41 protein-coding genes (2 of these 41 running past the window's edge) are annotated in these 57,671 nt (G+C 64.2%); 20 read left to right on the forward strand and 21 right to left on the reverse strand.

All coding sequences use genetic code 11. From position 1 onward, the window contains the following. From ACXJ16_RS19840 to ACXJ16_RS19855, 4 genes are all read left to right on the forward strand, one after another. Positions 1-2,281, forward strand: the 3' portion of a protein-coding gene (locus ACXJ16_RS19840) for a TonB-dependent receptor domain-containing protein (RefSeq protein WP_463923116.1). 446 nt of this gene lie to the left of the window's left edge; 2,281 of the gene's 2,727 nt are visible here — the last part of the coding sequence; its start codon lies beyond the left edge, outside the window; it ends in the stop codon at positions 2,279-2,281. Between the two features lie 116 nt (positions 2,282-2,397). Beyond that, positions 2,398-3,960, forward strand: coding sequence for a sodium:solute symporter (locus tag ACXJ16_RS19845; RefSeq protein ID WP_185999694.1), 1,563 nt, complete (start codon positions 2,398-2,400; stop codon positions 3,958-3,960). A gap of 46 nt (positions 3,961-4,006) precedes the next feature. Continuing rightward, complete coding sequence (locus tag ACXJ16_RS19850) at positions 4,007-4,897, forward strand: N-acetylmuramic acid 6-phosphate etherase (RefSeq protein WP_463923117.1); 891 nt, start codon at positions 4,007-4,009, stop codon at positions 4,895-4,897. A gap of 6 nt (positions 4,898-4,903) precedes the next feature. Further along, positions 4,904-5,632 carry a GntR family transcriptional regulator gene (locus ACXJ16_RS19855; protein WP_185999696.1) on the forward strand — a complete coding sequence of 243 codons (729 nt, stop codon included), beginning with the start codon at positions 4,904-4,906 and terminating at the stop codon, positions 5,630-5,632. Between the two features lie 112 nt (positions 5,633-5,744). Here the strand turns inward: ACXJ16_RS19855 and ACXJ16_RS19860 are convergent, their stop codons facing one another. The 4 genes from ACXJ16_RS19860 to yaaA all read right to left on the reverse strand — a co-directional run bounded on the left by ACXJ16_RS19860 (position 5,745) and on the right by yaaA (position 12,152). After that, the gene (locus ACXJ16_RS19860) at positions 5,745-8,012 is read right to left on the reverse strand and encodes an FdhF/YdeP family oxidoreductase (protein WP_463923118.1); all 2,268 of its coding nucleotides are present in this window, start codon (positions 8,010-8,012) and stop codon (positions 5,745-5,747) included. A 108-nt stretch (positions 8,013-8,120) separates the two neighbouring features. Continuing rightward, positions 8,121-10,508, reverse strand: a complete 2,388-nt coding sequence (locus ACXJ16_RS19865; RefSeq protein ID WP_132468916.1) for a membrane-bound PQQ-dependent dehydrogenase, glucose/quinate/shikimate family — start codon at positions 10,506-10,508, stop codon at positions 8,121-8,123. A 184-nt stretch (positions 10,509-10,692) separates the two neighbouring features. Next, positions 10,693-11,403 carry an SDR family NAD(P)-dependent oxidoreductase gene (locus tag ACXJ16_RS19870; RefSeq protein WP_054441989.1) on the reverse strand — a complete coding sequence of 237 codons (711 nt, stop codon included), beginning with the start codon at positions 11,401-11,403 and terminating at the stop codon, positions 10,693-10,695. Further along, positions 11,400-12,152: a peroxide stress protein YaaA gene (gene yaaA, locus ACXJ16_RS19875; protein ID WP_463923119.1), complete on the reverse strand. Its 753-nt coding sequence runs from the start codon at positions 12,150-12,152 to the stop codon at positions 11,400-11,402. The genes ACXJ16_RS19870 and yaaA overlap by 4 nt, the downstream gene beginning before the upstream one ends. 204 nt (positions 12,153-12,356) lie before the next feature. Between yaaA and ACXJ16_RS19880 the strand changes: the two genes are divergently transcribed. Next, entirely contained in the window at positions 12,357-12,998 is a 642-nt protein-coding gene (locus ACXJ16_RS19880; protein ID WP_165913202.1) for a DsbA family protein, read from the forward strand. A gap of 10 nt (positions 12,999-13,008) precedes the next feature. Here ACXJ16_RS19880 and ACXJ16_RS19885 read toward each other — a convergent pair whose 3' ends face one another. The 7 genes from ACXJ16_RS19885 to ACXJ16_RS19915 form a co-directional block, all read right to left on the reverse strand. Beyond that, complete coding sequence (locus tag ACXJ16_RS19885) at positions 13,009-13,980, reverse strand: copper resistance protein B (protein WP_185999698.1); 972 nt, start codon at positions 13,978-13,980, stop codon at positions 13,009-13,011. Beyond that, complete coding sequence (locus ACXJ16_RS19890) at positions 13,980-15,761, reverse strand: copper resistance system multicopper oxidase (RefSeq protein WP_292636116.1); 1,782 nt, start codon at positions 15,759-15,761, stop codon at positions 13,980-13,982. The genes ACXJ16_RS19885 and ACXJ16_RS19890 overlap by 1 nt, the downstream gene beginning before the upstream one ends. Before the next feature lie 15 nt (positions 15,762-15,776). After that, positions 15,777-16,334 (reverse strand): RNA polymerase sigma factor, encoded by a 558-nt coding sequence (locus ACXJ16_RS19895; RefSeq protein ID WP_054441939.1) that lies wholly within the window; start codon positions 16,332-16,334, stop codon positions 15,777-15,779. 6 nt (positions 16,335-16,340) lie between these two features. Continuing rightward, complete coding sequence (locus ACXJ16_RS19900; protein ID WP_132468835.1) at positions 16,341-16,781, reverse strand: periplasmic heavy metal sensor; 441 nt, start codon at positions 16,779-16,781, stop codon at positions 16,341-16,343. Between the two features lie 2 nt (positions 16,782-16,783). Further along, complete coding sequence (locus ACXJ16_RS19905) at positions 16,784-17,059, reverse strand: hypothetical protein (protein ID WP_054441940.1); 276 nt, start codon at positions 17,057-17,059, stop codon at positions 16,784-16,786. Positions 17,060-17,183: 124 nt separating this feature from the next. Further along, positions 17,184-18,590, reverse strand: a complete 1,407-nt coding sequence (locus ACXJ16_RS19910; RefSeq protein WP_231636259.1) for an ATP-binding protein — start codon at positions 18,588-18,590, stop codon at positions 17,184-17,186. Further along, the gene (locus ACXJ16_RS19915) at positions 18,587-19,315 is read right to left on the reverse strand and encodes a response regulator transcription factor (RefSeq protein ID WP_186000143.1); all 729 of its coding nucleotides are present in this window, start codon (positions 19,313-19,315) and stop codon (positions 18,587-18,589) included. The genes ACXJ16_RS19910 and ACXJ16_RS19915 overlap by 4 nt, the downstream gene beginning before the upstream one ends. 218 nt (positions 19,316-19,533) lie before the next feature. Here ACXJ16_RS19915 and ACXJ16_RS19920 point away from each other — a divergent pair, with 218 nt between their 5' ends. From ACXJ16_RS19920 to ACXJ16_RS19930, 3 genes are all read left to right on the forward strand, one after another. Further along, positions 19,534-20,613, forward strand: coding sequence for an efflux RND transporter periplasmic adaptor subunit (locus ACXJ16_RS19920; RefSeq protein WP_054441993.1), 1,080 nt, complete (start codon positions 19,534-19,536; stop codon positions 20,611-20,613). Between the two features lie 4 nt (positions 20,614-20,617). Continuing rightward, positions 20,618-23,887 carry an efflux RND transporter permease subunit gene (locus ACXJ16_RS19925; protein WP_185999700.1) on the forward strand — a complete coding sequence of 1,090 codons (3,270 nt, stop codon included), beginning with the start codon at positions 20,618-20,620 and terminating at the stop codon, positions 23,885-23,887. Between the two features lie 139 nt (positions 23,888-24,026). Beyond that, positions 24,027-25,433: an efflux transporter outer membrane subunit gene (locus tag ACXJ16_RS19930; protein WP_324699634.1), complete on the forward strand. Its 1,407-nt coding sequence runs from the start codon at positions 24,027-24,029 to the stop codon at positions 25,431-25,433. 14 nt (positions 25,434-25,447) lie between these two features. Here the strand turns inward: ACXJ16_RS19930 and ACXJ16_RS19935 are convergent, their stop codons facing one another. The 6 genes from ACXJ16_RS19935 to ACXJ16_RS19960 form a co-directional block, all read right to left on the reverse strand. Beyond that, complete coding sequence (locus ACXJ16_RS19935) at positions 25,448-25,867, reverse strand: acyl-CoA thioesterase (protein WP_132468833.1); 420 nt, start codon at positions 25,865-25,867, stop codon at positions 25,448-25,450. Positions 25,868-26,031: 164 nt separating this feature from the next. Then, positions 26,032-28,179, reverse strand: coding sequence for a methyl-accepting chemotaxis protein (locus ACXJ16_RS19940; protein WP_463923120.1), 2,148 nt, complete (start codon positions 28,177-28,179; stop codon positions 26,032-26,034). A gap of 22 nt (positions 28,180-28,201) precedes the next feature. Further along, complete coding sequence (locus tag ACXJ16_RS19945; protein ID WP_463923121.1) at positions 28,202-28,909, reverse strand: TorF family putative porin; 708 nt, start codon at positions 28,907-28,909, stop codon at positions 28,202-28,204. A 146-nt stretch (positions 28,910-29,055) separates the two neighbouring features. Further along, entirely contained in the window at positions 29,056-29,820 is a 765-nt protein-coding gene (locus ACXJ16_RS19950) for a nuclear transport factor 2-like protein (protein ID WP_463923122.1), read from the reverse strand. 85 nt (positions 29,821-29,905) lie between these two features. Next, positions 29,906-31,255 (reverse strand): carbohydrate porin, encoded by a 1,350-nt coding sequence (locus tag ACXJ16_RS19955; RefSeq protein ID WP_463923123.1) that lies wholly within the window; start codon positions 31,253-31,255, stop codon positions 29,906-29,908. A gap of 99 nt (positions 31,256-31,354) precedes the next feature. Further along, the gene (locus tag ACXJ16_RS19960) at positions 31,355-33,781 is read right to left on the reverse strand and encodes a glucose/quinate/shikimate family membrane-bound PQQ-dependent dehydrogenase (protein WP_463923124.1); all 2,427 of its coding nucleotides are present in this window, start codon (positions 33,779-33,781) and stop codon (positions 31,355-31,357) included. 491 nt (positions 33,782-34,272) lie between these two features. On the opposite strand from ACXJ16_RS19960, the gene ACXJ16_RS19965 reads away from it, so the two are divergent. The 4 genes from ACXJ16_RS19965 to ACXJ16_RS19980 all read left to right on the forward strand — a co-directional run bounded on the left by ACXJ16_RS19965 (position 34,273) and on the right by ACXJ16_RS19980 (position 40,344). After that, positions 34,273-36,543: a glycoside hydrolase family 3 N-terminal domain-containing protein gene (locus tag ACXJ16_RS19965; protein ID WP_463923125.1), complete on the forward strand. Its 2,271-nt coding sequence runs from the start codon at positions 34,273-34,275 to the stop codon at positions 36,541-36,543. Between the two features lie 234 nt (positions 36,544-36,777). Further along, positions 36,778-38,364, forward strand: coding sequence for a toll/interleukin-1 receptor domain-containing protein (locus tag ACXJ16_RS19970; RefSeq protein WP_463923126.1), 1,587 nt, complete (start codon positions 36,778-36,780; stop codon positions 38,362-38,364). Positions 38,365-38,373: 9 nt separating this feature from the next. After that, positions 38,374-38,850 carry a nucleotide synthetase gene (locus tag ACXJ16_RS19975; RefSeq protein ID WP_054441948.1) on the forward strand — a complete coding sequence of 159 codons (477 nt, stop codon included), beginning with the start codon at positions 38,374-38,376 and terminating at the stop codon, positions 38,848-38,850. Positions 38,851-38,868: 18 nt separating this feature from the next. Continuing rightward, the gene (locus tag ACXJ16_RS19980) at positions 38,869-40,344 is read left to right on the forward strand and encodes a TRAFs-binding domain-containing protein (protein ID WP_463923127.1); all 1,476 of its coding nucleotides are present in this window, start codon (positions 38,869-38,871) and stop codon (positions 40,342-40,344) included. A 14-nt stretch (positions 40,345-40,358) separates the two neighbouring features. Here the strand turns inward: ACXJ16_RS19980 and ACXJ16_RS19985 are convergent, their stop codons facing one another. Continuing rightward, positions 40,359-40,919: a Crp/Fnr family transcriptional regulator gene (locus ACXJ16_RS19985; protein ID WP_324699637.1), complete on the reverse strand. Its 561-nt coding sequence runs from the start codon at positions 40,917-40,919 to the stop codon at positions 40,359-40,361. A 709-nt stretch (positions 40,920-41,628) separates the two neighbouring features. Here ACXJ16_RS19985 and ACXJ16_RS19990 point away from each other — a divergent pair. Beyond that, entirely contained in the window at positions 41,629-43,761 is a 2,133-nt protein-coding gene (locus tag ACXJ16_RS19990; RefSeq protein ID WP_463923128.1) for a TonB-dependent receptor domain-containing protein, read from the forward strand. A 240-nt stretch (positions 43,762-44,001) separates the two neighbouring features. Beyond that, the gene (locus ACXJ16_RS19995; RefSeq protein WP_231636264.1) at positions 44,002-46,773 is read left to right on the forward strand and encodes a TonB-dependent receptor; all 2,772 of its coding nucleotides are present in this window, start codon (positions 44,002-44,004) and stop codon (positions 46,771-46,773) included. A gap of 42 nt (positions 46,774-46,815) precedes the next feature. Here ACXJ16_RS19995 and ACXJ16_RS20000 read toward each other — a convergent pair whose 3' ends face one another. From ACXJ16_RS20000 to pcaF, 3 genes are all read right to left on the reverse strand, one after another. Further along, positions 46,816-47,679, reverse strand: coding sequence for a class I SAM-dependent methyltransferase (locus tag ACXJ16_RS20000; RefSeq protein WP_463923129.1), 864 nt, complete (start codon positions 47,677-47,679; stop codon positions 46,816-46,818). A 97-nt stretch (positions 47,680-47,776) separates the two neighbouring features. Then, complete coding sequence (locus ACXJ16_RS20005; protein WP_463923130.1) at positions 47,777-49,177, reverse strand: aldehyde dehydrogenase; 1,401 nt, start codon at positions 49,175-49,177, stop codon at positions 47,777-47,779. Between the two features lie 70 nt (positions 49,178-49,247). Then, positions 49,248-50,459, reverse strand: a complete 1,212-nt coding sequence (pcaF, locus tag ACXJ16_RS20010; protein WP_463923131.1) for a 3-oxoadipyl-CoA thiolase — start codon at positions 50,457-50,459, stop codon at positions 49,248-49,250. Positions 50,460-50,682: 223 nt separating this feature from the next. On the opposite strand from pcaF, the gene ACXJ16_RS20015 reads away from it, so the two are divergent. The 6 genes from ACXJ16_RS20015 to fumC all read left to right on the forward strand — a co-directional run. Continuing rightward, complete coding sequence (locus ACXJ16_RS20015) at positions 50,683-52,674, forward strand: alkyl/aryl-sulfatase (RefSeq protein WP_463923132.1); 1,992 nt, start codon at positions 50,683-50,685, stop codon at positions 52,672-52,674. An 86-nt stretch (positions 52,675-52,760) separates the two neighbouring features. Further along, positions 52,761-53,531, forward strand: coding sequence for an enoyl-CoA hydratase/isomerase family protein (locus ACXJ16_RS20020; RefSeq protein ID WP_463923133.1), 771 nt, complete (start codon positions 52,761-52,763; stop codon positions 53,529-53,531). 49 nt (positions 53,532-53,580) lie between these two features. Then, positions 53,581-55,611: a 3-hydroxyacyl-CoA dehydrogenase NAD-binding domain-containing protein gene (locus ACXJ16_RS20025; RefSeq protein ID WP_463923134.1), complete on the forward strand. Its 2,031-nt coding sequence runs from the start codon at positions 53,581-53,583 to the stop codon at positions 55,609-55,611. After that, entirely contained in the window at positions 55,608-56,756 is a 1,149-nt protein-coding gene (locus tag ACXJ16_RS20030) for an iron-containing alcohol dehydrogenase (protein WP_463923135.1), read from the forward strand. The genes ACXJ16_RS20025 and ACXJ16_RS20030 overlap by 4 nt, the downstream gene beginning before the upstream one ends. Continuing rightward, on the forward strand, positions 56,753-57,184 hold the full coding sequence (locus ACXJ16_RS20035) for an acyl-CoA thioesterase (RefSeq protein ID WP_463923136.1): 432 nt from the start codon (positions 56,753-56,755) through the stop codon (positions 57,182-57,184). The genes ACXJ16_RS20030 and ACXJ16_RS20035 overlap by 4 nt, the downstream gene beginning before the upstream one ends. Positions 57,185-57,285: 101 nt before the next feature. Beyond that, on the forward strand, positions 57,286-57,671 hold the 5' end (the start) of the coding sequence (gene fumC, locus ACXJ16_RS20040; RefSeq protein ID WP_463923137.1) for a class II fumarate hydratase. The gene runs 994 nt beyond the window's last position; 386 of the gene's 1,380 nt are visible here — the first part of the coding sequence; the start codon lies at positions 57,286-57,288; its stop codon lies off the right edge, out of view.

The following is a 57,671-nucleotide window of genomic DNA, read 5'->3' on the forward strand; positions in this document are numbered from 1 at the left end:
GACCGGCGGCGCCGCCGCAGTTTACGGCGCAGATGCGGTCGCCGGTGTCGTGAACTTCATCCTGAACGATGATTTCGAGGGCATTCGCGGCACGGCCACCAGCCGCCTGTCCGAACATGGCGGCGCCACTTACGGCGGCTCGATCATGATGGGCACCGGCCTCGGCGATCGCGGCCACATCGTGATCGCGGCGGACTATACCCAGCGCGACCTGATCCGCTCGGGACAGCGGGACTGGGCGGAAACCCCCAACCAGACCATCCCCAGCATCGGCGGCGTCTTCACCGACGTGGCCAGCGGCCGCAAGTTCGGCTTCACCGACAGCGGCGACTTCACGACCAGCCCCTCGGCCACCTCGAACATCTCGGACCGCTACCCGCTGGTATCGCCGCTCAAGCGCATCAACGTCGCGGCGCTGTTCAAGTATGAGATCACGCCCCAGGTCGAAGTCTACGGCCGCGCGATGTATACCAATTCGCGCACCGAAGAGACCGGTACCCCCGGCGCCACGCCGGCCTCGGTGAACCGCACTGTCTCGATCAGCGAGAGCAATCCGTACCTCACCGACGACATCCGCAACCAGCTGACTTTCGTCAACGGAGCGGCGCAGGTGAACGTTTCGCGTTCGCTCGCCGAACTCGGCCTCATTAACTACGAAACCGAGCGGAACACGCTTCAGCTCCAGACGGGTCTGCGCGGCCCGCTGACCAGCGCGGTGAAGTGGAACGTCTACGCCCAGTACGGCCGTTCGACCGAGAACACGCTGATTACCGGCGATGGCCTCGTCACCAGCTCGACCGGCGCCAACAACTTCGCTTCGATCGTCAACAGCGTCAACATCTTCGGCCCGAACCAGACCGAACTCGCCGATGCCCTTGGCAGCTCGATCAACGGGTTCAACCGCAAGCGTGACCAGTTCGTCACGGCGGCAACCCTGAGCGGCACTCTGGAAGAGCTGTTTTCGCTGCCTGCCGGTCCGATCGGCTTCGCCGTCGGCGTCGAATATCGCCGCGAAACCGCCAGCATCGACCAGGATACGGCGCTTTTGACCGGCAATACCTACCGCCAGGGCGTTCAGGCGGCCTACAGCGGCTCGTTCGACGTCAAGGAGCTCTACGGCGAAGTCCTGGTGCCGCTCCTTCGGGACCTGCCGCTGATCCGCAAGCTCGACGTGGGCGGCGCCTACCGTCTGTCGGACTACAACATGTTCGGCACGCACGGCACCTGGAAGGTCGAGGGCAACTGGGAAGTCGATCGCAACCTGCGCCTGCGCGGCACATACCAGCGCGTCCTGCGCACGCCGAACTTCGGTGAGTTCGCAGCCAGCACCTCGTCGCTGCCGTTCAGCAACCTCGTGACGGTCGACCGCCTGAAGCCGCGCTACGGCGGCGATCCGTGCGTGCTGGGCACCGGCGACGCCGCCCAGTGCGCCCGCTTCGGTGCGCCGGCCGTCGGCTCTGCGGATTCCACGTCTGCCAGCTACCTGACCGGCAACTACTATTACGGCGGCAATCCGGACATCAAGCCGGAAACCGGCTACACCACGACGCTTGGCGCCGTGTTCACGCCGACCTTCCTTCCGGGCCTGAACCTGACCGTGGACTGGTACGAGCTTGACCTGCGCGGCGCCGTGGGCGTGATCCAGCCGATCGCGGCGATCACGAGCTGCTACGTCACCAATCCGACCGCCAGCAACCCGCTGTGCTCGCTGGTGACGCGCAACGCGGACGGCACCTTCAAGGACGCCTATGTCAACAACCAGAACCTGGGCCGTCTGCTGCAGCGCGGCTTCGACATCTCGGCGAGCTACACCCTGCATCCGGCATTCCTGCCGGGCGAAGGTGTGCGCCTGAGCTATCAGGGCAACATCGTCACCTCGTACCTGATCCAGGCAAACTCGACGGTTTCGGCGGTCCAGTGCAAGGGCACCTTCGGCGCCACCTGCTCCAGCGACGGCACCACGCTGGTGCAGCCGGACTATCGCCACACGGTCGGCCTCTCCTGGCTGTTCGACAAGGGCGTGGTCCAGTTCGACTGGCAGCGCATCGGCAAGGTCCGTTCCAGCACCGTCGGGTCTACCGAGACGATCTCGGCCCAGAACACCTTCGATCTGTCCGCCTCGTATGAGTTCACCGACGCGATCACCTTCAGCGCTGGCGTCTACAACCTCTTCGACAAGAATCCCCCTTATGTGTCGACGGGCGGTGTCTTCAACACCTTCCCCGACACATACGACATCCTCGGACGCACGATCGGCTTCTCGCTGACCGCGCATATCTGAGGAAAACCCACCCTGCGCGGCGCCCGGTCAACCTCCTCCTCCGGCCGGGCGCCCGCTTTTTTGCAAGGCTCTGATAACGGGAATCCCGTTCAGGGCCGGGTTCGGAGATGAATTCGATGACGCTCCCTTTCTCGATGGCAGACTGGCTGGTGATAGCCGCCTACCTGCTGCTGCTGGTTGCGGGGGGCTGGATCTTCACGCCGCGCAAGACCGAATCCGCGCATGAATACTTTCTCGCGGGCGGCAGCGTTCCGGCCTGGCTCGCGGCGATTTCGGTACTGTCGGCGACCCAGTCGGCAGCGACATTTCTCGGTGGCCCGGATTACGGCTATCACGGCGACCTGACCTATCTCAGCGGCAATATCGGCGGACTGATCGGCGCGATCTTCGTCGCCCATGTCATGATCCCGCGCTTCTACGCCATCAAGGCGACCACGGCCTACGAAATGCTGACATTGCGCTTCAGCGAGAAGGCGACCCGCTGGGCAGGGGGCATGTTCCTCGTCGGCCGTGTATTCGCGGGCGGTGCGCGCGTTTATCTAGCCGCGATCGCCCTGGCCATGGTCATCACCGGCGGCGTCGATGCGCAAGGCATCATGATCGCGGCAGCCGTTCTCGTCGTCGCGAGCGTGCTGTTCACGTTCGTGGGCGGCCTCAAGTCGGTCCTATGGAACGATCTTATCCAGTTCGTCGTCTACCTCGGTTCGGCCATAGCCGTCCTGGTGTTCCTGCGCATGTCGATCCCGGCCACCACCGGCGATATCATCCAGGGCCTCGCCAATACCCCCGAGGGTGTCAACAAGCTCAAGTTCTTCGATTTTTCGCTCGACCTTTCACGCCCGTTCTCGATGCTCGCGATCATCACCGGTCTGTCGCTGCTCTATATCGCCAATGCGGGCATGGATCAGGACACGACCCAGCGCCTGCTTTCGTGCAAGGACGCCAAGACCGGCGCGCGCAGCCTCTACCTTTCGGTTCTGGCCACCATTCCGGTGGTGGGCATGTTCATCGTCATCGGCCTCCTGCTTTATGTCTTCTATGACCGGCCAGACCTGATGGGCGGCGCCACGGCGGCGGCAGGAAACGAGTTCGGCGGCGAGAAGATCAGCATCTTCATGCACTACATCCTGACCCAGCTTCCCGGCGGCCTGCGCGGTCTCGTAACCGTGGGCATCTGCGCTGCCGCAGTGGCGACCACCAATTCGGCGCTCAACGCGATGTCATCGGTGCTGGTGCAGGACTTCTATCGTCCCTGGCGCGAAAAACGCGGCCCGGCGCCGGAACGCCATTTCGTTTCGGCCGGACGCGCCGGCATGGGCGTGATCGGCTTTGCCATGTTCGTGATGGCGGTGGTTTCGTTCTACTGGCAGCGTTACAGCGACATGGGACTGCTGGAGTTCGCGCTGCAAGTCATGGTATTTACATATGCCGGCCTGCTGGGTGTCTATTTTACCGCGCTGTTTACGGGGCGGGGCACCACGGGCTCGGTCATCGCGGCACTGCTTGTCGGCTTTGTCACCATTCTGCTGCTTCAGCCCGGTATCGCGCACGCCATCGGCCTTCCGCCGATCCTCAATGGGCTGTCGTTCCCGTTCCAGCTCTGCATCGGCACGGTCGTGGCCTTCCTCGTCTGCGCCGCTCCTGCAGGTTCGGGCAAGCACATGGCCCCGGCCGAATAATGATCCCCGGCCAGATAAACGTCACCGGACAGGGACAAAGGACAACATGAAAACTGAAGCGCTCGACCCCCGTTACGTCGATCTCGACCTCTGGCCGACCGAACTGGCGGTGGAAGCCATGCTCGAAGGCCAGATGGCGGCCATAGCGGCGATCCAGTCGCAGACCGTCGCCATCGCCCGCGCCGCGGAAGCAGCAGCCGGGCGCCTTGGCGAAACCGGCCGCCTCGTCTTCGTCGGCGCCGGCACCTCTGGCCGCCTTGCGGTGCAGGACGGTACGGAACTCTTCCCGACATATGGCTGGCCCATGAGCCGCATGGTGTTCCTCATGGCCGGGGGCACCAGCGCGCTTACGGAAGCCTATGAAGGAGCCGAGGACGATGTGGAGGCCGGACGCGCCGATATCGGCAATTGCGGGATCGGGCCTTCCGACATCGTGATCGGCGTCGCCGCCAGCGGCCGCACGCCCTATACCGTTGCCGCGATCGAGCAGGCACGGGCAGTGGGCGCGTTGACCATCGGGATTGCCAACAATCCCGGTTCGGTCCTGCTGGAGAAGGCCGAGCACGCCATTCTGGCGGTGACCGGGAGCGAGATCGTCGCCGGTTCGACGCGCATGAAGGCGGGAACGGCGCAGAAAGCGATACTCAACCTGCTCTCCACCGCGATCATGATCCGCCTGGGCCTCGTCTATCAGGGCCGCATGGTCGCCATGCGCATATCGAATGAGAAGCTCTTGCAACGGGGCAGGGGCATGGTTCAGGATATCGCCGGGGTCGATGCCGACGTTGCGGCACGCGCTCTCGAAGCGGCAGACAACGAAATCCGGCTCGGCGTCATTGTCGCGCTCGGTGTTTCGGCCGAAGAAGGGCAGGAACTGCTCGATGCACACAAGGGCAGTCTGCGCGAAGTCATGCAGGTGCTGGAAAAGCGAGATTGACCGAAGATGCGTGACATTGCCTGGACGCGAAGCGAGGAAGGGACGCCGCTCTATCTGCAACTCGCCCGCAGCCTGCGCGAGCATATCAGCAGCGGCGGGATCGATCCGGGCAGCGCACTGCCTTCTGAGCGCGATCTCAGCGAAATGGCCGGCCTTTCGCGCGTTACCGTGCGCAAGGGCATCGAACAGCTGATCGATGAAGGCGTACTGGTCCGCAAGCAGGGGTCCGGCACGTTCGTTGCCCGGCGGATCGAAACGGCGGGCTCGCGGTTGAGCAGTTTCAGCGACGACACCCGCTCACGTGGCGAGAACCCCGGTGTCGTCTGGATCTACAAGTCCTACGCGCAGCCCACCGAGGAAGAGGCTGCGGCTCTCGAAGTCCCCGCCACGGCGCGTGTCGCCCGTCTCGGCCGCGTGCGCCTTGCCGGCGGCGAACCACTGGCGATCGAACATGCCGTGATACCTGCGGAGTTCATGCCGGACCTCGATAGCCTGGGAGATTCCCTCTATCAGGCGTTGGAAGCGCACGGTTTTCGTCCCACATCCGGCACCCAGCGTGTGCGCGCTTCGCTAGCCACACAGACGGAGGCCGGCATCCTGTGTGTTCAGCAGAATTCCGAAGTGCTTCGGATTGAGCGAACCACGCGAATTCCGAATGGGCAGATCGTGGAATTCACGCGCTCGGTCTATCGCGGGGATCGCTACGAGTTCGTCACGGATCTCAAGGAAATCTAGGTCAGGGCCCGTGACACCGCGCACAGCGGTGCATGGTTTAACATAATGTACATTATCGATCTTGGTATGGGTTCTGCGTGAAGGGTCGTGATCGAGCCCTTTAGCCGCCGAATTAGGCTGAGCTCGCTGCCCGGATCGTCACAGGAATCGATTTGTAGGCAGGCGTTCCACTCGCCGGGTCATAATCGTCAAGCGGAACGAGGCAGTTGGCCTCCGGATAATAAGCTGCCAGCGATCCTCGTGCGATGGCGTGCTTCACCACGGTAAATCCCTCCAACGTTCTGCCGCCGGTCGCCGCCACGTCCACGGCATCACCGTGAGCCAACCCCAGCATAGCCAGATCGACCTCGTTGGCGAAGATGATGTCCCGACGCCCGGTTACGCCGCGATAGCGATCGTCAAGGCTGTAGATCGTCGTGTTGTACTGGTCGTGGCTGCGAATGGTCGTAAGCAGCAGCGGCTTGCTTGCCGCATCCTCGACATGAGGATGCGTGATGAACTGCGCCTTCCCGCTTGGGGTATGCCAGACACGCTCGCTCGGTCCGATCGTCAGCCGAAATCCGCCGGGCGTGCGAACACGCACGTTGAAGTCGCGGAAGTCCGGGTAGACGGCTTCGATCCCGTCGCGGATGAGATCGTAATCGGCGACCAGTTCGTCCCAGGGCACCCTGCTCTGCGGCATCGCGGCCCTGGCAAGACCCGCCACGATCGCGGGTTCGGACCGGACCATCGGCCCCGGTGCCTTGAGTTTACCGTGAGAGGCGTGAACCATCGACATGCTGTCCTCCACTGTGACCCACTGCGGTCCCGCGTCCTGCATGTCCAATTCGGTGCGTCCAAGACACGGCAGAACAAGGGTTTCCCTAGCCGTGAGCAGGCAGGTGCGATTGAACTTGGTGAGAATGTTCACCGAGAGGTCAAGATTGCGGACCGCGGCAAAGCAGGCCTCAGGGTCCGGCATCGCGACCGCGAGATTGCCGCCCAGCGCGATCAGCGCTTTGGAATGCCCATCGCGCATCGCCGCCAGGGCTTCCACCGCGTTGTGGCCATGTTTGCGCGGAGACTTGATGCCGAACGTGGCATCAAGCCGTTTCAGCATGTCCTCTGCGGGAATTTCGGTGATGCCGACGGTTCTGTCGCCCTGAACGTTGCTGTGTCCGCGCAGGGGACAGATCCCGGCACCAGCCTTGCCGAAATTGCCGCGGAGCAGCAGCAGATTGGCGATCGCCTGCACGTTCTGGGTGCCATGGCGATGCTGGGTGATCCCCATGCCGTAGCAGACGATGACACGCTCTGCTGCCGCATAGACTTGCGCCATGCTTTCTATGGCGTCCCGCGCCAAACGGGATTCCGCTTCGATCCACGTCCATGAGGTTGCCTCGATATCGGCCCGCAGCGCTTCGACGCCTTCGGTATGTTCCGAGATGAAGGCCTGATCGAGTATTCCCGGCGTGGCCTCTTCCATCGCGAACAGGGCCTTCATCATCCCTTTCAACATGGCCATGTCGCCGCCGATACGCACCTGATGATAGGCCGAGGCCAGCGGCGTGGCGTGCGTAGACAGCATTTCGGTCGGGTGCTGAGGAGACTTGAACCTTTCAAGTCCGCGTTCGCGCATGGGATTGGCGACGATGATCTGCGCGCCGCGCTTGGAGGCAGCCGCCAGCGTCGAGAGCATCCGGGGATGGTTCGTGCCGGGATTGTGACCGATGCAGAATATCGCATCGGCGTGGTCGAAATCCTCCAGCGTCACTGTGCCCTTGCCGATGCCGATGGACTTCGGAAGACCGGTGCTGGTGGCTTCGTGGCACATGTTCGAACAGTCGGGGAAGTTGTTGGTCCCGAACTCACGAGCGAAAAGCTGGTAGAGGAAGGCCGCCTCGTTCGAGGCCCGGCCAGAGCAATAGAACTCCGCCTGATCGGGATGGTCGAGCGCCTGCAAGGCAGCCCCTGCCCGTATGAAGGCCTCATCCCAACCGATCGGGACGAAGTGATCGGTTTCAGGATCATAGCGAAGCGGCTCCGTCAGGCGGCCTGCGTCCTCAAGCTGATGGTCGCTCCACTCCCAAAGCTCGCTGGCGGAATGGAGCGCGAAGAACTCCGGGTCTACGCGTTTGACGGTCGCTTCCCAGGTTACCGCCTTGGCGCCGTTTTCGCAGAACTCGAAGGAGGATGTATGCTTAGGATCGGGCCAGGCGCATCCCGGACAGTCGAACCCGTCAGGCTGGTTCATCTGGAGCAAAGCCCGCGTATCCGGGCTTGCCTTCATCTGTTCGCGAACCGTCCGGGCAACGGCCGCCAGAGCCCCCCAGCCCCCTGCCGGTCCCTTGTAGTCACTGATGCCCTTCAGGGAACCGCGTTCGTTCTGGGTGTCGGTCATCGGCAAGTTTCCCCGGAGCCATTTTTGGACATCGCCTCGGTAATGTCATCTTACTTACGAAACGCATTTTCCAGCGAATTCGACCGAGCGTGGTCATCAACAACCGCATCAGGGCAATGCATAAGCGATGACCTCGTCGCCGATCGGCGTCTCCATGAAGTGATGACCGCCCGGAGCGATCACCAGGTATTGCTTGCCGTTCATCATGTAAGTCATCGGCGTGGCCTGGCCGCCGGCAGGCAGCACGTCCTTCCATAGGACCTTGCCGGTCCTCAGGTCGATTGCGCGGATCAGGTTGTCCGTCGCGGCCGCAATGAAGATCACTCCGCCCGCCGTTACGACAGCGCCGCCGTTGTTCGGCGTCCCGATCGTCAATGGAAGCATCGAAGGGATGCCGAAAGGCCCGTTGGTGCGTGCTTCACCCAGAGGACGATCCCAGATCGTACGCCCGGTCGCCATGTCGATGGCGCGGATACCGCCATAGGGAGGCTGCTTGCAGAGCATGCCGGTGAGCGGCAGGCGCCAGCCGGCATTGACGTCAATCGCGTAAGGCGTGTGGGCTTGCGGATCGCCCGCGCCTTCGGCACCGCCGATCTCGCCTCGTGCCTGATCGCGCGGCGCCCAGCCCTTCCTGTTCGCCTCCGCGCGAGGAACGAGGCGCACGTAATTGGGCATGTCGTTGTAATTGGCGATGATCACACCCCGGCGCGGATCAACCGCAATGCCGCCCCAGTCGGTACCCCCGTTATAGCCGGGATACTCGATCGAGCGGCGATCGCTTTCCGGCGGGGTGAAGAAGCCCTTGTAGCTCGCTTTGCGGAACTGGATACGGCAGATCATCTGGTCGATCGGCGACATGCCCCACATGTCCCGCTCGGTCAGATCCGGCTTGCGCAAGGTATGCCACAGGGACACCCGCTGGACCGGTGCCCGCTGCGCCGGCTCGACCCCACCTCCCGGCGCCTTGATGGTGCCGACAGGTGTTAGCGGCTGGCCGGTGCGCCGGTCCAGCACGTAGATATCGCCCTGCTTCGATGGCAACACCAGCGCCGGCGTTCCCTTGAAGTCCACCAGCGTCGCCTGTGCGCCGAAGTCGTAGTCCCAGACGTCATCCCTTACCGCCTGGAATTTCCACCTGGGCTTGCCGGTTGCCACGTCGAGCGCGACCAGTGAAGTGGCAAAGTCCCTTTCCGGCGGACGACGCAAACTGGAGTAATAGTCGGCCGCCGCGTTGCCCATCGGCAGGTAGACGAGACCGAGTTGCTCGTCGCCGCTTGCGATAGTCCACATGTTCGGCGTGCCTCGGGCCCAGGTCTGTCCTTGCGGGGGGTAACCGTTCCAGTCCGGGTGCATCATGTCCCAGGCCCAGCGCAGCTTGCCGGTGATCGCGTCGAAGCCTCGGATCACACCGGAAGGTGCCCAGCGATCCTGCCCGTCCAACACCTGATGGCCGGTTACGACGACACCGCGAACGATGGTCGGCGGAGAGTTGATGGAAACATACCCCGGAGGAGTGTCGCCCATCCCGATCTTGGTATCCACCTCCCCGTTCGTGCCGAAGCCCGTACAGCGCGCGCCCGTACGCGCATCAAGCGCAAAGAGGCGGGCATCGAGCGTTCCGTAGATGATCCGCCGGGCGCAGGGCTGATCGGCCGGCGCATTCGGAACCGCAAAGTAGCTGACGCCGCGGCAGGCCGCCGTGTAGGGAATGGCATCGTCCGCAACCTTGGGGTCGAACTTCCAACGCTGCCTGCCCGTGGCTGGATCCAGCGCGAGAACCATGTTCTTAGGCGTGCAGACATAGAGCATGTCGCCGACCTTCAGCGGCGTATTCTCGCCGCCGTAAGTCTTGGCGATCTTTGCGGACGACGGTGTATCGCCGGTATGGATGAGCCAGGCTCGCTTGAGTTTGCCGACATTGGCTGCCGTGATCTGGCCCAGCGGAGAGAAGCGGCGAGCCGCCTCGCTGCCGCCATAGGCAGGCCAATCGTCTCCCGCGGAGGCCAGCGAAGGATCGCTCATCTCGAAACGCAGATCTGGCAGAGCCGATTGAGGGCCACGATCGGCCATGCGGGCGAAGATCGTCGCGGTCACCCCGGCCAGGGCTATGCCGGCAACGGCTGCGCCAAGGCCGAATTTCCAGCGTGCCGGATGAACCGAAAGCGTTGGCATGACCAGGAAGCAAGCCACCAGCAGGACAAGCGGTGCGACCACCCGAGGCACCAGCGCCCAGTTGTTTGTGCCAACTTCGCCCAGGGCCCAGATAACCGTCAACACGAAGATTATGCAGTAAAGCCAGCCGCCGAGGATGTTCCTGCGCAGAAGCAGCGCTCCCGAACCGAGCAGGCCGATCCCGGCAAGAATATAGTAGGCCGAGCCGCCCAGCCCTGCGAGCCAGACCCCGCCTATCGTCAGTATCGCTCCGATCGCTGCAATGATGCTGCCCAGGACGATTGGCGCCGGCGATGGCCGGTGCTGCGCATTTCGAGACAGCATCATTCACACTCCGGAAACATTTTACGGCTGCGATCATGGAATGACAGGAGAGGCGTAATGTTCCAGAAAACTTCGTGTAGTCCTGACGCTATCGCTGATTTGCGACGTCAGCGGCGCTGACGCCGGCCAGCCACAGACGCGCTCAGGAAAAGCGGCTGGCAGGAAAAGCGGCTGGAAGTATCGGCTAGAATGGAATCTCGTTCGCTTCGTAGTCGAGCAGTTTGCCGCTATCGGGCACTTTCAGCTCTTCGATGACGTCAAGCAATTGCAGAGCGGCACGCTCTGGGTCGAACAGCCGCCCGGGCGGCACATTGCCCTGGAATGGCCGGGACAGAGCAGTGTCTACGGTGCCGGGATGCAAGGCAACAACGATCGCGCCGGGATTGCGGCGACGTTCCTCGATGGCAAGATTGCGCACCAGCATGTTGAGCGCCGCCTTCGACGCGCGATAGCCATGCCATCCGCCAAGACGATTGTCCCCTATCGAACCGACCCGCGCCGAAAGTGCCGCAAATACCCCTCGTCCGCCTTTCGGCATGAGCGGCAGGAAGTGTTTCGCGATAAGCGCGGGACCGATGGCGTTCACGGCATGGATTTCTGCAAGCCATGCAGGATCGAGATCCGCCAACGCCTTTTCCGGGGCGAGACCCTCCCTGTGCAGCAAGCCAGTCGCTACGATTATCAAGGTCGGCGCTGGCCCCTTGGCAATGTGTCCGGCCGCTTCCGCAATGCTTGCCTCGTCAAGAAGATCGAGGTGCTGCGATCCTCCACGGGACCGAGCGAAGCCGTGAACGACCCTGAAAGCCCCCTCCTCGATCAGCGCAGCTTCGAAAGCGGCACCGATGCCGCCCGATGCCCCGACGACGACGGCGGACGCTTCGCCTCTTCCGGTCATGACCGGATGAAGCGCCAATTGTCGGCGTCACTTTCGTCCGGGGCGAACCGATATCCGTCGCTGTCAAACCCGCGCATCGCATCTGCATCGACGATGTGATGCTCGCACATCCACCGCGCCATCATGCCGCGGGCCTTTTTCGCATTGAAGCTCACGAAACGGGGGCCGTCCGGGCCTGGCTCGCGGAAGTCGACGTGAATGACGCGCAAGCCCTTCAGCTTGTTCTCGACGGCGGCAAAATACTCCTGGCTGGCCAGATTGAGCACTACGCCAGACCCCTCGTCCGCGACCTGCTGGCGCAACAGCGCTGCGATGCGGTCACCCCACCAGTCGGTCAACTTCTTGTGCCGGGGCGCCCAGCGCGTACCCATTTCCAGGCGATAGGGACGGATCGCATCCAATGGCCGGAGAAGCCCGTAAAGGCCGGACAGAATTCGCACATGGTCCTGTGCAAAGTCCACACCCGACTCGTCCAGCGTGTCCACCTCGAACCCCGTGTAGACATCGCCGGCAAAGGCATAAAGCGCCTGTCGCTCGGGCAGTTCGGCAAAGTCGCGGAACCGGTCCGCATTGAGCTTTGCGAGGCGCGGCGAGATCCGCATCAGCTCCGCCAAACGCTTCTGCGAGAGGTTGGCCGCCGATTTGGCGAGATTATGCGCTTCCTCGGTGAAATGCGGCGTCGTGGCGGCAATCGCGGGCAACGTCCGTTCGAAGTCGAGGGTCTTGGCGGGAGAAAGCAGAACGATCATGTCTCACGCGGTAGCTAGGCCCGGATGATGCGTCAAACCTCGACGTTCATTCTTTCCGCGTCGGCCGGAGATCGGCCGAAGGCGCAAGTCTGCGCATCATCCGTTTGCGGGAATGTCCAGTTACATAGGGGCTTGCGGTCCCGTCCAATCTGGCGCAGCGCCGCCGCAAGAGCTTTGAATGGAATTCACGATATGAAATTGGGCATGGGACCGGCCATCTCCGGGTTGGCCATTGCGCTCGCCGCATTCCTGGGTTGCGGACAGGGCTCCCTTGACGCAAGGGCCGAGACCATCGCCTCTCCTCAGGAGCGCGCCCGCATGAAGGAGGCCCTGGCAAACGATCCGGGCGTCCCAATCCTGGCTCCGCAAGGTTACGATGTCACCGTGGTCGTCTTCTCGGACTACCAGTGCCCATACTGCCGCAAGTTTCACGCAGACCTGAACCGGCTCCTCGCCTCAGACCGAAAGCTGCGTGTCGTCTACAGGGACTGGCCAATCTTCGGAGGCCTATCGCGCGAGGCCGCTCGCGTTGCCATGGCAACGCGCTATCAGGGCAAGCACGCTGCCTTCAATGACGCCCTGATGGCTGGCCCGGTCAAGCTCGATGCAACAACCATTCGCCAGGCAGCGGCGCGCGCCGGTGTCGACTGGCCCCGGTTGCAGACCGACCTCAAGCTCCACGGCAATGACATCGATGCGGCCTTACAGAGGACCGGACGGCTGGCGGAGACCCTTGGTCTCTCAGGAACGCCTTCGCTGGTTATAGGCGACTACCTCATTCCCGGCGCCATCGATTTCGCGACTTTGCAAAGGGTCGTGCAGAAATCTCGAAGCGGGAAGCCGTGAAATGCGTAAATCAGAACATCGCGCGCACGCCGAATACCGCTGAAACACCGGAAACATCCTCACCAGCAGCCCGTGCGAGGTCTGCCGTTCCGCCGAGTTTACGCTCCCAGTTGACGCCAACGTAAGGCGCTAGCGAGCGGTTGCGTTCGTAGCGAAGCCGAGCACCCAGTTCGAGACGCTCGAAGCCTGCGCCAACACTCAGGGCGGGCACGTCCTGAAACGCGAAATCTATCTCGGCTTCAGGCTCGACGACCAGTGACTGCGTGATGCGCTGGGTGTAACCCGCCTTGCCGCGTGCATGAATGTCGCCCTTGTTCGAGACGAGCAACTGACCTTGCAACTCGAACCAGTAAGGCGCCAGTCCTTCGATGCCAACCAGCGCGTAGGTTCGCTGCGGATCGGGTCGGAAGTCCTGCCGCGTACCGAGTTGCAGGTTGAACCAAGGGTCCAGCGCGTGGCGCCAGTAGGCGTTAAGCTCAATTCGCTCGGCACGCTGACCGAATGTGCCCTCACCCTCGCTGGCCAGCACGATCCGGTCTATATCACCGCCGTACCACGCCTGCCCTTCCCAGCCGAAACCGTCGCCGCCCTTGCCGGTGCGGAATTCCAGTTGATCAACCTGAAGGGCGAAGGTGTTGAACCTCATCTCCTTCACCATTGCCGCGCGCGAGGCGGCCATGCGGTCAGGCGCGAAGAAGCGGTCGGCGGGAAAATCGGTCGGCACCGGGGGGGGCGGAGCATCGCCCGGCTCATCGGAGACGGTGCTTGCGGGCATGACGTGGGCGGAGTGATCCATGCCTTTCATGTCCGCTTCGCTCATGTTCATGCCGGACATGTCCATCTGCGAATGGTTCATGCTGGCATGGTCCATCCCGGCATGTTCATCGGCCCGTGAGGATGCAGCCTCACTCTCCTGCGCGTGTGCTGCAAGCGGAAAACCGGCCAGCAGGAGCGAGGTAAGGATCGGGAAGAGTCTTGCCATCAGGCTTCTCCCTCCCGGCGCACCGTCACCACGCGCATCATCCCGGCGTGCATGTGCAGAAGCATGTGACAGTGGAACGCCCAGTCACCCTCTGCATCGGCAGTGAGATCGAACGAGACCTTGCCGCCCGGCAGCACGTTGACGGTGTGCTTGCGCGCGCGGTTCCCCGGCTCGCCGCTGACAAGTTCGAAGAAGTGGCCGTGGATGTGGATCGGGTGCGGCATCATCGTGTCGTTGATGAGATTGACGCGCACGCGCTCGCCCAGACGGAACGGTATCGGTGCCGGGTTTTCCGACATCGCCTCGCCGTCCATAGACCACATGTACCGCTCCATCGCAGCAGTCAGGTGCACGTCGATCTGGCGGCTCGGCACGCGCGGATCGGGATTGGGGTCGCGCGAGCGCAGATCGGCGTACGTCAGCACGCGGTGATCGACGCTTTCCAGCCCGGTCGGCCGGTCGGCAAGTCGGTCCGCGGGCATCGGCGAGAGCGTGGCAACTCCCGGCCCCATCTTCACGCCGGCGGCGACCGAAGGATCGCGCATCGACATCGAATGGCCGCTCATCGAACTGATGGCGGGCTTGCTGAGATCGATCTCGCCGCCCTCGCCCATATCCATGCCGCTCATGTCCATGCCCATGTCGCGCATGGTGAGGACCGGACGCTCACGTAGCTTCGGCGTTTCGCCGACGAGACCCGGCCGCTGTGCCAGTGTCGCGCGCACGAGCCCGGAGCGGTCGATGGCCTCGGCGATCACGCCGTAGCTTTCCGCGGTGCCGGGTTCGACGATGAAGTCGTAAGTCTCGGCAATCGCGATCTGCACTTCGTCCGTCTCGACCGGTTGCACAGGATTGCCATCCGCTGCCACCACGGTCAGCGGCAGGCCGGGGATGCGGAAGTTGAAGTTGGTCATCGACGAGGCGTTGATGACGCGCAGGCGTACTTTCTCGCCCGGTGCGAAAAGCCCGGTCCAGTTCTCGGCATTGCCGTGGCCGTTGACGAGGAAGCTGTAGGTCGATCCGGTCACGTCCGAGATATCGGTCGCATCCATGCGCATCTTCCCCCAAGCGAGGCGGTCGGCCAGCGACTGGTCCTTGCCTGCCAGCAGCCCCGCAAGCGTCTGGCGCTGCCGGTTGAAGTAGCCGCCCATCATCTTCAGGCGGCGCATCTGTTCGTGCGGATGGATCGGACTCCAGTCCGATAGAACCAGCACATGCTCACGGTCGCAAGCGATCGTATCGGGGCCGGCGGGGTCGATCACGATCGGGCCGAACAGCCCTTCCGCCTCCTGCATGCCGGAGTGCGAGTGGTACCAGAACGTGCCCGAATGGGTGAGCGGGAACTCGTAGACGAACGTTTCGCCCGGATCGATGCCGGGGAAGCTGACGCCCGGCACACCGTCCATGTGGAAGGGCACCAGCAGCCCGTGCCAATGGATCGAGGTCTGCTCCTTCAGGTGGTTGGTGACGGCGATGCGCACCGTCTCGCCCTCACGCAGGCGCAGCAGCGGCGCGGGCAGTGTGCCGTTCACGGTCACCGCATGACCCGAGCGCCCGCCGGTCGCAAAATGGCTCTCGCCGATCTGAAGCGCGATGGTATCGCCTGACAGCACACCTGGCTGGTTACTCGCATGGACAATGCCCGCCGTCCCGCTTCTTGCCCAAGCCGGGAACAGCCCCGCCATGCCAAGGCTCCCGGCGAATGCACCGCCCAGCGAGAGGAAACGTCTGCGTTCGAGCAGGTGACTATGGTGAGTATCGCGCGGCGTCATGCTCTTCATACGCCGTCTGGGCTGCTACCCCTCGGAGAGATGCGACAATTTTTGCCGAGCGCGATAAATTCGTGTTTCCACCGCCTTGCGGCTGATCCCCAGGATCGATGCGGCTTCATCCTGCGATAGCCCCTCCAGCGCGCAAAGCAGCAGCGGTTCCTTCAGCGCATCGGGCAACGCCGCGATTTCCGCATGGATATGCGCGACCTGTCGGCGCGAGGCCAATCCCTGTTCGGGATCGAGCCCGCCATCGGCAACGCCGGCCGCTTCCTCGATCGGCAGCGCGAAGGAGAAGAAGCGCCGGACCTTGCGGCGACGCGCCCAGTCGTGACACTTGTTGAGCGCTATCCGCAGAATCCACGCCCGAAAAGGCCGTGCCGGATCATAGCGCCTCAGCGCCAGAAAGGCAGCGACGAAGGCCTCCTGCGTTATGTCGAGCGCATCTGCTTCGTTGCCGACATGCGCTCTTGCGAAACGAAATACCGCCTCCCGGTGGAAGCCCATGAGAGCGGAATAGCCTGCCTGTCGCCCGGCGAGCGCGGCCCGGACCGCTTCGGCCTCGCTCAACTCCGATCCGGCCACCCGGATTCAGTCCTGCCGGGAGGTGGTCAGCGCCTGGCCCACGGCCTTGTCGAAGCGTGCTGTCTGGTCCGGTCGCAACACGGCTCGCATGGCGAAGACGTGCTGCAACGTCGCCTTCTGCAGTTCGCCCATCGCCACATGCGATCGATCCACCGCTTTCTCGACGTCGGGGCCATAAGTGTGTTCGTGAGCGATGGCCCGTGCAAGATCGGCGTTCGCGGCTTGCAGTTCCCCTTCCAACTGGCCCCGGCGCTCGGCGAAACCTTGCTCAAGCGCATCGATCCGGCGCTTCTGGCCGGCGTCGAGATCGAGTTCTCCGTGAAGCAATACGTGGATACGGCTCTCTTCCGGGGCATCCCCGCGCAGCTTCTGTCCGAACCACAGCGCACCGAGAGCCACAAGGAACGAGACAAGCGCGACGAGGATATAACGATGGGCGTTCGCCATGATCAGAGCGCCAGCAGATGAGAAGGCGCCGCTGCAGGAATGGCCAGCAAGGGTTCGCTTGGGGAAGTGCCTTGCGCCGTTGCGGAGGTGGGCAGCGCGAGACCTCCCCACAAGCCGACGAAGCCGGCGATGCAGCCCGCCAATACCAGCCCGCGACGTCCCGCCATGCGCTCGCGCCCCGCAGCAAGGCCTGAAAGCACGGCGGCATCAAGCGAACCGAGACCCTCAGGTAAGGCTTCACCGCGAAGCATCGACAGCATTTCGTCCAGTTCGTTCATCGGCCCAGTCCCACCTTCAACCGCTTGCCCAGCAAACGCTCTCCCGCCGCATACGCAACGCAAGCCCGTATCCCTCAAAGCCCTATCAGAAAATTCGGCAAGGCCCTCGGCCGAAATGCAGCAATCAGGTTCCCGGCCGCCCTGGGCTATCGGGAGGATTGGCGATGCCGGGGATTTCGATCTCGGCCACGAGCCCTCCCCCGTCGCGATTGCGCAAGGCAAGGGTTGCACCGAAGGTTCCGACCTGCGCCTGCGCGATGGCCAGCCCGATACCCGTACCGCTGCCCTTGCCTGAAGACAGCCGGCGAAATGGCTGGAAGGCCAGCGTCAGTTCGTCTTCGTCCAGCCCGGGACCGCGATCGGCAACGCGGATCAGGAGATCGTTTCCCGCGTAAAGGCAGCTCAGTTCGGCGCTGCCGCCATATTTCAGGGCATTGTCCACGAGATTGCCAAGTGCGCGTGCCAATGCGTTCGGCTTGACCCTGGCCTGCGCCCCGCAGCCGCGCGCGAAGACCACGCGGTGGCCAAACTCGCCGGCGTCCTCGGCGATGCTGGAGAGGATGGAATCGATATCGAGAACGGCCCAGGGTTCACGCATTTCGCTGCTGCGGGCCAGATCGAGCCCGTTTCGCACGATCTGCTGCGTAATCGCGAGGTCCGCCACGAGCCGGTCGCGCAGGGCTTCGTCCTCGACCTGTTCAAGGCGCAGGCGCAGACGGGTGAGCGGGGTCTGCAGATCGTGCGTTACCGAAGCAAGTATCTGCGTTCGTTCGCGCAGCCCTTCGCGTACGCGTTCCTGGGCGAGATTGAAGGTCTCCAGTGCGGCGCGGACCTCGCTCGGCCCCTTGACCGGGATCGGCTCGAAATCGCCAACCAGCGAGAACGAGCGTGCGGCGCGCTCCATCCGCCTCAGCGGCGTCGTGGCTAGGCTGGCCGCAAGCAGGCCCAGCAGGGCACCGGCCACGATGATGAGTTCGAGATAGGGCGGCCCCACGCTGTGCCGGTCCCAACTCCGGTCGGGCCAGAGATCGACGACGTAGCGATATTCGGCGCCCTTCCCGGACTCGACCCGGACGAACCAGCAGTCAGGCAAGGGATCGGTGTTCATGCCGGCAGCATGGGGAAAACGCGAGAACTGGGCGAAGCACTGATCGTTCAGCAGCGGCATCACGAACGCGGGCCTGCCGAGCCGCTCGCTCAGGCGGCGCGAAAAGGCGGGGTCGAAAGAGGTCATCTTCAGCTCGGCACCGGCACCGTGCGCGCCCAGCACTTGTCCGCGCGAAAGCACCTGCTCGGTTTTCTCCGGCTGCCTGTCATAGCGGTGGGCGATGTCCTCTGCGCTTTTCAGGGCGGCTTCGACCTGCTCCTTGCGGAACATCCGGTGGCGCAGGCTGTCCGAGGCCTGCAGGGCCAAAACGGCCGAAGCGGCCATTCCCAGCGAGAGGACAAGCGTAAGGCGCCCCGCCAGCGAACGCGGATAGTCGCGCAGGCGCTTGAACAAACCTGGCCTGTCGGGCTCCGTCATGGTCATTCGAACTCGACTGGTCCGGGCAGGACATAGCCTTCGCTGCGGACGGTGAGGATCAGTTCGTCTCCGCCCGGCTCGCTGGCGAGCTTGTGGCGCAACCGGCTGATCTGGATATCGATCGAGCGATCGAAGGCGACGGTGGCACTGCGTTCCGGCAGCAATTCCTCGCGCGAAAGCACCTGGTTGGGCGCCTCGATGAAACGGCTGAGCAAGCGGTACTCCGCGGAGGACAGCATCACGAGGCGCTCGTCATTGGTCACCAGTCTGCGCTGGTGCAGATCGAGCCGCCATGGACCAAACCGGGCGAAACGGGCAACGCGCGGCCGGCCGTGATCGAATATCCGCGAGCGGCGCAGGAGATTGCGAACCCGTGCCAGCAGTTCGCGTGGCTCGAACGGCTTGGTCAGATAATCATCGGCGCCCAGTTCCAGCCCCAGAACCCGGTCGATAGGTCCCTCGCGCGCGGTCACCATCATGATCGCGCCCTGATGCCCGGAAGCGCGCAAGTCCCGGCAGATGTCGAGGCCGTCTCCATCCGGCAGGTTGAGATCGAGGATCAGCAGGTCGACCGGATCGCCCTGAAGAATGGCGCGCAGATCCGCGACCGTACCGACCGAATCCACGTGCTGCGGTTCACGCGAAAGCTGCGCGGCGATCAGTTCGCGAATGTCGGGATCGTCCTCGAGGACGATGATGCGCCCCTCCGGCGCATCGCTCTGCGGGATCATGAATGAGGTCATAAACGCGCTGCCCCTCGAAGTCTGCCCCGATGATACACGATGAAACAATAGGCTACGCCCGGCAACCTGACGATACGCGTCGATCCTTGCCCCCGCTTGCTGCGGCGCACAATTGCGAAACCGAGCTGCAACTGTGCACAGGAGCCTTCCGCTTGCGCCCCTCCTTCCAACATCTCGCCATGGTCTCGGCGCTTGCTTTGTCCGCCATGAGCCTCGGCGGCTGCGGCCAGCAGCAGGCCATGCCGCAGCAGGACGTCGAAGTCGGCGTGGTCACGCTGACGGCCGAGCCGGTAACAGTCTCCACCACGCTTTCCGGCCGCACCGCCGCGACGACCGTTGCCGAGGTTCGACCACAGGTGGACGGCGTGATCCAGTCCCGGCTCTTCGAGGAAGGCTCGCTCGTCCATGCCGGCCAGCCTCTGTACCAGATCGACGCGCGCCTTTACCGCGCATCTCTCGATACGTCCCGTGCACAGCTGGAAAGCGCGCAGGCCGATCTTTACAGCGCCGAGGCCAAGGCCCGCCGCTATCGAACCCTGGGCGATAGCGAAGCGGTCAGCGGTCAAGACAAGGACGAGACGATCGCCGCCGCCCGCGCCGCACAGGCTGCGGTGCACCAGTATCAGGCAACCAGTCGCAGCGCCGCGGTGAACCTGGAGTTCACCCGCGTTCTCGCGCCGATCACCGGCCGTATCGGCCGTTCCTCGGTGACGAAGGGCGCGCTTGTTACCGCCAGCCAGACCGACGCCATGGCGACGATCCAGCAACTCGACCCGATCTTCGTCGATATCACCCAGTCCTCCGCCGAACTGCTTCGCCTGCGGAGCGCGCTGGCCAAGGGCAACATGCTTCCGGCCAGTGCGAAAGTGACGCTGACTTTGGAGGATGGCACCGTCTACCCCCAGCAGGGGACCATCGAGTTCAGCGAAGTCAACGTCGATCCCGAGGCAGGCACGGTCACCCTGCGCGCGAAGTTCCCCAATCCCGATGGTCTCCTGCTCCCCGGCATGTTCGTGAACGTGGCCGCGCCGCAAGGCGTTGTGCGCAACGGCATTCTTGCCCCGCAGCAGGGGATTTCGCGCGACGCCAAGGGCGACGGGACGGCGCTCGTCGTCGATGCTGCGGGCAAGGTCGAACAGCGCAAGGTCACGACCGGCCAGGCTATCGGCAACAAGTGGCTGATAACCAGCGGACTGAAGGCAGGCGACCGCCTGATCGTGGAGGGAACCGACAAGGCCCGCACCGGGGCCAGGGTCAAGGCCGTCACCGTAAAGCAGGGCGACTGATCCCATGAACCTCAGTCGCTATTTCATTGACAGGCCGATCTTCGCCTGGGTCATCGCCATCATCGTCATGATGGCCGGCATCGCCGGTATCATGAGCCTTCCCGTCGCCCAGTATCCCGACGTTGCGCCGCCTTCCGTCACTGTCAGCGCCACCTATCCCGGCGCTTCGGCGCAGACGCTGGAAAATTCGGTGACGCAGGTCATCGAGCAGCAGCTTACCGGCATCGACAACCTGCTCTACTTCTCATCCAGCTCGGACAGTTCCGGTTCGGCCTCCGTCACCGCGACGTTCGCCAAGGGCACCGATCCGGACGTTGCGCAAGTGCAGGTCCAGAACAAGGTCCAGCAAGCCAACTCACGCCTGCCGACCCAGGTGCAGCAGCAAGGCCTGACCGTCACCAAGTCGGCCTCGGACATGCTGCTTGTCGTCGGCCTCTACGACCAGAGCGACAAGAGCAGCGACAGCGACGTTGCCGATTATCTGGTCTCCAACTTCCAGGACGATCTTGCCCGCGTGAACGGCGTGGGCGGGGTGCGGGTCTTCGGCGCGCAATATGCGATGAGGATCTGGCTCGATCCCACCAGGATGGCCGCGCGCCAATTGATCCCCTCCGACGTCACGAGCGCGATTTCGGCACAGAACGTTGACTTGTCCGCCGGACAACTCGGCGCCGAACCGCTCGCCAAGGGGCAGATGCTGAACGCGGTCGTCAAGGCCAAGTCGCGCTTGCAGACCCCCGCCCAGTTCCGCCAGATCGTCGTCAAGACGCTGTCGGACGGGTCGATCGTGCGTCTCTCGGATGTCGCCCGGGTCGAACTCGGGCAGGAGAGCTATTCCAGTTCGGCTCGCCTCAACGGGCATCCCGCCTCGGGTATCGCCATCGAACTGGCCTCCGGCGCCGATGCCCTCAAGACCGTCGCCGCCGTAAAGGCGCGGGTGGACGAACTCGCGCATGACCTGCCGGACGGATACAAGCTCGCCTATGCCCGCGACACCAGCGACTTCGTCAAGCTTTCGATCAAGGAAGTGATCGAGACGCTGGTGATCGCCATCATCCTCGTCGTTCTGGTGATGTATGCCTTCCTCCAGAGCTGGCGCGCGACGCTGGTGCCGGCAATTGCCGTGCCGGTTGTCCTGATGGGCACCTTCGGCATCCTCGCGCTGCTGGGCTACTCGATCAATACGCTGACCCTGTTCGCAATGGTGCTCGCCATCGGCTTGCTGGTGGACGACGCCATCGTCGTGGTCGAGAATGTCGAGCGCCTGATGCACGAGGATGGGCTCAGCCCCTATGGCGCCACGGTACGCTCGATGGACGAGATCGGCTCCGCACTTGTGGGCATCGCGCTGGTGCTGTCGGCGGTGCTCTTGCCGATGGCGTTCTTCGGCGGGTCGACCGGGGTGATCTACCGCCAGTTCTCGATCACCATCGTCTCGGCCATGGGGCTTTCGGTACTGACGGCGCTGATCCTCTCGCCCGCGCTCTGCTCGACCCTGCTCGTGGCCAAGGAGCACGCCGATGCCGAGCGCGAACCCGCATCTCGCCTGCGCGGTGCACCCCGGCGGTTGCAACACAGGCTCGACGGATGGTTCGGCAGCTTCAACCGCTGGTTCGACCGCATGACCGGCCGTTATGTCGATACGACGGAGAAACTCATCGCCCGCCGCCGTATCTGGCTCGCAGTCTATGGACTGGTGATCGTGGCACTCGTGATTGTCTTCATGCGCCTGCCGACCGGCTTCCTGCCTACAGAGGACCAGGGCCAGGTCATGGTGGTCTACCAGCTTCCCGCCGGCGCCACTTCCGAACGGACTGACAAGGTTCGCGAACAGATCGAGCAAGCCTTCAGGTCGGAAGGCGCGAACGTGCCCCTGCGCTTCACCATCGGCGGTTTCAGCTTCAATGGAGCCGGCCAGAACGCAGGCATGGGCTTTGCCAGCCTTGCCCCCTTCGATGATCGCAAGGACTCCGAAAAGTCCGCGCAGGCCATCAGCGGCCGCGTCATGGCCAAGCTGGCGAAGATCCGCGATGCGCAAGTCTTCGTGATGACCCCGCCTTCGATCCAGGGCCTCGGCCAGTCGAACGGCTTCACCTTCCAGCTCCTCAATTCGACGAACATGGACCGCGAGAAATTCGTCGCCCTGCGGGACAAGCTGATCGCCGCCGCCAACCAGAGCTCCAAACTCTCGCAGGTCCGCGCTTCCTCTCTGCCGGACACGCCCCAGTTCGACATCAATTACGACGATGCCAAGCTGTCGGTCCTCGGCCTTTCGGTGGCCAATGCAACCGATACGCTCAGCACGGCCTGGGGCGGCACCTACGTCAACGATTTCATCGATCGCGGACGGGTGAAGAAGGTCTACGTACAGGGAGAGGCAAGCGCGCGAATGCTGCCGAGCGATCTCGACAAGTGGTTCGTCCGCTCGACCGCCGCCACCAATGCCGATGGGACCAGCAAGATGGTTCCCTTCTCGGCCTTCACGACGATGAACTGGGAAACCGGCCCGAACAGCCTTTCCCGCTTCAACGGCCGTTCGTCCTATACGATCCAGGGCGATGCCGGGTCTGGATACAGCTCGGGAGACGCGATGAAGGAGATGGTCGCCCTGCAACAGAAGCTCGCGCCCGGCACGAGCTATGCCTGGAGCGACCTGTCCTATCAGCAGAACCAGTCCAGCGGTCAGGCCGTTTACCTTTACGCCCTTTCGATCGCCGTGGTGTTCCTGTGCCTTGCGGCGCTTTACGAAAGCTGGTCGGTGCCGCTGGCGGTTCTGCTGGTGATCCCGCTCGGCGTGATCGGCGCGGTGCTGGCGGTGGCGGTACGCGGGCTGGAAAACGACATCTACTTCCAGGTCGGCCTGCTGACCACCATCGGACTTGCGGCCAAGAACGCGATCCTGATCGTGGAATTTGCCGAGCAGGCGTGGCGAGACGGCCGCGACATGCTCCATGCGGCGCTGGAGGCGGCCCGCGTGCGCCTGCGCCCGATCATGATGACCTCTATCGCCTTCATGGCCGGCGTCATTCCGCTTGCGATCGCCAGTGGAGCAGGCGCCCAGGGGCGTATCGCCATAGGCACGGCGGTGCTTGGCGGCATGTTCACCGCCACCGCGCTGGCGATCTTCTATGTGCCGATGTTCTTCGTCATTGTTGCCGGGCTCTTCCACCGAGGGGGCTCAGGCACGACTGACGGGAGCGCCGGCGCTGCCCGGAACCTGCGGCAAGGGTCACATGCCGAAGTTCCGGGCGCCCCATCAGAGGGCGATGGCTGACGGCATTCGGCTTGGCATCCCGTTTACATCCCCTTTCCCCCACATTCGCCGGCGCGGAACAGTCGCACCCTCCCGCGCCGGTGAAGCCCGGAGCCCCTTCAGGTCGGGGCTCCGGGCGCCTTCATCGAGGAATGATCCGATGCGCCGTACCCTGATCCCGCTCATTCTCGCCGCCGGTTCGCTGGCCGGGTGCAACATGGCGCCCCGCTACGTCCAGCCCGAGGCGGCCGCTCCACTGCAGTGGCCGCAAGGCGCCGCCTATGCCCCGGCAGAAGCGGGCGAGGCCGGCCTTCCCTGGCGGGCCCTGTTCGCCGATCCCCGCCTGCAAACGGTGATCGAGCGGGCGCTGGCGAACAACCGGAACCTTCAGGCCAGTCTTGCCAACGTGGCTTCGGCGCGCGCGCAGTATCATGTCGAACGTTCGTACCAGTTGCCGACACTAGCCGGAACGGCAAGCGCGAGCGCCACGCGGGGCCTCAAGAGCTCGCAGGGCGATAGCCAGAGCTACGATGCGAACATCGGTGCCAGCGCTTTCGAACTGGACCTGTTCGGCCGCCTCAGGAACCAGAGCCGGGAGGCTCTCGAGACTTATCTTTCCACCGAGTCCGGCTATCGCGCGGCGCGCCTCACGCTGGTGGCAAACGCCGCGACCGCCTACATAACACTCGCGTCCGACCGCGACCTGCTGTCGCTCGCCGAGCAGACGCGCGACAGCGGACGCCGTTCGGTGGAATTGACGCAAAGACTGCTCAAATCGGGCCTTGCCGCAGCGGGAGACCTGGCTGCCGCGCAGACGGTGCTGGAACAGGCGACTTCCGACGTCGCTTCGCAGACGACGCTGGTCGCGCAGGACCGCAATGCGCTGGAATTGTTGGTGGGCGGCCCCGTGGAAGACGCCCTGCTGCCCGCGTCGCTGGCGGAACTCGACACGCGCATCGGGCAGGTTCCGGCGGGGCTGTCGTCCGATGTCCTCCTGCGGCGACCCGACGTCGTGGAGGCGGAGCATCAGCTCAAGGCCACATATTCCCAGATCGGCGCGGCCCGCGCCGCGTTCTTCCCGACCATCTCGCTGACGTCCGCTCTTGGCCTTGCCAGCACTGCGCTGGCAGATCTGTTCACCGGCGGCGCGCTCGGCGCCAGCGGCACGGCGAGCGCCAGCCTGCCGATCCTTGGCGGCACGAACAAGGGCAACCTTGAATATGCGAAGGCGCAGCAGGAATACTACCTTGCCGCTTACCGGGCGGCGGTGCAGTCCGCATTCCGGGACGTGGCCGATGCGCTTGCCCGGCGCGGCACCATCACCAGTCAGCGCACCGCGCAGGACCGGCTGGTTACCGCAGCACAGAAGAGCTACGATCTGGCGGATGCCCAATACCGGGCCGGAACGGATACCTACCTGAACGCGCTCGTCGCCCAGCGTTCTCTCTATGCCTATCGCCAGACGCGGATTGCGACAATTCTGGCGGACCTCACCAACCGCGTGACCGTTTACAGCGCGATTGGTGCGGACGATACGCTGGCAGAGGAGAAGGCCTCAGGAAACTGAGGCCTGCGGCGGCCTTATTCGCCGGTGTCGCGGCTTTCCGGAGCAAAGAAATGCTGGATCACTTCGCGGGCCAGCCTGGCCGGCCGCATGGTGGAAGCATCCAGGCAGCACCAGCTCGACTTGACTTCGGCCAGCACTTCCTCGCCGCGACGGATGATGGTTTCGTAGAACGCCCGCGCACCCTGCACTTTTTCGAGCAGGACCGTGGCGATCACGTCATCGTCGATGAAGGTCGGCTTGCGATAGGTGATTTCGTGCTTGAGCGCGACCCAGAGATGCTGCGCGACCGCTTCGGTGGGCGCAAGCGCCCGCCAATGATCGAGCACGGCATCCTGCACCCACTTCAGATAGCTGGCATTGTTGACATGCCCCATGAAGTCGATGTCGACCGGGTCGATGCCAATGGGATAGCTGTGGGGAATCGCGTTGCTCACGTCCCCGAAAGTAACAGTTCAGGCCCCCCACAGATAGCGGAAATGGGGGAAACGCCGAGATTTCCTCGGAATGAGGCAGTAACCTGCGGTTTTAATGTGGAATGATCGAAAGAGGAAAGGCCCGCGGATCGTTGCGATCGGTCCGCGAGCCTCGTTTCATCGTATCAGGCCGCCGCGGTGTAGCGAGCCGGGCTCCGGCCGCAGCCCGTGTCGAAGCGGGCCGCCTGATCGTTGAGCGAAATCGCCTCGGTCGTCAGGTTGCGTGCCGCGGCCGAAGTTTCCTCGACCATGGCGGCGTTCTGCTGGGTCGACTGGTCCATGGTGGAAACCGCGACCGTGATCTGGCTGATCGCCGACGATTGCGCCTGATTGTCTTCGGCCATCTGTCCGAGCAGGGTGTGAACCTCGCCCACCCCGCCCGAGATGGTCTCGAACGCGGCATCGACACGCTGCACCGCGTCAACGGCGGTCACGATGTCCGTCTGCGTCACGGTAAGCTGGTCACGCGCACGCTTGGCCTCTTCCTCGGCCCGCATGGCAAGCGCGGAAACCAGATCGGCGACGACCGCGAAACCGCGCCCGGCATCTCCGGCGCGCCCGGCCTCGACGGCGGCGTTCATGGCGAGGACGCGGGTCTGGAACGCGATCTTGTCTACGCCTTCGATAACCTGGTCGATGCCCTTTGCGCTCAGGCTCACGCGGTCCATCGCCTGAACGGCCTCGCCAGCCACGGTGCGGCCACCGGCAACGGTCGAGAGAGCCTCGTCGGCGCGGCGCACGGTCTGCGATGCCGCGGTTGCGGAAGCCTTCAGGCGGTGGTCGATCTGGACGAGCGCCGCCGAGGTTTCCTCAAGGCTGGCGGCGTTGGACTCGGTCCGCCGGGCAAGGTCTTCCGATGCCTGGGCGATTTCCTCCGACCCGGTGCGAATGCCAACGGCGCTGTTCGTTACGGCACCGATCATGCGGCGCAATTCGCCAAGGGCGGCGTTGAAGTTTTCCTTCAGTGCGGCATATCCCGCCGGGAACGGCGCGGAAATCTCTGCCGTGAGGTCGCCCCGCGTCAGCGCGTCGAGCCCGGCACCGACGGCGCTGGTGACGATACGCTGTTCCTCGGCCGAACGATGGTCGGCTTCCGCCCGATCTTCCGCGGCCTGACGGAACACATCCGCTGCGCGGGCCATCGTGCCGATCTCGTCCTGACGGTCCAGTTCGGGAATGGCGCAGTGATCGCCCTTGGCCAGACGATCGACAGCGCGGCTCAGTCCGGCGATCGGTTTGCCGATGATGCTGCCGGCCGCGTAGAACAGGCTGGCGAGGACCGCCGCCACGATGACGAGGCCACCGATCACGAGTTGCCATGCCATCGAGCGAGCCGGCGCAGAAATGGTCGCCTCCGGCACGTCGAGAACGAGACCCCAGGTGGTATTGAGCCCCTGAAGCGCGATCGGGCGAATGACACGGCGCGTGGGCACGCCGCCGATGTCGAGATCGTTGAGCACGCGGGTCTCGCCGCTGGCAAGAGCGGCTTTCACCTCATCGAGACCGGCACCTTCATAGGGCTTGCCGAGCTGGGAAGGATCTGGATTGGCCACCCATGTTGCCGAGGACGACAGGAGCATCACGCGGCCCGTCCTGAACGGCTTGAGCGCTGAAAGACGCTCGGAGAGGCTGCCCAGCTCCATGTCCACGCCCACCACGCCGATAACCTTGTCCCCGGACCTGACCGGATCGGTGATCGATGTCATCAGGATGGTCTTGCCGTCCACGTCATAGGCATAGGGATCGACGATCGCGCCCTTTCCGCTTTCGAATGCCGCCCGGAAATACGGCTTTTCGTAAGCTCCGGCCTCGTTGTTCGGCATTTGCGCCAGCACGCCGTTGCTCTTCACCCAGTATGGCGTGAAGTTGCCGTCTCCGCTGGAGCCGGGAAGCCCGCTCTTGCCGGCGTCAGGACCATCCCACTGGTTGGGCTGGATCATCGTCCAGCTTCCCAATGCCACTTTCGATTCCAGGAGGTCCGTCTTGAGCACCAGCAGGGCCGCGCCGCGATCGCGCATTCCGGCGGCATGCATCTTGCCCAGAGCCGACGCCATGGAACGCGCCGTCGCCTCGAAAGTGGCGATATCGGTACTGACGCGGTTGCCCTCCGCATCGGCCTGGGCAACGGCGGACTGATCCGACAGTGTCCCCACGACCGAGCCGGTTTCCACGACAACAGCGGTAAAGCCGAGCAAGAGCAGCAAGGCGATCGCCAGTCCGGCCACCGTCATCAGCTTGCCCGCAATGCGCATGCGACTGAACAGGTCTTTCATTTAAAAGCTCCAGAAGAAATCTTCAGAAGGCGGCGCTGACCCAGAACAGCGCGGCGCCGTCGGCCCGGGCTCCCCGGCCGAGATCGGTGTCGATGTAGGATAGTCCCAGCGTGAGCGGCCCGAGGTTCGCATCCGCGCCGAGCGACCAGTCGTAATAGCCGCCGGGCCGAGGACTGATCGCGCCCTTGCTGCGGCCCCCATGGGCACGAAGCGTGAGCGGCGTCCGCGGGATCGGCACCCCCGCTTCTCCGTAAAGATAGAGGTGATCGCCCCCGAGCGCGGCCTGGTCCCAGCTATAGCCGCTGCCCAGAGTGGCCTGCATGGGGCCGAGGTCCTGCGTGAGCTTTGCCGTGGTTTCGAAGTATTCGATCTTCCCGGAACCCTCGCCGCCGGGATAGCTGTAATAGGCCACGGCCACATCGACGCTGGTGTGGGGCGCCAGGCTTCCCGCCCACCCGGTGTAGAGATCCACCTCGGTCGCGCCGTAGCGTTCGCCCATGTCGATGGAAGAGGCCCAGGTGCCGACGTAGATGCCGCTCTCATGAGACAGGTTGATCGTGGCCTGTACCGCCGGGTCTTTTCCCGTCAGCGAGATGCCCCTAAAGCGATAGTCGCTGATGATGGTAGCGCCGCCGGAAACGGTGAAGGCGGGAGTATCGGATTGGGCATGTGCGGCAATCGGCAACGACAACAGGGTCAGGGCGAACCCTGACGAAATGGCAAAACGCATGGAAGTCCTATTCCGGGACAGATGAGGCAGTGCCATTATAGAAGGGGCACGCCCCGCACCGGGCGCTCACGCCGCAGGTTTGGCGGGGAATTCCGCTAATGCATTATGATTACGCGGAAATTATAACTTCATGCCGAAAAAGGGGCTCAACGAGCCGGACCGGCCTTGAGGCTGGCGGAGTCTATATGCCAGCGCAGCTGGGCGGGGCTCGCGCCGTCGACGTCGTTGACACGCCTTATCACATAGCTGCCGCGAAACGTCTGGTGATGCCCATCGGCAAGGGTCGCATCCACCGTGACAGGCACCGGTTGATAGATCGATCCAGCCCCTGCGTCCCCCGGTTCGAGCCTGCCGATGGTAACCCTGGTGGATACCGTTTGCGCAAAACCGGCCCTGAAGGTTTCGCGCGTCTGCCTTGGCGGTCCATCCTCGCCCCATTGCTGCCATGCAGTTTCGTAATCGCGCGCATCGAGCGCCGAATAGTAGCGCCTGACGACATCGGCTGCGGCTTCCATGCTCTTCGGTGCGGGGGTGCAGCCGGCCATCGGCGATCCCTTGCCATCGAACAGAGCGCAGCTTCGGGCAATCTCATCCTCGATCATCGCGCAGCTATTGGACACGTTGCAAGGCGGATGCGTTGCGGGAGAGACGGACCGGCACACCTCGACGCGGCGGGCTGCCGCCGCAGCACCGATCTGCTGCGAACAGGACAGCAGCGCGGAGCCGGAAGCCGCTGGTGCCTGCGTCCTTGATGGTTCCGTTATCGGCGGCGCCTCGGACAGGGTTGCGGTTGGAGGCGCCGAACTTGTCGCCGCCTCCTCGCCATCAGCGCCATCCGGCCCGCCTGGCGATCCGCACGCCGTCACTGCAAGGCCCAGCAGGATCGGGAGAACGGACGCCAGTTGTTTCATTTCCAGAGTTCCTCGTTCCGGCCTTGCCGATGCGCGACGGAAGGATCAACGCACGGGAACCCCGATCGGATGCCGGAGCGAATTCTCAGAACTGCATCTTGACCTGACAGCCGAGCGCGAGGGCATTGGGCGTATTGCGGAAACCGAAGGCGCCCGGCTCGATGATGTACTGGATGTCGGGACGGAGGCTCAGCCAGCGGCGCAGTTGCAGGCCGTAGCTCAGTTCGATCGCGGTCTCCCCGGCGGGCAGCGCGGCATATCCTCCCGGCAGGGGATTGGCTTCGACATGGGCCCGGCGAAGACGCGGATCCACGACGGCATGCGTGAAGCCGAGCGCAATCGAATCCGCATCACGTCCCCGGAACGTGCCCGTCTTGACGAGCCCCGCCGCATACCAACGGGTGATCTGGCCCGAGATCGCGGGATTGGCGGTGAACTGGCCGAAGATCGACAGTCCTCGATTGCCCTGCCCTTCGCGCAGGATCATCTGGTCAGCCAGCAGATAGACGCCGTAACGTCCACGAACCGTGCCGCCGCCGCCCTGACGGGTCACACGCGAAGTGTCGTAGTAGACGCCAAGCTTGTAATGGCCGGGCAGCGAACGGCTGTCCTTTGCCGCGCCGGGATCGTATTCGACTTCCAGCGGCAGAAGTACCCCGGTGGTTCCTCCCGCGAAGGGGTTGAAGGCGTTTTCCTCGTCGTTGAGGCGGGGATTGACCTGGAAGGCGCCGGTCCTGACGATAATGTCCGAACGCAACTTGTAGCGCACCGCCGCGCCCCACCGGGCATTGGGGTAATTGTACCATCCGCTGTCGCCGGAAAGCGAAAGAGGGTGGGCGCAGAACGCGGCGTTCACGAAGTTGCAGCCGATCGGCATGCCGCCCAGATCGTTGCCCATCGCAAAATAGCCCATCCGCAGGTTGAGCTTGCCCTCCAGGAGGTTCTGCTCCCAACTCGCCTCGGTGAGCCGCGCGTAGTATCCGCCTGCCGCTTCCTGAATGGGCAGCCGGTTGCCTACATAGTCCGAGGAAATGCCTACGCCGCGCCGGTCGTTGAACGTGAGGTGCAGCGTCGCACCTTCCCATCCTGCAAGCCGGTCCATGTCGAAGTCCGCGCCCATGCGGACCTGCTGGACATAGGCGGTGCCCCGCTTGAGCCCTCCGTCCACCGCTGAAAAAGTCTCTGAAACATAGTCGCCCCGGAACGTGACGCCGGCCGTCTTGAGCTGCGTGCGCAGTCCGCCCCAGTCACCCGTGAGCGTATCGCGCGCCGCCGGCTGGGGAGCGGGCGCTGCCGCTGCCGGAAGGGTGGTGACTTGCGCGGTCTGCTGCGCTTCGCCGGTTTCCTCGGCACGGGCATCGACCGCCGCAAACGGGGCGGAAACCATAAGGCCGCAGCCGGCCAGACGCGTGAATCTATCCAAACGATGGGCCATGGCCCCCTCCTCCCCCGACGCCTCGGGAAGAGAGGCGCAGGACCAATATGTCTTGAAGAATGGATGGGGGCGGAAGGCTGTGTTCCGCCCCCGAAAGCGTTACGGCAGCTTATAGGCGATCACATAGTCACCGCGATCGGGCGACTGCCGCGCACCGCCGGCGGTGATGACCACGTACTGCTTGCCGGTCTTCGGCGACTTGTAGCTCATCGGGCCGCCCTGGCTGCCCACCGGCAGACGGGCCTTCCAGATTTCCTTGCCGTTCGCCGAATTGAAGGCGCGCAGATAGTAGTCCTGGGTGCCTGCGATGAACACGAGACCGCCCTGCGTCGCCAGCGTGCCGCCCAGCGTGGGCAGACCGATCGGTATCGGCAGGCCCATCTTGATGCCCATCGGGCCGGTATCGCGAACCGTGCCGACCGGAACCTGCCACTTGATCTTGCGGGTCTTCATGTCGATCGCCGTCAGCGTGCCGAAAGGCGGAGCCTGGCAGGGAACGCCCAGCGCGGAAAGGAAGCGATCCTTGACCACGGAATAGGGCGTGCCCTTCAGGGGAACGCTGCCCATGCCGGTATTGACCGCCTCACCCGCGGCGCCCGCCTTGCCCGCCTGCTCCTTCGTCTGCGGGAACATCTGCACCCAAAGGCCGAGACGCATGTCGTTGGCAAAGATCGTGCCAGTGGTCGGGTCTGTCGAAAGTCCGCCCCAGTTCATTCCGCCGAGCGATCCGGGGAAGCTGAGCGACTTGTCCGTGCCCGGCGCGGTGTAGAGCCCTTCGTAACGCATGCCCTTGAAGGCAATGCGGCACATCAGCTGGTCGAACGGCGTTGCGCCCCACATGTCGGCTTCGGTCAGCGGACCGACGCCGATCTGCGGCATGCCGACCGACTTGGGCTGCACGAGCGAATAGGGCTCGTTCGGGATATTGGCAGCCTTCACCCTGACATTCGCGACTTCCGTCAGCGGTTTGCCGGTGGTCCGGTCAAGGACATAGAGCTGGCCTGACTTGGTGCCGAATACCAGCGCGGGCACGGTCTTGCCGTTCTTGGCAAAGTCGATGAAGCTCGGCTGCATCGGCAGGTCGAAGTCCCAGAGGTCGTTGTGAACGGTCTGGAAATGCCACTTTTCCTTGCCCGTCGTCGCGTCGAGCGCGAGCATCGAGGCGCCGTACTCGTGGTCGAGCGCGCTGCGGGTGACGCCGTAGAGATCGACCGAGGCGCTGCCCACCGGCATGATCACCGCGTTCGTCGCCGGGTCATAGGACATCGCCGCCCAGACGTTGGGAGTGGAGCGGGTGTAGGTCTTTCCTGCGGCAGGCATGCCGGTGATCGCGGGGTTGCCCGGATCGAATGCCCAGCGCAGCTTGCCGGTAACGACATCGAACCCGCGCATGACGCCGCCGGGCATGTCCACCTGCACGTTGTCCGCCACGCGGCCGCCGACCACGACGGTCGTCCCCGCCAGCGTGGGCGCCGAGGTGAGCTGGTACTGCGGGTCGGGCGCGTTGCCGAGGCCAGCCTTGAGGTCTACGCGGCCGCCGTTGCCGAAGTCCGGACAGAACTTCCCGGTATCCGCATCGAGAGCGACCAGTTCGGCGTTGATGGTGTTCATCAGGATGCGGCGCTGGCACGGCGCGCCCTCGGCCACGGTGACGGCCGGGACCGGAGTTGAGCCCGGCACGTCAGGCTGCCGAAGCGGGGCCTTCGCATCGAAATAGGCCAGACCGCGGCAACGCATCCAGACAGAGGCCTTGGCGTTGATGATCGTTTTCCACTTCTCCCTGCCGGTATCGGCATCGAGCGCGATCACGTTGTTATGCGGCGTGCAGACGAACACGGTATCGCCGACCTGAAGCGGCGTGTTCTGGTCTTCGGCGCCGTTGCCGTCACTCACCGCGACATCGCCGGTCCGATAGGTCCATGCGACCTTGAGATCCTTTACATTGTCGCGGTTGATCTGATCGAGCGCGACAAAACGGCTACCACCGCTGGTGTTGCCGTATGCTTCCCAGTTCTTCTGCTCGTGCGCGGCATCGACGGGAACGAGTCCGCCCATGTCCCCCGAGAATGCCACGGTCGGATGCGCAACGAACATCGCGGCAAAGCCGGACGCGGAACACAGGGCCAGCACGCCCCCGATCGCCAGGGACGGTCCCCAGGCACGTTTGCCGGCAACGGCACCGCGCAGCAGCGGATAGGACAGCGCGATCACGGTCGCGCCGACGCCCATTGCCAGCAGGCGCGAGATCAGCGGCCAGAACGAAAGGCCCACTTCCCACAAGGCCCAGACTATCGTGCAGAGGAAAGTGGCGCCGAAAACGAGAGCGCCGGCCGGGCGTCGGCGAGCGATGAGGAAGCCGGATACGAGCAGCGCGAGGCCCGCGATCACGAAGTAGAAACTGCCGCCGAGGCTTGCGAGCTTTGCCCCGCCTGCGGTGAAGAAGATCCCTGCTAGCAGCACCACCGCGCCGAGCAGCCAAAGCCATGCTCTTGTCAGCAGACTACCGTCGTTCTTCGTGCCTGGCATCCGGCACCTCCTTCGTTTCCTGCAATTATACTCAAAGAAGCCAACAAGGCCACGCAAATGCATGAAACCGCTCAGGGCATGAACGGCTATGCGATCCATTTGTCAGATGCCGCGCACGGAGCAGTGGAACTCGGCGCGTCTCCTGATTACGCGACCTCTCTACCGGCGTTCGCCGACGGAAGAGATGGATCGCCCAGGACAGGGATGCCCGCGCCTATGCGCGTGCTCCGGAACGGCTGCCAATTTGAAATGTGCAGCAGGGATTACGAACCCGGAATACAGCGCAATCCTGGACCCATCATAATGGCATGGTGATATGCCCTGGCGTTATGGGCCGCGCCCTGCCCGCCTGCAGGCAACAGCCGGTCGTGCCGGCGCCCCGGTCGGCCCCGCCTTTCGGCCGCTCGCCTTGCCGCAGTGCAACAAACTCCATACGACTGGATTGCAGCTACTCCTTCCCATCACATTTCCGGGTCTGCTCGCTCTCCTTCATGAACCTAGATCGCCGTAGCATCCTGTCCGGCATCGCCGGTGGCGCATTCGCTTTCACTGTCCCTCGTGCGGCGCTCGGCGCTGACGATGTCCAGCGCGTGGACGACCTGATCGCGCGGATGACGATAGAGGAAAAGGCCGGGCAGATGACCTGCCTTGCCGACAGTTTCCGGCCCTTCAACCCGCCCAATCCGCAAGCCGGCATCCAGGACGAGAAGCGGCTGGCGCAGGAAGTGCGCAAGGGGCGGGTCGGCTGCCTCTTCAATGGCATCGGTGTTGCCGGAGCCCGCCGGGCGCAAGAGATAGCGGTAAAGGAAAGCCGCCTCGGCATTCCCCTGCTCTTCGCCGGAGACGTGATCCACGGCCTTAAGACGATCTTCCCGGTTCCCCTTGCCGAAGCGGCGAGCTTCGACCCATCGCTTGCCGAACGCACCGCCCGCGCCATGGCCATCGAGGCGACGGCAGCCGGGCTCCATCTGACGTTTGCGCCGATGGCGGACGTGGCCCGGGACCAGCGCTGGGGCCGCGTGGTGGAAGGTTCGGGCGAGGACGTGACGCTGACCGCGCTGCTTTCCGCCGCGCGGGTTCGCGGTTTCCAGGGCCGGGACTTGCGACGCGACGATTCGCTGCTTGCCTGCCCAAAGCATTTCGCAGCCTACGGTGCGGTGGCCGGCGGCCTGGAGTACGGCAGCGTCGATATCAGCGACGAAACCCTGCGCGAAACCCACCTTCCGCCCTTCGATGCCGCCTTTGCTGCCGGCGCACTGACCACGATGGCAGCCTTCAGCGAGATCAACGGCGTTCCCGCCACCGCTGATCGCGCGCTGCTCACCGATCTCCTGCGCGGCGAGATGCAGTTTCGAGGCTTCGTTTTCTCCGATTACACCGCCGACGAGGAACTGATCGCTCACGGCTATGCCGAGGACGAGCGCGATGCCGCCCGCCTCGCGGTGCTTGCCGGTGTCGACATGTCCATGCAGAGCGGGCTCTATGTCCGCTATTTGCCGGAACTGGTGAAAAGCGGAGCCGTGCCGATGGGCACGGTTGACGTCGCCGTGCGCCGCATCCTTTACGTCAAGGCGGCCATGGGGCTCTTCGAGAATCCATGGCGATCGCTTGACGAAAACGCGGAACGGAGCCGGATCGGTACCAGCGCCCACCGCGCGCTGGCCCGTGAAACGGCAGCCCGTTCCATTGTATTGCTCAAGAACAGCGGCATTCTTCCGATCGATGCCCGCAAAACCGGAAAGATCGCGCTGATCGGGCCGTTCGCCGAAGATAAGGACAACGTCTATGGCCCTTGGGCCTTCTACGGCGATCCGGGCCAGGGCGTGGATATCGCCAGCGGCCTGCGCGCCGCGCTGCCCGATCCTTCCGACCTGATCGTCGTTCAGGGCAGCGGCATCGAAGGGCCTGTCGCGGGCGGCATTGCCAAGGCCGTGGAAGCCGCCAAGGCCTGCGATATCGTGCTGCTGGCGATCGGTGAGTCCCAGACGATGTCCGGGGAAGCCCAGTCCCGCACCACTATCGAGATTCCTCCCGCCCAACAGGCGTTGGCCGATGCCGTGGCAGCGGCCGGGAAACCTGTTGTCGTGCTGCTCCGGCATGGGCGGGCGCTGGCCCTTCATGACAGCGTCGCGAATGCGCAGGCGATCCTTGCCACCTGGTTCCTCGGATCGGAAAGCGGCCATGCCATTGCCGATATCGTGTTCGGGAAAGCGGACCCTTCGGGCAAGTTGCCGGTGAGTTTCCCTTGGGAATCCGGTCAGGAACCGTTCTTCTACGATCGCAAGTCGACCGGGCGCCCCGTGGTGGACAGCCGCACCGAATATCGCGCGCGCTACACGACAACCGACAACAGCGCGCGCTTCCCGTTCGGCCACGGCCTGACCTACACGCAGTTTGCGCTCGATCAGTTCAAGCTCTCGGATGAGGTCATGCGCTGGAACGAAACCATCGAGATCAGCGCGCGCCTCACGAACAAGGGCGATCGCCGGGGCAGCGAAGTCGTGCAACTCTATATGCGGGACCGTGTTGCAAGCCGGACCCGTCCGATCCGCGAACTGAAGCGCATGTCCCGGGTTTCGCTCGAACCGGGGGAATCCCGGACCGTCCGCTTCACGCTGTCGCGCAAGGACCTTGAATTCGTGGGTGCCGGAAACCGCAGGATTGCGGAACCCGGCCTGTTCGACCTGTGGATCGGCCAGTCTTCGACGGACGGCCTCCACGGGCAGGTAACGCTCTATGCCGACGTGCCTTCCAAAACATGACCTTGCGGGCTCAGGCGCTCTCAAACATCTACAAGGCATGAGCGCCCCCGTTGCCGTCTACGACTAGCTAACGCCGGCGGGTCCCGTTCATGCCAAATTCACCATGGAATTCATCCGGATAGGGAAAACTCCACATCCCCGCTGGACGCCGCCGCGCTTGTCCCAGTAAGCATACTTGCCCGGGGGCCAGAAAGCCGGGCTCGCAGGGCGCAGGCAGATGATCGGTTCGCAACGATGAAGGCGAATGAGGAAACCCCGGGACCGGGCGGTGAGCGCCGCTTCCGGGCCTTCCTCAGCTATAGTCACGCGGACGAGCATTTCGCGCGCAAGCTGCATCAATGGCTCGAATCCTACCGCATTCCGCCAAGGCTGGTCGGCTCGGCAACACCGATGGGCCATGTGCCGCCGCGCCTCTCGCCCATCTTCCGGGATCGCGCGGAACTTCCGGCGGCATCCAGCCTCGACGAGGAAGTGCGCCAGGCGCTCTCCCAGTCCGACGCGCTGCTCGTGCTGTGCTCTCCGGCAGCGAGGGCTTCGCGCTGGGTCGATGCGGAAATCGCGCTCTTTCGCAGTCTCCACCCCGATCGGCCCATCATCGCGGCTCTCGTCCTGGGCGATCCGGCAGTCAGTTTTCCCTCCGCGCTTCTCGAACCCGATGCGGAAGGCGTGGTGCGGGAGCCGATTGCAGCCGATTTCCGGCCCGACCACGATGGTACCCGCCTTGCCCGCCTGAAGATCGTCGCCGGCCTGACCGGCGTGGCGCTCGACCAGATTATCCAGCGCGATGCCCAGAGACAATTGCGCCGTGTGATCGCCATCACGCTGCTTACGGTTCTGCTTACCCTATCGATGGCCCTCATGCTGATCTTCGCGTTGCGCGCGCGGATGGAAGCCGAGCATCAACGTCAGCAGGCCGAGGGATTGATAGAATTCATGTTGACCGACCTCAGGCAGAGGCTGGAAGGCGTCGGCCGGCTGGACGTGCTCCAGTCCGTTAACAAACGCGCACTAGACTATTACGCCGACCAGTCAGACCTCAAGACCCTGCCGGCCGACTCGCTCGAACGCCGCGCCCGAATTCTGCACGCCATGGGAGAGGACGACCACAAGCGTGGTGACGTAGCCGGAGCGCTGGCGAAGTTCAGCGAAGCGCACCGTGTGACCGGCGCCCTGCTGGCGGCAAGCCCGCAGGATCCGCCACGGCTCTTCGCCCATGCCCAGAGCGAGTTCTGGTTGGGCTATGTCGATTTCATCGACTACCGGTATGAAAAGGCCCTGCCGCGTTTCATCGCCTATCGTGGACTTGCCGAGCAATTGGTCAGGCTCGTTCCCGGCGATCAGTCCTACTGGCGCGAACTGGCCTATGCCCAGGGCAACATCTGCACGATCGCGGTCACCCGGCGCGGCCCGGAAAAGCAGCTTGCGGAATGCAGCGATGCGCTGGCAACGATGGAGCGCGTGGGCAAGATGGTCCCCGGCGATCTCAGCGTCAAGGCGGACATCGCCAATCGCCATGCCTGGATGGCGGATGCCCTGCGCGTGCAGGGCAGGAACGTCGACGCACTGCATGAACGCGCGCAACAGGCGGCTATCGTGCAGCGCCTGCTCAAGGACGATCCGAAGAACGTCAGCTACCTCCAGGACTGGATGCTGGCGCGATATTCAATGTCGCAATTGCTCAATTCGCTGGGCGAGCGGCGCAGAGCCGAGAAAATGCGAGAGGATGCTCGTCGGGATGTCGAGCGATTGATCGAATCGGATCCCGAGAACAACGATTGGCGCCTGTGGAAGGCCAAGCTGACCAAACCCCTTGATAAATAGGAACCCATCATGTCGACCCTGAACTACATGCAATACGGTCTGGCGAACCAGCTCGACCTCGAACTGACGGGCGAAGAGCCGATCGTCTTCAACGTCATCCTCAAGGCCGAAGAAGGACGCATCGTCCTGGAATATGACCAGCCCGCCGCACCGGGCCAAGACTATATCGCGATCACCTGCGACAGCGTCGTCGACATCACCCTGGTCGGCGACCAGCTCTGGTTTTCCAAGGAATTCGACGCCATCACCACCAAGGAACCCCTCTCGTCCTTCTATGGCGGGCTTGAGTACAGCGCCTATGACGAGAAGCTCGACCGGTACAAGGCGGTCCGCTTCAACGCGCGCTTCAATCAAGGTGGAAAGTACGGCACGCGCCACCGCTTCAACATCAACGTGGACCTGCTGCAGGACATAAATGCCTGCGAACCGCGCTGGATCGGACTGACCATCGATCCCGACATCAAGAACCCGCCTCCGCAGGTCTGAATAGCGGATGATCGATTCGTGATCCTTTCGGTACTGGCCCAGATCCGGCAGACGGCACGCGCGGGGGATATCCTCCGCGCGTGGCGCATGTTCGAAAGCGCGGGGCTACTGGCCTCGCAGGCGCCGGATGCCCTCAGCCTCAAGGGCCGGCTGCTCAAGGACCGCGGCCTGCGCAGCTTGGGCGACGAGCGTAGGCAGCTTCTGGACCAGGCGCAGGCCGCCTACATGCAGGCGGCGGGCGAGCGGCGGGCCACGTATCCGCTCATCAACGCGGCGACCATCGCCTTGCTCAACGGCAAGACGCAGGAGGCATCTCTCGTCGCGACAAGAGTGCTGGAACTGCTGGAAAGCGGCGACCATGAACCGGAAACGCGCTACTGGATCGGCGCGACGGCTGCCGAGGGCCATTTGCTGCTTGGCAATACAGAGGCAAGCCGCACCGCGCTCGAACTGGCAATCGCGGCAGCGCCGGAGGCATGGGAGGATCACGCGGTCACGCTGCGTCAGTTCCGGCAGATACTCGAAAGGATCGGGGCGCCTGGCGATCTCTTCGATCATCTCCGCCCGCCGCCGAGCCTCTATTTCAGCGGCATCATCGGCCTGCCGGGAGATGAAAACGAAATCCGCGAGAAAGTCGGCGTCCTGCTCGACGATATCCGGCCGGGCGCGGTTTTCGGCGCGCTTGCGGCAGGATCAGATATTGTCATCGCCGAAATGGCACAGGCAAGGGGCGCTCGGCTCAACATCGTGCTGCCGCTCTCCCTGCCCGCCTTTCGCCATATCTCCGTCGCCCAGTACGGCGGCGATTGGGCCGAGCGGTTCGACCGGCTCATCGAGGCTGCCGATCTGGTGGAAACGCTTGACCGGACGAACTGCCTCTCTGCTCCTGCGATCCTGAACGGATCACGCGTCGCGATGGGGCTGGCGCTGCGACGATCGAGAATGCTCGCAACGCGGGCCATCGCACTCCATGTCGGCCGGGAAACGGACAGGATCGCACAAGCCGAAGCGGAATGGCGGGCCCAGGGGCTGGAAATCCATGACCTCACCCTGGACTACTCCGTCCCGGCGAGCGGAGCCGGGTTCGGCAGAGCGGTCGATCGCACCGTCCTTGCCTCGACACGTCCGTTACCGCCTTGTTCCGACCCGTCGGTAGGGGCACCGGAACTGACGGAAGAAGGATACTCGATCCTTCGGTTCGGCGATCCCGTCATGGCCATGGATCACGCGGCCGCTATATTGCACATGGCTCCCGAGAGCCGGCTTGGGTTCGATTGCCGCCCCTGCGCGCCGGAATCCGGTGTGGAGGAAGATGCCGAACTTGCCATAGTGCTCGCACGGGCGGCGCCCGCGGGAAGCATTTGCGCGCCTTGGCCGCAGATCGCCGTCATAGACCTGCTCGCCCCCGATTACCGTTTCGAGGCCGCCGGAGACATCGTCACCCCATTGGGCGATTTTGCGATAGGCCTGTTCAGGCTGCTTTCGTCGGCCTGAACAGGTGGCCGCGTTCAGCAGACCAGTTCATGGAGCATGCGGGGGGCGTGGATCACCAGTTGGCCTTCATCACGGCTGATGATGCCCCGCCGGATCAGCGCCGCGATCGCGCGCGATGCCGTCTCGCGAGTGGTATTGGCGCTTAGTGCCAGCGTAGTCACGCGTGGCGGAGGCGCGATCCGTTCCCTGCCATCCGCAAGGGCCAGCAATTCGGCATAGACGCGCCCGGCCGCGCTGTATGTCGTGCGGGCAACCATCCGGTCCAGCGCCCGATCGAGTTGCCTTGCCAATAATCGAGCCATTCCGGCGCCAATTTCCGCATCTGCGGCCACAAGCTCGGCGATCTTTGTGGCTTCTGCGCGCAATAGGGTCGATTCTGCGAGAGTGCCGATTTCCGCGCGATGTACGGTCGGAGCCGGATAGGCGCCGAAAAATTCGCCCGGGCCATGCTGGGCGAGTTGCTGACGCTGCCCTTCAAGGCCAAATGTCTCGATCCGAACCGCGCCATCGATCACCAGCCAGCAGTACTGCGAAGGCTCCCCCTGATGCGCGATGATCTCCTTGGCGCCGAGCAACTGCGGAATCAGGACGCGCGAAAGCGACTCGGCCGATGACCGGCCGCATCGAAAAATCGCCCCGATTGCCTCGATTTGCTCTTCAATATCCAACAGTTGCTGCCCCAGGCCGGAACGGCCTCATCCGTCCCACTATCATGGACCTGACCGATTTTAACAGCACCTGAGGAACAGCAAACCAATTCTGATTCGCTGCATGTGCGTGATCCGTGTCACGCGGAATATGGATTCAATCCGTTAGAAAAGCCTTGCGACCCGAAGGCGGCTCCTAACCGAGCAGCCCCATTTCCTGGCCCGAAGGCTTCACGCCTTCGGGCCATTTTTTGTACTTTCGGGGCAGGAGCTGAACTCTCTGCGGCATTTCCGTGACGATGCTGCCGAACTGCAAAATTCCACGCAAGGGCGATCGCAGTCAATTCGACGCCATTTAATGCACCGTTTCGAATCGAAACGCTGTCCAAGAATTCACCGGGCCATTCAACAGCCGCCACCCTCAACCCGAAAAGCGAAGTTCAAGAGCGGTTCGAACAGTCATCCTGCAATACTTCGATGCGGCATCATGTCGGGGTGGCAGCCGAAATGTTGCTCCTCGTAATAATTCATTTCCCATAGCGACTTGCCGATCCGACCCGATTGACAGCTTGCAGCAGCGACCACACTGGCCCGTGCAAATGCGATGCATTCGCATTACTCATCAGGGGGATCAGTCTTGTCGAACACGTCCTATCGCCGCGCGCGCATCCTTTCCGGAGCCAGCCTGACCGCGCTCGCCTGCACCGCGCTTGCCTGCCTTGCAGGCCAAGGCGCCCATGCTGCGGAAGCCGAGGAAAACACCGGCCCGGCGATCGTCGTCACGGCGGCAGGCTATGAGCAGGACATCACCGTAGCCCCGGCCAGCGTCACTGTGCTGGACCGCGAGGAGCTTCAGGAAAAGCGTTTCGGAAGCTTGGCGGAGGCATTGCAGGATGTGCAGGGCGTCGATGTCGGTGGTGAGGCCGGCAAGACCGGGGGCCTCAACATCTCGATCCGCGGGATGCCCAGCGACTATACGCTGATCCTGATCGACGGCCGCCGCCAGAACGCCCCGGGCAACGTCACGCCCAACGGCTTCGGCGAATCCTCGACCAGCTTCATGCCGCCCTTCTCCGCGATCGATCGGATCGAAGTGGTGCGCGGACCCATGTCCACGCTTTATGGCTCGGACGCGATGGGCGGCGTCGTCAACATCATCACCCGCAAGGTCGGGACGCGCTGGGTCGGCACGGCATCGGCCGAAACCACGGTTCAGGGCGACGATCGGTTCGGCAATATCCAGTCGATCAACGGCTTCGTGCAAGGACCCGTCGTCAAGGATCTTCTCGGCCTGACCCTGCGCGGCAGCGTGTTCCACCGCGAGGGCGCGAATATCGAGATACCCGGAGATCCTGCGCTCACGCTTGGCCGCAACCCGGTGGAATCGGATATCTACACTTACGGCGGGCGCCTGAGCTTCACGCCTCATGCCGACCATGATCTCTGGGTGGAGATCGACCGTAACGAGCAGACCTACGACAACAGCAAGGGCCAGCTCGGCACGCTGGGATCGGGCGGCTATTCACCGAGGCAGCAGTTCAACCGCACGAACTACGTGGTCGCTCATAGCTGGCGCACCGGCCTCGGCACACTCGACACCACTCTGACGCGCAACGATACCGAGACGATCGGCCGCCTCATTCCCAACGGCACCCCCGGTGCGACGCCCGGAAGCGCCCGCAATCTCGAAGCCCGCAACGACATCATCGATTCGCGCTTTGCCGGAAAGGCAGGCCCCGTCGCCTTCACGGTCGGCGGACAGTACTGGCGCGCGCAGATGAAGGACGGCGTCGCGCCCGCACCGTTCAAGTTCACCCAGTGGGCAGGCTTTGCCGAAGCGACCCTTACCGTGGTCGACGGGTTCAACCTGACTGGCGGCGCCCGCTACGACGACCATTCCACCTTCGGCAGCAAGTGGTCTCCCCGCGCCTATGCGGTCTGGAACATCAACGATGGCCTGACCGTGAAGGGCGGCGTCAGCCGTGGTTTCAAGACCCCGCGCGTCGAACAGATCGCCAGCGGCATCATCGGTTTCGGCAGCCAGGGCCGCGTACCGCTGATCGGCACGCCCGACCTGATGCCCGAGACCAGCACCAGCTACGAAGCCGGTCTCTACTACGACAGCCACGGCTTCTTCAGCGGCAACGTCACCCTGTTCAACAACGATTTCGACGACAAGATCGCCTCCGGACCCGGCATTCCGAACTGCACGTTCTCTGGCTATACCACCCCTCCAGCGGGCTGCATCGACGTGGGCAACTTCCCCAATGTCGAGCTGTTCGGCCAGTCGATCAATATCGACAAGGCCCGGACCCGCGGTGTCGAAGTGGCCACCCGCTTCGCCTTCACACCGGCGATTTCGCTCTCGGTGAACTACACCTACACCGAAACCGAACAACTCAGCGGCAGCGAAAAGGGGCTCCCGCTGGTGGGCATGCCCAAGCACATGCTGAACGGGAACCTGCGCTGGAAGGTCAGCGAGGAAGCGAGCCTCTGGGCAAGGACCGAGATCCGCTCCGGCCGCTGGCGCGGCAACAATGTCCAGCAGGCAGCGGTGGGCGATTTCCGCAGCTACGAGGTGTTCCACCTTGGCGGGTCGTACCAGATCACCCCCGCCTTCCGTCTGGCGGCCACGGTCTACAACGTGCTGGACACCGACTACGCGGTCTACGTGCCTTATGCGAGCGGCACGAGCACGGTCTACACTCCCGCCTACTCGATCAATCAGGAAGGCCGCCGGCTCTGGCTGTCGGCGACGGTGGATTTCTGAGGCTCAACCCAGACGCGCTCCCTTCCTTTCGCGGGAAGGGAGCGCGTTTGCGCAATCGCCGGAAATAAGACGTGAGCTACTTATTACCTTTCGGAAACAGTTTTAATTAGTCCGACTATTTTATTGTTGTAGAATCCATTCTTCGACGATAACTCCCCGGATATCGGATAAATAATCCGACGTTAGCGCCATCGCTGCGCTGACGTTGCCCCGACAATGGGGAACAGGGGAGAGGGAATCGTGAATAAAGTCAGACTAAGTCTGTCCTGCGCACTCGTCGCGTTCGCTACACCGGCCTGGGGGCAGGCCGTATCGAACGACAAGGACGCCAAGCCTGAAGTCCAGCCCGTTCCGGAAGACGATGCCGCAAAGGAAGCAGTGTCGCCGGAAGACATCATCGTCACCGGGTTCCGTGCCAGCCTGTTCAACGCAGCCCAGATCAAACGCGATTCCGACGCGATCGTCGATGCGGTCGTGGCCGAGGATATCGGCAAGCTGCCGGACAACAACGCGGCGGAATCGCTGGCGCGCGTTTCCGGCATCCAGGTCAGCCGTTCGGGCGACGAGGCCAACCAGGTGCTCGTGCGCGGGCTGCCCGATCTGACGACGACCTTCAACGGCCGCGATATCTTCACCGCGGAATCGCGCGGCGTGGCGCTCTGGGACTTCCCTCCCGGCGCCCTGCGCGCGCTGGAAGTCTATAAGTCCGGCACCGCCGATCTCATCGAGCCGGGCCTGGCAGGCCTCATCAACGTGCGCACATGGCGCCCGTTCGACTTCAAGGGCTTCGAAGTGGCCGGATCGGTTCGCGGCACTTACAACGACCAGTCCAAGAAGTACGACCCCGCCAACGCCAATCTCCAGATCACCGACCGCTGGCAGACCGGCATCGGCGAGATCGGCGCGCTCATCAACTTCGCCTATACCCAACAGCAGTTCCGCAACGCAGCGCGCTGGAACAGCGCCGATGTGCTGGCGCCGGATGCCGGCAATACCGTGGAACCGGAATCGGTCGGCCGCGATTTCGTCTTCCCGGAAGCGGTCGGCGTCTTCTACAACAGCGGCATCCGCAAGCGCCCGTCGATCAATGCGTCGCTCCAGTGGAAGCCCGCGCCCAATCTGGAAATCTACGTGGATGGCCTGTGGCAGGCCTATCGCGGACGTGATGCGAACGACTTCTTCGCGACCTCGCTGCGCTTTGCAGGAGCGCAGCTCAGCAATGTCGTTCTCGATCCCGACGAGCCCAACAAGGTTCTCAGCCTGACCAAGACGGGTGGCTGGCGCCCCGATATCTATCGCTCCACGGTCAATGGCGACACCAATACCTATCAGGGTGCGATCGGCGCGGTCTGGACCACCGGCAAGGCGACGATCTCGACCGACTTCGCCTATACCGACAGCACGTTCAAGCAGACCGAATGGAGCCTGGACTCCGCCCTCACTTCCGCGCCGACGGTGGATGCCGCCTTCGACGTGAAGGGCTCCGCCGCCTTCTCACTTCCCGGCTTCGATGCGACGGATCCCGCCAACTACCAGTTCCGCGGCTTCTTCGACCGTATCTACGTGGGCAAGGGCAACGGCATCCAGTGGCGCGGCGACGTCTCGCTGGAAACCGACATTCCCTTCCTGCCCCTGCTCCAGGTCGGCAGCCGGGTGACGACACGGGATTCGTCGGTGCGTTCGGGTTCGCGCTATGCCTACCTGATGGATCTCGGCATCGGGATGAACGAACTAGGACTGGGCGACATGTCGCTCATCGACAATACCTTCCGGGGCGGCGTGCAGGGCTTCACCCAGTGGCTGGCGCCGAGCCGCTCGGCCGTCCGCAGCAATATCGACGGCCTGCGCGCGATATCGCTTGCCGGATTGCAGCAGCTGGCGCTGATGTATCCGAACGATGCCGGCATCCGCGACAATATCCAGCGGTGGTCAAGCGTTGACGTTCCGCTCGATCCGCTGGCTTCATGGGATGCGAGCGAAAAGACCTATGCCGCCTATGCGCAGGGCAAGTATGCCTTCGACATCGGCGGGGTGGAGATCGGCGGTCTCGTCGGCGTGCGCATCGTCAATACGGATGGCCGCTATTCGGGCACATCGCTGGTGGACGGCGTGCAGACGCCCGAGGAAACGCGCCAGAACTATGTCGACGTGCTGCCCAACTTCAGCACGCGCATCCGCTTCACGGACAAGTTCCAGGTCCGCCTGGCCTATACCAAGACGCGTACACGTCCGACGTTCGGCCAGTTGAACCCGGCCGTGAACATCACCCGCGCGCAGAATACCGGCGGCACGCCGGGCCGCTATGACGCTTATGGCCGCGCCGGCAACCGCGACCTCGCACCGCTGACCTCGCGCAACTATGACGCCACGCTCGAATACTACTTCTCCCCGCGTGCGGCGGCGGGCGTTTCGCTGTTCTATCGCGATCTCGACGGCTTCATCAGCGATTATACGCGCGACGTGCAGGACCCGGTCTACGGGCTGATCCAGGTGGTTCGCCCCGAAAATGCCGGCTCAGGCCGCATCAAGGGCGTCGAAGCCGGGTTCCACAGCTTCTTCGACTTCCTGCCGGGCATGCTTTCCGGCTTCGGGGTGCAGGGCAACGTCACCTATCTTGACGGAAAGAACCAACTGCCCAACGCGCTTGGTCAGGACACCAGGATGGTGGCCATCCCCGGCGTTTCGCACTGGAGCTACAACGCCGTGCTGTTCTATGAACGCGGCAAGCTCTCGACCCGTCTTTCGTACAATTACCGGTCGAAGTTCACCAACTTCTACTCGCCCGACGCCAATGGCAATCTCTACGTGGGCGAAGGAACCAAGGCGATCGCCCGACTGGACTATTCCTTGTCCTACACCGTGATCCCGGCGATCACGATCACGGCGGACGTCAGCAATATCCTGGGCAAGCCGTTCAACAACTACCGCTACTTCAACCAGACCCAGACCTACCCGCGCGACATCCGCTACGAAGGCCGCTACTTCGGCCTCGGGACGCGCTTCCGCTTCTGATCGGAACGAAGGGCGCGGTGTTTCGCCGCGCCCTTCTGTCCATCACGAAGATGCGTTGCGTGCGGTCACGATCCATGCCGCACCGTCGATCATCACCGAGTGCTCGCCCGGACGCCGGGCGAAAGCATCGCGCACTGCTGCTGCGGCGCTTTTTCTCACGTCCGGGGCGGCGTCCGCCAGAGCGCGGGACAGCGGGCCGACCTCGAAGGCCATGTCCACCGCATCGTCGATGGCCCCTTCCCTGCTGGTCCCGAGCCCGAAGGGGATTTCGCGGTCAAACGGCGCGATCGCGATATCCGTGAACCCCGCAAGCGAGAGGATCGATCGGACTCTTTCCCCGTCACCGAACGAAAACGGCCCCGGTGCATCCGGCTCCGGCGGCGGCGAGGCTGGGACGATGCCCTTGATCGCCCCCATCGGCAAGCGCACCCAGTCATTCTCGTCGGCCCCGCGCCAGCAGACGAAGGCTGCCCGTCCTCCCGGTTTCAACGCCAGACGCAGATTGGTGAAGGCCGCGACCGGCTCGGCGAAGAACATGACGCCGAAACGCGAATAGAGCAGGTCGAACCGCCCCGCCCCCAGATCGGCACTGCCCGCATCCTCCAGTTCGAAATCGAGCCCTGTATCTGCCGGGTAAAGCCCACGGGCGCGTTCGATCAGGGCGGCGGAAATGTCGATGCCGGTGACGTGGCCGTCAGGGCCGACACGATCGGCGAGCACGCGGCTCGTCGCGCCCGCTCCGCAGCCGATATCCAGCACCTGTTCGCCCGGCACCGGCACGGCAGCCTCGATCGCGGCGGCTCCGAAATGTTCCAGCATGGCATCGAGACGCGCCTGGTTGGAGACCCAGCGTTCGCCGCTCTTTCCGTTCCATTCGCTCACTCGGTAGACGCTGGCCTGCGGCATGTTCACTCGCTATTTGAGAATTGTTCGCAAATAGCCTATCGAGAGTTTCCGCGATTGGAAAGCGCCAAGCATCGAGCCGGGCCCTGGAGCCGAGCGGTCAGATAGGGAAATGACCCGGCTGCGTCTCGGCGGTGATCCAGCGCAGTTCGGTGAAGCTGTCGATCCCGGCCTTGCCGCCGAAGCGGCCATAACCCGAAGCGCCGACCCCGCCGAACGGCATCTGCGCCTCATCGTGAACGGTCGGTCCGTTGACATGGCAGATGCCCGAACGAATGCGGCGCGCGATGCCGAGACCGCGCGCGGTATCGCGCGTGAACACGGCCGCCGAAAGGCCATATTCGGTATCGTTGGCAAGTTCCACGGCATGGTCTTCGTCCCGCGCCCGGATCACGCCCACCACCGGGCCGAAGCTCTCGTCACGGAACAGCTTCATCTCCGGCGTTACCCCGTCCACGACATGCGCAGGCATGAGAACCTTGTTCGTCGTTTCGCCGCCTACCAGAAGGCGCGCCCCTCGCGCCACGGCATCCTCCACCAGGCTGCGGCAATGCGCGACCGTCTTCTCGTCAACCACGGCACCCAGCGGCGTCGCGCCCTCGCGCGGATCGCCCACTGCCATCCCGGCGACCCTGGCCGCGAACCGTGCCACGAATTCATCGGCCACGGCATCGACCACGATGATCCGCTCGGTCGACATGCAGATCTGGCCCTGGTTCATAAAGGCCCCGAACGCGGCCGCCTTCACCGCCTCGTCGAGATCGGCGTCCTTCAAGACGAGCAGCGGCGCCTTGCCGCCCAGTTCGAGCAGGCAGGGCTTGAGATGGCCCGCAGCGCGGGTCGCGATGATCCGGCCGACTGCGGTGGAGCCGGTGAAGTTGATGCGCTTCACCTCGGGCGCATCGATCAGGGCGCCCACCACCCCTGCGGCATCTGCGGGTGCGTTGGTGACGACGTTCACCACGCCTTCCGGGAACCCCGCCTCGCCCAGCGCCTCCACGATCAGGCCATGCGTCCGGGGACAGGTCTCGCTGGCCTTGAGGATGACCGCATTACCGCAGGCGAGCGGCATGGCGATGGCCCGCACGCCGAGAATGATCGGCGCATTCCACGGAGCGATGCCGAGGATGACGCCCACCGGTTCACGCAGGGCCATTGCAATGCAGCCCGGCTTGTCGGAAGGGATCACCTCGCCGCCGATCTGCGTGGTCATGGCGGCCGCTTCGCGCAGGATACCGGCTGCCAGCGTCAGGTTGAACATTGCCCAACCGGCGGTTGCGCCGATCTCGCCCATCATGGCGGCGACGAAATCGGCCTTGCGCGCCTCCAGCGCATCGGCCGCCTTCATCAGGACCGCGCGACGCGCCGCAGGCCCCGGCGCTGCCCACAACGGCTGCGCTGCCGCGGCACGGGCGGCAATGGCCGGCATTTCGGCAGCGGTCATCGCTGCCGCACTGGAGGCGACCTCGCCGGTCAGGGGGTTGATGCGCTCGAACTGCATGGATGCTCTCCCGGAACTTAGCTATTTTAGATAGCAATGCAGCTCCACCGGCGCAACCATGCCGCAGCGGTCAAACGCGTTCGACAGCCAGCGCCAGTCCCATGCCCACGCCGATGCACAAGGTTGCCAGACCCAGCCTGCCGCCGCCGGCCTCCAGTTGCCGCGCCAGCGTCAGCGCGAGACGCGCGCCCGACATGCCAAGCGGATGGCCGAGAGCGATGGCGCCGCCATCGGCATTCACATGCGGCGCATCGTCAGGCAGGCCAAGCGCGCGCAGCACCGCGAGCGACTGGCTGGCGAAAGCCTCGTTCAGCTCTATCGCGTCGAAATCGGCGATGGAAAGGCCCAGTTGCGCCATCAGCTTGCGGGTCGCCGGAACCGGACCGATGCCCATCACACGCGGCTCCACCCCGGCAGAGGCCATGCCCAAAATGCGCAGGCGCGGCACCAGACCATGGCGCTTCGCCGCAGCCTCCCCGGCAATGACCAGCGCCGCCGCGCCGTCGTTGATGCCGGAAGCATTGCCTGCGGTAACCGTGCCCTCCGGGCCGAACAGCGGCTTCAGCCCGGCCAGCACCTCAGCCGTGGCATCGGCGCGGGGATGCTCGTCAGCAGCGATCTCCACGCTTTCCCCCCGCTTGCGCCCCGGCACCGTGACCGGCACGATTTCCGCCGCAAGGCGATTAGCGGCCTGCGCGGCAGCGGCGCGCTTCTGGCTCCGCAGCGCGAAAGCGTCCTGATCCGCGCGGGAAATCCCGAACTGCTGCGCCACGTTCTCACCGGTGCGGGGCATCGTTTCGGTCCCGTGAAGCGCATCGAGCGCGGGATTGACGAAGCGCCAGCCCATCGTCGTATCCTCGATCTTCTGGTTACGGCCGAACGCGCCTTCGGCCTTGCCCATGACGAACGGTGCGCGGGTCATGCTCTCTACCCCTCCGGCGACAGCCAGTTCCATCTCCCCGGTCCGCACCGCGCGTGCAGCGGCCCCCACCGCCTCGAGACCGGAAGCGCAGAGCCGGTTGACGGTCACTCCGGGGACGGACACCGGCAGGCCCGCCAGCAGCAGGCTCATCCGCGCGACATTGCGATTGTCTTCGCCCGACTGGTTGGCACAGCCGTAGAACACTTCCTCGATTGCGGCCGGATCGAGCCCGGGATTGCGCGCGAGCAAGGCTCGCAGCGGCACCGCGCCCAGGTCGTCCGCACGAACAGCCGCAAGCCCACCGCCGTAGCGCCCGATCGGGGTGCGGACGGCATCGCAGATGAAGGCATGGCTGGTCATGGCGCAGGTTCCTCGGCCCGGGTCGGGGTGATCCGGTCCCGCTCCTCCTAGCAACCCGCCCTTCGCCCCGGCCCCTTACGCGGGAGCGCCGGAAACATTATCACAACCGGGAATTACGCCGTGACCGTCCTCGCGGGGTTTGCCGGTGGCCGGCCCGCGAGGACAGTGCGGCGGCTGTCTGGCCGGGGAACGACACCCGGCGCCGGTCGCAAAGAGGATGCCCATGACCCGTCGCATACATTCGAAAGCGGTAGTCGCCGCGATCTCCCTCGCCGCTTTCGCCGCCGGAACCGCTCATGCGCAGGACGCCGGCACCGCCGAATCGAAACCCGCCTCGCCCGCCACCTTGCGCTACTTCGAGGAAACCACATCCCGGTTGCCGTGGAACGACAGGGAGGATTTCGAACTTGCCAGCCGCGGGTTCATCGCGGGCATTCCCGGCAGAGTGATCGCGAAGGAAGACGGCCGCAGGATCCGCGATCTCTCCGAACTCGACATGTTCAAGGGCCCGCGCCCGGACAGCGTCAATCCCAGCCTCTGGCGCAACGCGCAGCTCCTGTCGCAATCGGGGCTCTTCAAGGTGACGGACCGCGTCTATCAGGTGCGCGGGATCGAACTCGCCAACCTGACCGTGGTGCTGGGGAAGACCGGCTATATCGTCGTCGACACCCTCACCACCGTGGAAAGCGCGAAGGCGGCGATGGACCTCGTGCGCGCAAAGCTCGGCGACCGGCCGGTCGTCGCGGTGATCTACACCCATAGCCATATCGACCATTTCGGCGGCGCTGCGGGTGTCATCGGCGCCGAAGAAGCCGCGCGCCGGAAAGTGCCGATCATCGCGCCCGGCGGGTTTCTCAAGGAAGCGATCTCCGAAAACGTGATCGCAGGCCCGGCCATGAGCCGCCGCGCCACATATGCCTTCGGCCACCTGCTGGGAACCGGCGCCAGAGCCGACGTGAGCGACGGCATCGGCCCGGCCTTCAACCGCCTCGGCATGGCGACCGGCACGGTCCGGATGCTCCCGCCCACGCGCGAAATCCACAAGACCGGCGAAACCGCGACGATCGATGGCGTGCAGCTCGAATTTCAGTACATGCCCAATACCGAGGCCCCTGCGGAGATGGCGATCTATTTCCCCGGCCTGCGCGTGCTGGACATGGCGGAGAACGCCAATTCCTCGCTGCACAACATCCTGACCCTGCGAGGTGCGCAGGTCCGCGACGCAAAGGCCTGGGCGGACGACCTCACCGGATCCATCCGGCTTTACGGCGCGGGTACGGATACGCTCATCACCTCCCATTTCTGGCCGCATTGGGGCAATGCGAAGATCCTGGACTACCTCTCTGCTCACCGGGACATGTACAAGTACCTGCACGACCAGTCGGTAAGAATGATGAACCAGGGCCTGAACGGCACGGAAATCGCGGAGAACCTCAAGCTGCCACCACCGCTTGCCGATCGCTGGTTCAATCAGGGCTATTATGGAACCCTCAGCCACAACGCCAAGGCGGTCTACCAGCGCTACATGGGATGGTACGACGGCAACCCGGCGAACCTGAACCCGCTGCCGCCGCAAGCGGCCGCGCCGAAATATGTCGCGGCGATGGGCGGGCCGGACGCGGTGCTGGCGCAAGGACGCAAGGCCATCGAGGGGGGCGACTATCGCTGGGCATCGGAATTGCTCTCCCGCCTTGTCTTCGCAGAGCCGGACAACCGCGCCGCCAAACTCGCCCTGGCCGACAGCCTGGAACAGCAGGGCTACGAGGCGACAAGCTCGATGTGGCGCAACGCCTTCCTCTCCGGCGCGAAAGAACTGCGCGAAGGCGTGAAACAGGCCGGGTTCGATTCCGTAGCCGGCTCGATCCCCGCACTTTCGCTGGACGAGATACTCAACCTGCTCGCCGTGAGGCTGGTCCCGGAACGCGCCCTCGCGCAGCCGATGACGCTCGATCTCGCGCTGGATGGCGGGAAGGAAGCGCAGCACATCGAAGTGCGCAGCGGCGTGCTGATCCATCAGCCGGTCGGCCCGGGTGTCCCTGCTGCACCCCGGCTCGAAATGACCCGCGCCCAGCTCGTCGCCGCGATCACGAACAAGCCGCCGATCGATCCGCTGGACGAGGATCGGGCCGGACGGCTCAAGGCCTTTCTGGGCCTGTTCGAGGCGCCCAGGGGTACTTTCGGGCTCGTTGCACCCGCACCCCAGGTTGTAAACTAGCATAAGGCCCCATCATATCCGTGAATATGGCCGCCCCCGCGCACTTGGCCTCCTGCCGAAAGGACAGGCAGCCTAAGCCGGGGGGCATGAGCATCACAGTCACCCGCGACGGCCCGGTCGCCATCGTCGCCTTCGATCGCCCACGCGCGAAGAATGCCTTCACCATGGCGATGCGGCGGGATTTCGTCGATGCCTTTGCCGCGCTGGACGCGGATCGTTCCGTCCGCGCCGTCGTCCTTACCGGGAGCGAAGGCAACTTCTGCTCCGGCGCGGATATCGGCGAAATGGGAGACACCGGCCCCGAGGACTTCCTGGCCCGGATGCATCTGCTTCATGCCATGGCCCGCGCGGTGGCCCGCTTCCGCGCTCCGGTGATCGCTGCGGTGGACGGCGTTTGCATCGGCGCGGCGTGGGGCTTCGCCCTCGCCGCCGATATCGTGCTCGCCGGTGAAGAAGCACGCTTCGCCGCCACTTTCCGCCGCATCGGCTATGCTCCGGATGCGGGCCTCGCCTGGTATTTCCTGCGCACCGTCAATCCGATGCGCGCACGGGAGATCGTCTATTCCGGACGCGAGGTCCGTGCCGAAGAAGCCCTCGCGCTCGGCCTTGCGATGGAAGTCCTGCCGGGAGATGCCCTGATGGACCGCGCTATGGAACTCGCGCGCGATATCGCCGATGGGCCCGCCACCGCGCTTCATCTCGCCAAGCGCCAGTTCGCCGCAGCTCCCGCGATGAGCTTCGAGACCTTTCTAGACTTCGAAGCCACGATGCAGCCCCTGCTCGGACAGACCGGCGACCACCGCGACGCCGTGACTGCCTTTCGCGAGAAGCGCCCGCCCCGGTTCAACGGCGGCTGAGCCCTTCCTTCCTGCCCCGATCCCCGCTCTTTACCTTCTGGAGTTTCCCATGATCCGCACGGCCCTTTCCGGCACCATTCTCGAGATCACCCTGGACAATCCGCCGGTCAACGCGCTCGGCGCTTCCGTGCGCGCGGGTCTTTCCGAAGCGGTAGCCCGTGCCGCCTCGGACGATGCGGTAACCGCGATAATCCTGACCGGCGCGGGCAGACTGTTCAGCGCCGGGGCCGATATTTCCGAGTTCGGCAAACCACTTGCCGATCCCCAACTGCCCGATGTGCTGGACGCGATTGAGACCTGTCCCAAACCGGTGATCGCCGCGATCAACGGCACCGCGCTGGGCGGCGGTCTCGAACTCGCGCTCGCCTGCCATTACCGCATTGCCCTTGAAGAGGCGAAGCTGGGCCTGCCGGAAGTGACCCTTGGCATCCTGCCGGGCGCCGGCGGCACCCAGCGTCTGCCCCGTCTCGTCGGCCTGGACGAGGCTCTGCGGATGATCGTCTCCGGCTCTCCCATCGCAGCGGCCAAGGCGGCCGGGATCGGGCTCGTCGATCACATGGTTGCGGATTACGCGGAACTGCTTCCGGCCGCCCGCGAACTGGCCGCTTCCGGCTTGCCCGCGCGCCCTACCCGCTTGCGCGAAGTCTCCGGCGAAGCGGGAAGCGCGGATGCGTTCGTGGCGGCCAACCCCCGGCTGTTCAAGGGCCTCCATGCCCCGGCCGCCTGTGTCGAGGCGGTGAAGGCCGCCGCCGCGCTACCATTTGCCGAAGGCATGGCGGTGGAGCGCCGCCTCTTCCTCGATCTCGTCGCCGGTGACCAGTCCCGCGCGCTGCGCCACGCCTTTTTTGCCGAGCGCTCCGCCGGACGGATCGAGGATCTGCCCAAGGACACGCCCCTGCGCGAGATCGGCCGCGTCGGCATCATCGGCGCAGGCACGATGGGCGGCGGCATCGCCATGAACTTCCTGTCGGCGGGAATCCCCGTCACCATGGTCGAGACCAATGGCGAAGCATTGGAGCGCGGCACCGGGGTGATCCGCCGCAATTACGAAGCGAGCGCCGCCAAGGGCCGCCTCACCCCGGAACAGGTCGAGACGGCGATGGACCGACTTTCGCCGACCCTGGATTTCGAGGCTCTGGCCCAGTGCGATCTCGTGATCGAGGCGGTCTACGAGAACATGGACGTGAAGAAAGAGGTCTTCGCACGGCTGGACAAGGTGGCCCGCTCCGGCGCGATCCTCGCATCCAACACGTCCTACCTCGACGTGGACGAAATCGCCGCAAGCACTTCCCGTCCGCAGGACGTGGTCGGCCTGCACTTCTTTTCGCCCGCCAATGTGATGAAGCTGGTGGAAGTGGTGCGCGGCGCGAAAACGGCGCCGGATGTGATCGCCACCGCCATGGCGCTCGGCCGCAGGATCGGGAAAGTGCCGGTGGTTGCGGGGGTCTGCTACGGCTTCATCGGCAATCGCATGCTGATCCCCCGGCAGGACAATGCCCTGGCCCTTATCCTGGAAGGGGCCAGCCCCGATCAGGTGGACAGAGTCCACACCGATTTCGGCATGCCCATGGGACCGTTCCAGATGACCGACCTCGCCGGGGTGGACATCGGCTGGCACCGCGATCCCGCCCGGATCGAAAACCTCAAGGACGCCCTTTGCGCACAGGGACGCTGGGGCCAGAAAACCGGTGCGGGCTTCTATGATTATGACGAACAGCGCAAGCGCACGAACTCTCCGGTCGTCACCGCCCTGATCGAGGAATTTCGCGAGCGCGAGGGCATCGTCCCGCGAGAGATTGCAGACGAGGAAATCGTTGTGCGCACGCTCTACACGATGGTCAATGAGGGGGCAAAAATCCTGGAGGAGAGGATCGCCCAGCGCGCTTCCGATATCGACGTGGTCTGGCTCCATGGCTACGGCTGGCCCCGCTGGACCGGCGGCCCGATGTTCTGGGCCGGTGAGACAGGCCTTGCCAGAATCGTCGAGGCGCTTAACCGCCACGCAGACCGTCTCCCGGCCGATTTCACTGTCTCGCCCCTGCTGCGCGACCTTGCCCGGCGCGGGGAAGGCTTCGCATGAGCGCCCCCTTCAGCTTCACTTACGGCCCGCGCGTGACCTGCGGTGAAGGCAGCGCCAGGCGGGTTGCCGACATGCTGCCCGACGGCCCGGTCCTGTTCGTCACCGATCGCCAGATCGTGTCGCTGGGACTGGCGGAACCGGCGCTGGAAGCGCTGAGAACCTCCGGTCGGCCAGTCGCGGTTTTCGACGCGGTGGAAGCAGACCCCTCCCGGGCCACGCTGGAAGCCGTCGTGGCAGCGGGGCAGGACATCGCGGCAGCCGGTGTCGTCGGTTTCGGCGGTGGCAGCCCGATGGATGTCGCAAAGCTGGCAGCCTATTTGCTCGGCTCGGGCGATGACCTCGACACGATCTGGGGCGTGGGCAATGCACGCGGCACCGGCCTGCCGCTGGTGCTGATCCCGACGACTGCCGGCACCGGTTCCGAAGCCACGCCGGTTTCGATCATAACCCTGCCCGGCGACGAGAAGCGGGGCGTATCCTCACCCGCGCTGGTGGCAGGAAATGCCGTGCTCGACCCCGCGTTGACGCTCGGTCTCCCCAGCGCCGTGACGGCCGCCACCGGCATGGATGCGATGGTCCATGCGATAGAAGCCTATACCTCGCGGCATCTCAAGAACCCGCTGTCAGACATGCTGGCCCGGGAGGCGCTGACCCTGCTCGCAGGCAATCTCCTCATCGCCTGTACCGAGCCCGCCAATATCGCCGCGCGAGAGGCCATGCTGCTCGGCGCGCATCTGGCGGGAGTGGCCTTCGCCAATGCCCCGGTGGCGGGGGTACACGCCCTCGCCTATCCTCTCGGAGGCCGGTTCCACGTTCCCCACGGCCTGTCCAACGTGCTCATGCTGCCCCATGTGCTGGCGTTCAACATGAGTGCCGCATTGCCGCTCTACGCCCAGCTTGGCCCGCTGGTCGATCCGGAGCTGGCAGGACTTGGCGGGCAAGCGCAGGCCCAGGGTCTGCTTGAAGCGCTGCGGAACATGGCCGAAACGGCAGGAATGCCATCCCGTCTGGCCGAAGTGGGCGTTTCCCGCGCCGATCTCAACAGGCTTGCCGCCGACGCCATGTTGCAGGAACGCCTGCTGCGCAACAACCCGCTCCCGATCACGCTTGACGATGCGCGTCAACTCTACGAGGCAGCACTATGAGCCGCGAACCCTTGCGCCCGCGCGAAACCTATCGCCACTTCACACCGATCACCACGCGCTGGCACGACAACGACGTCTACGGCCACGTCAACAATGTGGTCTACTATTCGTGGTTCGACACTGCCGTGAACGCATGGTTGATCGAGGCAGGCCTGCTCGATGTCGAGAACGGCAATCCGATCGGCCTCGTCGTCGAAACCGGCTGCCGCTACGCCGCTTCGGTGCAGTTCCCGCAGAAGCTGGAAGTCGGCATCCGCGTCGCCAGACTGGGTTCGAGCAGTGTCACCTACCACCTCGGCATCTTCGTGGAAGGTTCGGGAGCAGCGGCCGCCGAGGGGCATTTCACGCATGTCTACGTCGATCGCGATAGTCGTAGGCCGGCGCCCTTGCCAGAGGAGTGGCGAATGCTGCTTCAAACGATAACTTGATATTGATTATCAAAAGCAAATTGGTTGCATCCTTTGCAGTGAACTCCTAACTCGGCTCAGGGCCATGTTCCCGGCCCGGCAACGAGGAGTAGGCTGCGGCCATGGATATTCGTCGCGAATCCGACAGCATCGGTGAAATCGAAGTTCCCGCAGCCGCCTACTGGGGTGCGCAAACGCAGCGCAGCATCGAGAATTTCCCCTTCGCATCCAGCGAGCGCATGCCTCTTGCGATCGTGCGCGCCCTTGCGCGCGTCAAACTGGCAGCGGCACGGGTGAACCGCGCCCACGGCCTTGAAGGCGGGCTCGCCGATGCCATCGAGGCCGCCGCTGCGGAGGTGGTGGAGGGCAAGCTCGACGACCAGTTCCCGCTCGTGATCTGGCAAACCGGCAGCGGTACCCAGAGCAACATGAACGTCAACGAGGTCATCGCCGGGCGTGCCAACGAAATCCTCAGCGGCCAGCGCGGCGGCAAGTCCCCGGTTCATCC

The organism is Novosphingobium sp. TK71, assembly GCF_055361505.1.

Excerpts from the sequence above, each read along its gene's own strand:
- ACXJ16_RS19945 (WP_463923121.1), bottom strand. The coding sequence starts at position 28,909 with ATGCGTTTTGCCATTTCGTCAGGGTTCGCCCTGACCCTGTTGTCGTTG.
- ACXJ16_RS19890 (WP_292636116.1), bottom strand. The coding sequence starts at position 15,761 with ATGAAGAGCATGACGCCGCGCGATACTCACCATAGTCACCTGCTCGAA.
- ACXJ16_RS19925 (WP_185999700.1), top strand. The coding sequence starts at position 20,618 with ATGAACCTCAGTCGCTATTTCATTGACAGGCCGATCTTCGCCTGGGTC.
- ACXJ16_RS19955 (WP_463923123.1), bottom strand. The coding sequence starts at position 31,255 with ATGGCCCATCGTTTGGATAGATTCACGCGTCTGGCCGGCTGCGGCCTT.
- ACXJ16_RS19870 (WP_054441989.1), bottom strand. The coding sequence starts at position 11,403 with ATGACCGGAAGAGGCGAAGCGTCCGCCGTCGTCGTCGGGGCATCGGGC.
- ACXJ16_RS19960 (WP_463923124.1), bottom strand. The coding sequence starts at position 33,781 with ATGCCAGGCACGAAGAACGACGGTAGTCTGCTGACAAGAGCATGGCTT.
- yaaA (WP_463923119.1), bottom strand. The coding sequence starts at position 12,152 with ATGATCGTTCTGCTTTCTCCCGCCAAGACCCTCGACTTCGAACGGACG.
- ACXJ16_RS19865 (WP_132468916.1), bottom strand. The coding sequence starts at position 10,508 with ATGCTGTCTCGAAATGCGCAGCACCGGCCATCGCCGGCGCCAATCGTC.
- ACXJ16_RS19915 (WP_186000143.1), bottom strand. The coding sequence starts at position 19,315 with ATGATCCCGCAGAGCGATGCGCCGGAGGGGCGCATCATCGTCCTCGAG.
- ACXJ16_RS19940 (WP_463923120.1), bottom strand. The coding sequence starts at position 28,179 with ATGAAAGACCTGTTCAGTCGCATGCGCATTGCGGGCAAGCTGATGACG.
- ACXJ16_RS19965 (WP_463923125.1), top strand. The coding sequence starts at position 34,273 with ATGAACCTAGATCGCCGTAGCATCCTGTCCGGCATCGCCGGTGGCGCA.
- ACXJ16_RS20025 (WP_463923134.1), top strand. The coding sequence starts at position 53,581 with ATGATCCGCACGGCCCTTTCCGGCACCATTCTCGAGATCACCCTGGAC.
- ACXJ16_RS19860 (WP_463923118.1), bottom strand. The coding sequence starts at position 8,012 with ATGACCGACACCCAGAACGAACGCGGTTCCCTGAAGGGCATCAGTGAC.
- ACXJ16_RS19920 (WP_054441993.1), top strand. The coding sequence starts at position 19,534 with ATGAGCCTCGGCGGCTGCGGCCAGCAGCAGGCCATGCCGCAGCAGGAC.
- ACXJ16_RS19880 (WP_165913202.1), top strand. The coding sequence starts at position 12,357 with ATGGGACCGGCCATCTCCGGGTTGGCCATTGCGCTCGCCGCATTCCTG.
- ACXJ16_RS19905 (WP_054441940.1), bottom strand. The coding sequence starts at position 17,059 with ATGAACGAACTGGACGAAATGCTGTCGATGCTTCGCGGTGAAGCCTTA.
- ACXJ16_RS19845 (WP_185999694.1), top strand. The coding sequence starts at position 2,398 with ATGACGCTCCCTTTCTCGATGGCAGACTGGCTGGTGATAGCCGCCTAC.
- ACXJ16_RS19970 (WP_463923126.1), top strand. The coding sequence starts at position 36,778 with ATGAAGGCGAATGAGGAAACCCCGGGACCGGGCGGTGAGCGCCGCTTC.
- ACXJ16_RS20030 (WP_463923135.1), top strand. The coding sequence starts at position 55,608 with ATGAGCGCCCCCTTCAGCTTCACTTACGGCCCGCGCGTGACCTGCGGT.
- ACXJ16_RS20035 (WP_463923136.1), top strand. The coding sequence starts at position 56,753 with ATGAGCCGCGAACCCTTGCGCCCGCGCGAAACCTATCGCCACTTCACA.
- ACXJ16_RS19910 (WP_231636259.1), bottom strand. The coding sequence starts at position 18,590 with ATGACCATGACGGAGCCCGACAGGCCAGGTTTGTTCAAGCGCCTGCGC.
- ACXJ16_RS20000 (WP_463923129.1), bottom strand. The coding sequence starts at position 47,679 with ATGCCGCAGGCCAGCGTCTACCGAGTGAGCGAATGGAACGGAAAGAGC.
- ACXJ16_RS19900 (WP_132468835.1), bottom strand. The coding sequence starts at position 16,781 with ATGGCGAACGCCCATCGTTATATCCTCGTCGCGCTTGTCTCGTTCCTT.
- ACXJ16_RS20015 (WP_463923132.1), top strand. The coding sequence starts at position 50,683 with ATGACCCGTCGCATACATTCGAAAGCGGTAGTCGCCGCGATCTCCCTC.
- ACXJ16_RS19975 (WP_054441948.1), top strand. The coding sequence starts at position 38,374 with ATGTCGACCCTGAACTACATGCAATACGGTCTGGCGAACCAGCTCGAC.
- ACXJ16_RS19930 (WP_324699634.1), top strand. The coding sequence starts at position 24,027 with ATGCGCCGTACCCTGATCCCGCTCATTCTCGCCGCCGGTTCGCTGGCC.
- ACXJ16_RS19885 (WP_185999698.1), bottom strand. The coding sequence starts at position 13,980 with ATGGCAAGACTCTTCCCGATCCTTACCTCGCTCCTGCTGGCCGGTTTT.
- ACXJ16_RS19850 (WP_463923117.1), top strand. The coding sequence starts at position 4,007 with ATGAAAACTGAAGCGCTCGACCCCCGTTACGTCGATCTCGACCTCTGG.
- ACXJ16_RS20020 (WP_463923133.1), top strand. The coding sequence starts at position 52,761 with ATGAGCATCACAGTCACCCGCGACGGCCCGGTCGCCATCGTCGCCTTC.
- ACXJ16_RS19855 (WP_185999696.1), top strand. The coding sequence starts at position 4,904 with ATGCGTGACATTGCCTGGACGCGAAGCGAGGAAGGGACGCCGCTCTAT.
- pcaF (WP_463923131.1), bottom strand. The coding sequence starts at position 50,459 with ATGACCAGCCATGCCTTCATCTGCGATGCCGTCCGCACCCCGATCGGG.
- ACXJ16_RS20005 (WP_463923130.1), bottom strand. The coding sequence starts at position 49,177 with ATGCAGTTCGAGCGCATCAACCCCCTGACCGGCGAGGTCGCCTCCAGT.
- ACXJ16_RS19950 (WP_463923122.1), bottom strand. The coding sequence starts at position 29,820 with ATGAAACAACTGGCGTCCGTTCTCCCGATCCTGCTGGGCCTTGCAGTG.